Source organism: Streptomyces sp. E11-3, from assembly GCF_046540415.1.
Classification (GTDB): Bacteria; Actinomycetota; Actinomycetes; order Streptomycetales; family Streptomycetaceae; genus Streptomyces.
This window is the reverse complement of the sequence record NZ_JAZGRL010000001.1, coordinates 1,952,485-2,010,155: the sequence shown is the minus strand read 5'-3', so window position 1 is coordinate 2,010,155 and position 57,671 is coordinate 1,952,485. Positions and strand designations below refer to the sequence as shown.

Below are 57,671 nucleotides of genomic sequence, written 5' to 3'. Positions count from 1 at the left end.
GAGCACCCGGCGGGGGTGCGCGGCGCGGCTCGGCCTGATGGCCCTGCCCGTCGCGTTCTTCGCGGTCTTCTTCGCCTACCCGGTCACGGCGATCGTCTCGCGCGGCCTCAAGGCCGACGGGGTCTGGCACCTCGGCCGGTTCGCCGATGTGCTGGGGGACCCCGACATCCTCCAGGTCCTGTGGTTCACCACCTGGCAGGCGCTCGCCTCGACCGCGCTCACCCTGCTGATCGCCCTGCCGGGCGCGTATGTCTTCGCGCGCTTCGACTTCCCCGGCAAGCAGGTGCTGCGGGCGGTCGTCACCGTCCCCTTCGTGCTGCCCACCGTCGTGGTCGGCTCCGCGTTCCTGGCGGTGCTCGGCCGCGGCGGGCTGCTCGACCAGCTGTGGGGCCTGCGCCTGGACACCTCGGTCTGGGCGATCCTGCTCGCCCATGTCTTCTTCAACTACGCCATCGTCGTCCGTACCGTCGGGGGCCTGTGGTCGCAGCTCGACCCGCGCCAGGAGGAGGCGGCCCGGATGCTCGGCGCCTCGCGGATGGCCGCCTGGCGCAAGGTGACCCTGCCCGCGCTCGGGCCCGCCGTCGCGGCCGCCGCGCTGATGGTGTTCCTGTTCACCTTCACCTCCTTCGGCATCGTCAAGATCCTCGGCGGCCCCGCCTTCGCCACCCTCGAAGTGGAGATCTACCGGCAGACCGCACAGATGCTCGCCCTGGACACGGCCGCCGTACTGACGATGGTGCAGCTCGCCGCGGTCGGCGCGATCCTCGCCGTGCACGCCTGGACGGTACGCCGCAGGGAGACCGCGCTGCGCCTGGTGGACGCGGCGCACACCACGCGCAGGCCACGCGGCGCGGGCCAGTGGGCGCTGCTCGGCGGCGTACTGCTCACCGTCGTCCTGCTGATCCTGGTACCGCTCGGCGTACTGGTCGAACGGTCCTTCAACACCTCCACCGGCTACGCCACCACGTACTACAAGGAGCTCACCTCCGAGGAGGGCGGCGCCTTCCTGGTGCCGCCGATCGACGCGATCGGCAACTCGCTCCAGTACGCGCTCGCCGCCACCGTCATCGCGGTCGTGATCGGCGGCCTCGCCGCCACCGCCCTCACCCGCAGGGCGGGCCGCCTGGTCCGCGGCTTCGACGCCCTGCTGATGCTGCCGCTCGGCGTCTCCGCCGTGACGGTCGGCTTCGGCTTCCTGATCGCCCTGGACGAGCCGCCGCTGGACCTCAGGTCCTCCTGGATTCTGGTGCCGCTCGCCCAGGCGCTGGTCGGCGTGCCCTTCGTCGTACGCACCATGCTGCCCGTACTGCGCGCCGTGGACGAGCGGCTGCGCGAGGCCGCCGCCGTACTCGGGGCCTCGCCCTGGCGGGTGTGGCGCGAGGTGGACCTGCCGCTGGTACGGCGGGCCCTGCTGATCGCCGCGGGCTTCGCCTTCGCCGTCTCGCTCGGTGAGTTCGGCGCGACCGTGTTCATCGCGCGGCCCGACAACCCGACCCTGCCGGTCGCCGTCGCGACCCTGCTCGGCCGCGCAGGCGAGCTCAACTACGGCCAGGCCATGGCCCTTTCGACCCTGCTGATGCTGGTGTGCGCGGTCTCGCTGCTGCTGCTCGAACGCATCCGTACCGACCGGACCGGAGAGTTCTGATGCCAGCCCTGCTGCGCCTGGCCGAGGCCACCGTCCGCTTCGCGGGCAAGCCCGCGCTCGACGGCGTCGACCTGGAAGTCGCCGAGCACGAGATCGTCTGCGTACTCGGGCCGAGCGGCAGCGGCAAGTCCACGCTGCTGCGGGTGGTCGCGGGACTCCAGCCGCTGGACGGCGGCCGGGTGCTGCTCGAAGGCCGCGACCAGGGCCGGGTCCCCGCCCACCAGCGGGGCGTCGGCCTGATGTTCCAGGACCATCAGCTCTTTCCGCAGCGGGACGTCGGCGGCAACGTCGCCTTCGGGCTGACCACACGCGCGGTGCCGCGTGCCCAGCGGGAGGAACGGGTCCGGGAGCTCCTTGAGCTGGTCGGACTGCCGGGCGCCGGAGGCCGCGCCGTCGCCTCGCTCTCCGGCGGCGAACAGCAGCGCGTCGCCCTGGCCAGGGCACTGGCCCCCCGGCCCCGGCTGCTGATGCTGGACGAGCCGCTCGGCCAGCTCGACCGGTCGCTCAGGGAGCGCCTGGTCGTCGAACTGCGCGAACTCTTTGGCGAGTTGGGCACCACCGTACTGGCCGTCACCCACGACCAGGGCGAGGCATTCGCGCTCGCCGACCGGGTGGTGGTGATGCGGGACGGCCGCATCGCCCAGACCGGAACCCCGCTGGACGTCTGGCAGCGGCCCGCCGACGCGTTCGTCGCCCGCTTCCTCGGCTTCGACAACGTGGTCGAGGCCACGGTCAGCGGCGAGGCGGCGGACACACCCTGGGGCAAGATCCCGGTCCCTGCCGGGTCCGCGCAGGGCGTACGGAGCCTGCTGGTGCGCCCCGCGGGCGTCCGACTCGTACCGGAGGAGGAGGGGCTGCGCTGCCGAGTGGCGGCCCGCACCTTCCGCGGCACCCATGTCGCCGTGCATCTCCAGCCCGCCGACGCGCCCCGGCTCGAAGCGGCCTGCGGTCTGCGGGACGCCCCCGACGTGGGCGAGTGGGTCGGGGTGGCGTTCGACGTGGAGGACGTTGTCGTGCTGGCGTGAGCGCCGCGGGCGGAAAACCACATGTCGCGGTGCCGACGGCGATCTAGGGTGCCGCCCATGACTCCCTCCCTGGACCACGACCGCTACTGCGACGAGATCATCCGCCAGACCGAGCTGCTGCGGGCCCACCTGGACGGCGCCGATCTCTCGGTCACCGTGCCGACCTGCCCGGACTGGAGCCTGCGCGACCTCGCCGTACACATCGGCGGCGCCCACCGCTGGGCCGAACAACTCGTGCGCACGAAGGCGACCGAGGAGATTCCCGAAGAGCAGGTCCCCGGCCTCCTCGGCCCGGACGGTGACGACCCCGCCGCTCTGGATACCTGGCTGGCCGACGGCGCCGAGGGGCTGGCGAAGGCACTGCGCGCCGCCGGTCCCGACACCGAGGTGTGGACCTGGGCGTGGGAACACCGCAGTGGGTTCTGGGCGCGGCGGATGGCCCACGAGACGGTCGTGCACCGCGCGGACGCGGCCCACGCGGTGCGCGCCGAGTACGTACTGGCGCCCGAGGTGGCGGCCGACACGATCGACGAGTGGCTGGAGATCGTACGCTTCGCCCAGCGCACCGAACCGGAGGACAGCGCGGGGGAGTTGCGCGGCGGTGGCCGCAGCCTGCATCTGCACGCCACCGACACCGCACCCGCGCTCAACGCCGAGTGGCTGATCGAGTTCGGGGACGACGGCTTCGCGTGGCGGCGCGGACACGAGAAGGCGACGGTCGCGCTGCGCGGTCCGCTCACCGACGTGCTCCAGGTCTTCTACCGACGACTGCCGGTCGACAGCGAGCGGGTGGAGGTGCTGGGGGAGCGGGAACTGCTGGCCTTCTGGCTGGAGCGGGCCACGTTCGGCTGAGCTCGCGCGCGGCAGGCTCTCAGGCCGAGGCCAGGGACTCCAGGGCCTCGGGCGCCTCCTCCACCGTGTCGACCAGCGCGATACGGGACTCCATCGCCCGCTCGCGCGCCAGCGCCCGCAGCAGCGGCCAGGCGGGCAGTCGCTCCGTCCAGTACGCGCGGTTCACCAGCACCATGGGGGTCGGCGCGCCCAGCGACTCGTAGTAGTTCGGGGTGGCGTTGTCGAAGATCTCCTGCACGGTGCCGGCCGCGCCCGGCAGGAAGACGACGCCCGCGTTCGAGCGGGCCAGCAGGCCGTCCTCGCGGGTGGCGTTGGCGAAGTACTTGGCGATGTGCCCGGCGAAGGCGTTCGGCGGTTCATGCCCGTAGAACCACGTTGGGATACCCACCGAGTCGCCGCCCCGCGGCCAGCGTTCGCGCACCGCGAAGGCGGCCCGCGCCCAGTCGGTGACCGAGGGGGTGAAGGACGGGGTCTTGGCGACCAGTTCGAGCGCCTCGTCCAGCATGCCGTCGGCGTGCGGCGCCCCGTACGCGCCCAGGTTCGCGGCCTCCATGGCGCCGGGTCCGCCGCCGGTGGCGACGGTCAGCCCGGAGCGGGCCAGGGTGCGGCCCAGGCGGGCCGCACCCGCGTAGTCGCGTGAGCCGCGGGACATCGTATGGCCGCCCATGACGCCCACCACGCGGGCGCCGGTGAGGAGTTCGTCCAGGCTGTCGGAGATCGCGTCGTCGTGGATGGCGCGCAGCATCGACGCGAAGATCTCGCCCTCCGCCTTGCTCTGCTGGAACCAGGCGTAGGCGCGGGCGTCGGGCGTGGCGTCGTATCCGTCGGCGAGCCCCGCGAACAGCTCGGCGGGTGTGTAGAGCCACCCGCGGTACGGGTCGAAGGGCAGCCCAGGCACCGGAGGGAAGACCAGCGCGCCGCCTGCCCGCACCTTCGCCGACGCGTCCGGCCGCATCGGGCAGCCGAGGAACACCGCGCCCTCGGTGTCGCACGACAGCAGCGCGGAGGTGCGTTCGGTCAGGTCGACGGCCTGGACGCGGTAGTGGGCGAGGCTCCCGCCGGCGGCGACCGTGTCGAACTCGGCGAGGCTCGCGACCTCGCGACGCGGCGACTCCACGGGGGAGGGTTCCTGGGGCACGGGCTCATGCTAAGCGGCTCCCCTGGCGTCGCTCAGGACCGCGCGGGCGGCACGGCCTGTGTCATCGCCGAGGGCGGGGGCGACACATCGCCGCCGTCGTGGTGGATCGGTGTGTGCGCGCCGGTGAGGGAGACGCCGGTGCCGCCTCGGCGGGCCGCGATGATCTCGGAGGCGATGGACAGGGCGGTCTCCTCGGGCGTACGGGCGCCCAGGTCCAGGCCGATCGGGGAGTGCAGGCGGGTCAGCTGCAGGTCGGTGACGCCGACTTCGCGTAGGCGCGTGTTGCGGTCTTCGTGGGTGCGGCGGGAGCCCATCGCGCCGACGTAGGCGACGGGCAGGGTCAGGGCCAACTGGAGGAGCGGGACGTCGAACTTGGCGTCGTGGGTGAGGACGCAGAGCACGGTGCGGCCGTCGACCTCCGTGCGCTCCAGGTATGTGTGGGGCCACTCGATGACGATGTCGTCGGCTTCGGGGAAGCGGGTGCGGGTGGCGAATATCGGGCGGGCGTCGCACACCGTGACGTGGTAGCCGAGGAACTTGCCGACCCGTACCAGCGCCGAGGCGAAGTCGATCGCGCCGAACACGATCATCCGCGGGGCGGGCACACTCGACTCCACCAGCAGGGTGAGGAGTTGGCCGGAGAGCGTGCCGTCCTCGGCGAGTGCGCAGGAGCCGTCCGCGCCGAGGGTGAGGGTGCCGGTGCGGCCACTGTCCAGCATCGCGGCGGCCTCGCCCGCGGCGGTGTGGTCCAGGTCGGGATGGCCACCGAGGCTGCCTTCGTACGAGCCGTCCGGGTGCACCAGGAGCGCGCGGCCCCTGAGTTCGGCGGGGCCTTCGATGATCCGGGCGAACGCCGCCGCGTCGCCCGAGGCACCCGCGGCCAGGGCCGCCTCGAAGACCGGGCGGGCCGGGGAGTCCGTACGGACCGGGGTGACCAGGATGTCGATCACCCCGCCGCACGTCAGACCCACCGCGAAGGCGTCCTCGTCGCTGTAGCCGAACTGCTCGACGACGGACTCGCCGTCTTCGAGGGCCTGTTGGCACAGGTCGTAGACAGCCCCCTCCACACACCCGCCGGAGACCGACCCGATCGCCGTACCCTCGCCGTCAACAGCGAGCGCCGCGCCCGGTTGCCGGGGGCCGCTGCCGCTCACGGCCACCACAGTGGCCACGGCGAAGTCACGTCCCTGCTCGACCCACCGGTGCAGATCTTCGGCGATGTCCAGCATGTCGGCCTCCGGGCGGGTCTCGGGTGGATGGCTGGTTTCCCTCTTGGGGCAAGCGTCAGGTGTCGGTGAGGTGCTCGGGACGGATCGGCACCCGGGTGAGGGCCAGGCCCGTCGCCTGCCGTACCGCCGCGACGACGGCCGGTGTGGACGACAGGGTCGAAGCCTCGCCGACCCCGCGCAGGCCGTACGGTGCGTGGTCGTCGGCCAGTTCGAGCACGTCCACCGGGAGCGGCGGGGTGTCCAGGATGGTGGGGATGAGGTAGTCGGTGAAGGAGGGGTTGCCGACCTTCGACTCCGGATCCACCACGATCTCCTCCATGACCGCGAGGCCGAGCCCCTGCGTCGTACCGCCCTGGATCTGGCCCACGACCGACAGCGGGTTGAGCGCCTTGCCGACGTCCTGGGCGCACGCCAGCTCGACGACCTTGACCAGGCCGAGGTCCGTATCCACCTCGACCACGGCGCGGTGTGCCGCGAAGGAGTACTGGACATGGCCGTTGCCCTGGCCGGTCTCGCGGTCCAGGGGGTGGGTCGGGCGGTGCCGCCACTCCAACTCCAGGTCGACCGCCTCCTCTTCGAGTACGTCCGCCAGGTCGGCCAGCGCCTCGCCGCCGTCGGTGACGACCTTGCCGCGCTCCAGCAGGAGTTCGGCCGTCGCCCAGGCCGGGTGGTACGAGCCGAACTTCCGCCGCCCGATCTGAAGGACCTTCGCGCGCACGGCCTGGCAGGTGTGGCGTACGGCGCCCCCGGTGACGTACGTCTGCCGCGAGGCGGAGGTCGACCCGGCGCTGCCCACCAGGGTGTCGGCGGGCTGGATGGTCACCTGGGCGACGCCGAGCTCGGTGCGGGCGATCTGCGCGTGCACGGTGACCCCGCCCTGGCCGACCTCGGCCATCGCGGTGTGCACCGTCGCCACCGGCTCGCCGCCGACGACCTCCAGCCTGACCCGTGCCGTGGAGTAGTCGTCGAAGCCCTCCGAGAACCCGACGTTCTTGATGCCGACCGCATAGCCCACACCCCGTACGACGCCTTCGCCGTGGCTGGTGTTGGACAGGCCGCCGGGCAGTGCGCGCAGGTCCGCGCCCTCGCCCGCCGACTCCCACTGGCGCTCGGGCGGCAGCGGCATCGACCTGACCCGGCGCAGCAGTTCGGCGACCGGGGCGGGGGAGTCGACCGGCTGCCCGGTGGGCATCAGCGAGCCCTGCTCCATGGCGTTCAGCTGCCGGAACTCCACCGGGTCCAGGCCCAGTCCGGCCGCGACCTTGTCCATCTGGGACTCGTAGGCGAAGCAGGCCTGGACGGCGCCGAAGCCGCGCATCGCGCCACACGGCGGGTTGTTGGTGTAGAGCCCGATGGCCTCGATGTCGACGTTCTCGCAGACGTACGGGCCAAGGCCGAGCGATGCCGCGTTGCCGACGACGGCCGGGGTCGAGGACGCGTAGGCGCCGCCGTCCAGGACGATCCGGGCGACGACATGGGTGAGCCGGCCCTCGCGGGTCGCGCCGTGCTCGTAGGTGATCCTGGCCGGGTGGCGGTGCACATGGCCGAAGAAGGACTCGTAGCGGTTGTAGACCATCTTCACCGGCTTGCCGGTGTGCAGGGCCAGCAGACAGGCGTGGGCCTGCATGGACAGGTCCTCGCGGCCGCCGAAGGCACCGCCGACACCGGACAGGGCGAGCCGCACCTTCTCCTCGGGCAGGCCGAGCACCGGGGCGATCTGCTCGCGGTCGACATGCAGCCACTGCGTCGAGACATACAGGTCGATACCGCCGTCATCGGCCGGGACCGCGAGCCCGGACTCCGGGCCGAGGAACGCCTGGTCCTGCATGCCCACCTCGTACTCCTCGCGCACGATGACCGCGGCACGCGCGCGTGCCGCCTCGACGTCGCCGCGCCGGACCGGCTGGCGGTGCACGATGTTCGGGTGCGGGACGTGCGCGGCGTGGTGGTCGTCCCGGTCCGGGTGCAGCACCAGGGCGCCGGGTCCGGTGGCCGAGGCCTCGTCGGTGACCGGCGGCAGGACGTCGTACTCGACGACGATCTTGGCGGCGGCGCGGCGCGCGGTCTCCGGGTGGTCGGCGGCGACCAGCGCGACGGGCTCGCCGTGGTGGCGGACCCGGCCGTCGCAGAGCACCGGCTGGTCGCGGAACTCCAGGCCGTACAGCTTGGCTGCGGGTAGGTCGGCGTAGGTCAGCACCGCGTACACACCGGGCTGGCGCAGGGCCTCGGTGATGTCGAGCCGGGTGATCAGGGCGTGCGCGTGCGGGGCGCGCAGGGTGTGGCCCCACAGCATGTCCTCGTGCCACAGGTCGGACGCGTACGCGAACTCGCCGGTGGCCTTGAGGATGCCGTCCGGGCGCAGTGTGGACTCGCCGACACCGCCCCTGGTCCGCGCGCCCTGGGTGATGCGGGTGGGGACGCCCACGGTGCCGGTCATGTCAGCCGCCCTCTCCCTCTGCTGATGATCCCGCTCCGGCTCCCTGCCGCGTGGCCGCCAGGCGGACCGCGTCAAGGATCTTCTCGTACCCCGTACAACGGCAGAGATTGCCGGAGAGTGCCTCACGGATGTCGGCGTCCGTCGGATCGTTGTCGCGCCTGAGGAGGTCGTCGGCCGCGACCAGCAGCCCAGGGGTGCAGAAGCCGCACTGGACGGCGCCCGCGTCGACGAACGCCTGCTGGATCGGCGCGAGTTCACCGCTCTCGTCCGCCCCCGCGAGCCCCTCCACTGTCAGCACCTCGCGGCCCTCGGCCTGCCCCGCCGCGACCAGACAGGAGCAGACCAGCACGTCGTCCAGGCGGACCGTGCACGAGCCGCACTCGCCTTGCTCACAGGCGTTCTTGGAGCCCGGCAGGCCCATCCGCTCGCGCAGTACGTACAGCAGCGACTCGCCCTCCCAGACGTCGTCCACCTGCCGGGGGCGGCCGTTGACCCGCAGGTTCAGACGCATGGTGCGCTCCTTACGCCCGAGCGGTACGCATCCCAGCACCACGTCAGCGTGCGGCGGGCCAGTACGCCCACCGCGTGGCGGCGGTAGGCGGCGCTGCCCCGTACGTCGTCGATCGGATCGCAGGCGCCCGAGGCGAGCTGGGCGAACTCCTCGGCGACCGAGGGGGCGACGGCCTTGCCGTTGTCCCAGCAACCGCCCTCTTCGAGTGCCGCGTTGAGGAAGTCCTCGGCTGCCAGCGCCCGGATCGGGGTCGGCGCCGCCGAGCCGATGCCCGTGCGCACCGTACGGCTCTCAGGATGGAGGGCGAGCGAGAAGGCGCAGACCGCGATCACCATCGCGTTGCGGGTGCCCACCTTGGAGAACTGCTGCGGCCCGTCGGCCTGGGGGATGTGCACGGCCCTGATCAGCTCGTCGGGCTTCAGCGCATTGCGCTTGACCCCCGTGAAGAACGCGTCGATCGGGATACGCCGCGAGCCGCGCGCCCGCGACTCCGCCTCGACCTCACAGCCCGCCGCGAGGAGCGCCGGATGCGCGTCCCCGGCGGGCGACGCGGTCCCCAGGTTGCCGCCGACACTCCCGCGGTTGCGGATCTGCGGCGAGGCCACCGTGTGCGAGGCGAGCGCCAGGCCGGGCAGCTCGCCCCGTAGCTCCGCCATGATCTGCGTGTACGGGACCGACGCGCCGAGCCGGACCGTCCGCTCGCCGCCCTCGGACTCGTCCATGGTCCACTCGGCCAGTTCGCCGACGCGGCCCAGGTCCAGCAGGTGGTCGGGGCGGCGGTGGTCGAAGTTGATCTCGACCATCACGTCGGTGCCGCCCGCGATCGGCACGGCCTGGGGGTGCGCTGCCTTGGCGGCGAGCGCCTCCTCCCAGCTGGCGGGACGAAGGAAGTCCATACGGCCAGTATCGACCGAAGCGCCCCCTGAGAGCCTTTTCTGAACCCCCGCCCGCGCCCCGACGCCCGGCACGCACCCTCGGGGCCGGTCGTCAGCCCTGCACCGCGGCCGGGTCCATCCACATGACCTCCCAGTGGTGCCCGTCCGGGTCCTGGAAGGAGCGGCCGTACATCTGGCCGAAGTCCTGCGGGTCCTTCGCCGGGGAGCCGCCCGCGGCCAGCGCGCGGTCCGCGAGCTCGTCGACCTTCTCGCGGCTCTCGGCGCTCAGGCACAGCAGGACCTCGGTGCTCCTGGTGGCGTCCGCGATCGGCTTGATCGCGAACTCGCCGAAGCGCGGTTCGGTGATCAGCATCGCGAAGATGGTGTCGCTGATGACCAGGCAGGCGGTGGTCTCGTCGCAGAACTGCTCGTTGAAGGAGTACCCGAGCTCGCCGAAGAACTTCTTGGAGACGTCGAGGTCCTTGACCGGCAGGTTGACGAAGATCATCTGCTGGTAGCCGTTGTCCGCCATGTTGCTTGCTCCTTGTGTCTATCCCGTTGGTGTGTCGCTTCGTAGGGGTAGACGGCCGTGTCCCACGGGACTCATCGGTCCCCGCGAGATTTTTTCCGTACGTTCTTCGGCACGGCCATCAGCGGGTCATGGGAAGCGCCGCCAGAGCCGCAACCGCCCAGGTCAGCGGGCCGAACACAGCCAAGAGCGCACCCGCGCGCAGCGCCGCGGCCCCGCGCAGCACCGATACCGGGGCGCCCAGCCGGACCAGCGCCGCCGTGGTGTGGGCGCGCGCCTGCCGGGCCTCCAACGCAGCGGTCGCCAGGGTCAGCAGCGGGCACCCCACCACCAGGACGGCGCCGAGCACGGTCAGCGGGCCGATCTGCGGCTGCCGGGCGCCATACAGCGCGGCCACCGCGATCCCGCCCGCCGCCACCGCGCACACCACGCCCAGCGGGCGCCCGATCCGCTGGGCCTCCGCGCGCAGCACCCGGCCCGCGAGCAGCCGGGCCGCGCCGGGCCGCAGGGCCCCGAGCAGGCGCCCGCACAGCGCGGTGAGCCCGGGGCCCGCCAGGGCGAGCCCGAGCGCGGTCACCGCCCACCCGGCGAGCACCCCGGCCGGGATGCCCACCAGCCGTCCCGGCATCGGCAGCCCGTCCGGTGTGCCCTGGGCCGTGGCCGCGTAGGTCTCCACGGCCAGGCCCGCCGCGATCAGCGCCACGCCCCACGGCAGCCCGGTCGGCGCGGGCGCGGGGGCGGCGGGCTGCCGTGGGTCCTGCTCGCCGCGGGGGCCGGGCCTGCGCGGCCGCAGGACCAGGGCGGCGCAGCAGGAGGCGATCACCGGGGTCAGGGCCAGCAGGGTCAGCGCGGCCGCCAGCGGCAGCGACTGCCCGCCGCCGAGCAGTCCGGCCGCCGCCCCGTCGAAGGGCAGCCCCGTCAGGTCGCCGCGCAGATGCAGGAAGAACAGCAGCGCGAGCATCGAGCCGAGGGTGCAGGCCATGGCGGTGGTGGCCGCGGCCAGCACCATCAGCCGGACCGGCCCGAGCCCCACCGCGGACAGACCGGGCTGCGGCCGGGTCCCCGGGTCCGTACGCGCCACGGCCACCGCGAGGTGCACGGTGGCGGCGAGCGGCGCCGCACACCAGGCGAGCCGCAGCAGGGCGCTCTGGGAGGCCTCCGGGTGGCCCATCGCGTACCCGAGGGTGCACAGGAGCAGGAATCCCGTACCGGCGGCGGCAGCCGCGACGGTCAGCCGGCGGATCAGGATCAGGGGATGGGCGCCGCGGGCTAGGCGGAGAGCGAGCACGCCGCCCCTTTCGGCTCGGGGGACTCCGCGACGCGTACGGCATGGACGCGGCGGCCGTCGAGCAGCGAGACGGTGCGGTCGGCGAGGGGGGCGTCGGCCGCGCCGGTGGATCCGGTGACGGCGGGGTCATGGGTGGCGAGCACCACGGTGATGCCGTGCGAGCGGGCGGCCGTGGTGAGCGTACGCAGCACATGGGCGCGGTCGGCGCGGTGCAGCGGAGCGGTGGGCTCGTCGGCGAACAGCACGGTGGGCGCGGTGACCAGGGCGCGGGCGATGGTGACGCGCTGCCGCTCGGACTGCAGCAGCGCGTGCGGCCGGCTGCGGGCGCAGGGCCCGACGTCCAGGCGCTCCAGCCACTCCAGGGCGGCCTTGCGGGCCGCGCGGTGCGAGTCGCCGCGCAGCAGCAGCGGCAGGGCGGCGTTCTCCCAGGCGGTGAGCTCGGGGACCAGCTGCGGCTCGGGGTCGATCCAGCCGAACCGGTCGCGGCGCAGCCGCTCACGTACCAGTGGGCCCATGGTGTGCACCGGCGTCGAGTTGAACCACACCTCGCCCCGCTGGGGCATCAGCTGGCCCGACAGACAGCGCAGCAGTGTCGTCTTGCCGCACCCGCGCGGGCCTGCCACGGCGAGGATCTCGCCCTCGCGCACGCCGATCGAGACGCCGGTGAGGGCGGGCGAGCCGTTGTGCGAGACGTGCAGGGCGCGTGCCCAGAGCACGTCGTTGTCCGGCGGGGCCACCATGGGGAAACACCTCGGTTCAGTTGCTCCGGTTACGCAGGGCCATCCCCCCCCGTGAGCCGTCCCCCGTACGAGGGAACGAGGAGGAAGCCGATTGGTCACAAGCGCGGGTGCGGTTGACTGTGCACAGCGCGTCGCGAGAACCAAGCGCGCGCTGCCTCCTGAATATGGGTCGACCGGGCTGGTTTCAACCCGGCTGGTGTTGATCGCGTCAGACTCGACCGCTCGCTGAGCGACTGAGCAGCGTGAGCCAGGGATCCCCCTGCTTTGGCAGGGGGAGGATTCAATGAACCGTAGGGATTGCGGCGTACGGAGCGCACAACACACGGCCCGGGCAGCCGCGTTCTCACTCGAACGGGCCACCCGGGCCGTGTGCATGTCCCGGCGTGTCAGAAGCGCCGGAAGCCTGACCGGTGTCGCTGTCAGAGCTTCGTCCAGGCCTCCGTCAGGACGCTGCGCAGGACCTGCTCGATCTCGTCGAAGGTCGACTGGTCGGAGATCAGCGGCGGCGCCAGCTGGACGACCGGGTCGCCACGGTCGTCGGCGCGGCAGTAGAGGCCGTTGTCGTACAGCGCCTTGGAGAGGAAGCCGTACAGGACGCGCTCGGTCTCCTCGTCGTTGAAGGACTCCTTGGTGGCCTTGTCCTTCACCAGTTCGATGCCGTAGAAGAAGCCGTTGCCGCGGACGTCGCCGACGATCGGCAGGTCCTTCAGCTTCTCCAGGGTGGCGAGGAACGCGCCCTCGTTGTCCAGCACGTGCTGGTTGAGGCCCTCGCGCTCGAAGATGTCGAGGTTGGCGATGCCGACCGCGGCGGAGACCGGGTGGCCACCGAAGGTGTAGCCGTGCAGGAAGGTGTTGTCACCCTGGTAGAACGGCTCGGCGAGGCGGTCGGAGATGATGCAGGCGCCGATCGGGGAGTAGCCCGAGGTCATGCCCTTGGCGCAGGTGATCATGTCCGGTACGTAGCCGAACTTGTCGCACGCGAACATCGTGCCGAGGCGGCCGAAGGCGCAGATGACCTCGTCCGAGACGAGCAGCACGTCGTACTGGTCGCAGATCTCGCGGACCCGCTGGAAGTACCCGGGCGGCGGCGGGAAGCAGCCACCGGCGTTCTGCACCGGCTCCAGGAAGACGGCGGCGACCGTCTCGGGGCCCTCGAAGAGGATCTGCTGCTCGATCTGGTCGGCGGCCCAGCGGCCGAAGGCCTCCGGGTCGTCGCCGTGTATCGGGGCGCGGTAGATATTGGTGTTCGGCACCTTGTGGGCACCGGGGACCAGCGGCTCGAAGGGGGCCTTCAGGGCCGGCAGGCCGGTGATGGACAGGGCGCCCTGCGGGGTGCCGTGGTAGGCGACCGCGCGCGAGATGACCTTGTACTTGGTCGGCTTGCCCTTGAGCTTGAAGTACTGCTTGGCGAGCTTCCAGGCGGTCTCCACGGCCTCACCGCCACCGGTGGTGAAGAAGACCTTGTTCAGGTCGCCGGGGGCGTAGTTGGCCAGCCGCTCGGCCAGCTCGACGGCCTTCGGGTGGGCGTAGGACCACACCGGGAAGAAGGCGAGCTCCTGGGCCTGCTTGTACGCGGTCTCGGCGAGCTCGTGGCGGCCGTGGCCGGCGTTCACCACGAACAGTCCGGAGAGGCCGTCGAGGTAGCGCTTGCCCCGGTCGTCGTAGATGTAGGTGCCCTCGCCGCGCACGATGGTCGGCACAGGGGCATTCTCGTACGAGGACATGCGGGTGAAGTGCATCCACAGGTGGTCGTACGCGGTCTGCGAGAGGTCCTTGCTCACGGCTATCGGGTTCCCCACATATAGGTCTGCTTCTTGAGCTTGAGGTAGACGAAGCTCTCGGTGGAGCGCACGCCCGGGATGGCCCGGATGCGCTTGTTGATCACTTCGAGCAGGTGGTCGTCGTCCTCGCAGACGACCTCCACCATCAGGTCGAAGGAGCCCGCGGTGAGCACCACGTACTCGACTTCGGACATGGCGGCTAGTGCGTCCGCCACGGGGTCGAGGTCGCCCTCGACGTTGATGCCGACCATCGCCTGCCGCTTGAATCCCACGGTGAGTGGGTCGGTGACGGCGACGATCTGCATCACGCCCTGGTCGAGCAGCTTCTGTACGCGCTGGCGTACGGCAGCCTCGGACAGGCCGACCGCCTTGCCGATAGCGGCATACGGACGGCGTCCGTCCTCCTGGAGCTGCTCGATGATCGCGAGGGAGACGGCATCGACGGTGGGTGTCGATCCGTTCCCGGTCCTGGAGTCTGCGCTTCGGCTGGCCACGCCCACACTGTGCACGAGGTCTCGTCTGTTCCGCAACCCCAGATCGATGAAATCCGTTGTTCTCGTGCTCGGATCTCGCGGATTTCGTAGATGTGACCGGCTAGGTATGTCGAAAGCGTCGGTGAACGGACTAGGGTGGGCATCTCACCCACTGGACATCTGATCAGGAGGCAGCAGTGACCACCGAACTGCGTCGGCTGCGCAACTACATCGACGGGGAGTTCCGGGACGCCGCGGACGGGCGGACCACTGAGGTGGTCAACCCGGCTACCGGCGAGGCGTACGCGACCGCCCCGCTCTCCGGACAGGCGGACGTCGACGCCGCCATGGCGGCCGCCGCCGCCGCGTTCCCCGCCTGGCGGGACCTGGTACCGGCCGAGCGCCAGAAGGCGCTGCTGAAGATCGCCGACGCCTTCGAGGAGCGGGCCGAGGAACTGATCGCGGTCGAGTCCGAGAACTGCGGCAAGCCGATCGGGCTCACCCGCAGCGAAGAGATCCCGATGATGCTGGACCAGATCCGGTTCTTCGCGGGCGCCGCCCGGATGCTCGAAGGCCGCTCGGCCGGCGAGTACATGGAGGGTCTGACCTCCATCGTCCGCCGCGAGCCGATCGGTGTCTGCGCGCAGGTCGCGCCGTGGAACTACCCGATGATGATGGCGGTGTGGAAGTTCGCCCCGGCGCTCGCCGCGGGCAACACCGTGGTCCTCAAGCCGTCGGACACCACCCCCGCGTCCACGGTCCTGATGGCCGAGATCATCGGCTCCATCGTGCCCAAGGGCGTGTTCAACGTCGTCACCGGCGACCGGAACACGGGCCGCGCGATGGTCGAGCACCCGACCCCGGCGATGGCCTCCATCACCGGATCGGTGCGCGCCGGTATGCAGGTCGCCGAGTCCGCCTCCAAGGACCTCAAGCGGGTCCACCTTGAGCTGGGCGGCAAGGCCCCGGTCGTGGTCTTCGAGGACACCGACATCGCCAAGGCCGTCGCGGCCATCGCCGAGGCCGGGTACTTCAACGCCGGGCAGGACTGCACGGCTGCCACCCGCGTGCTGGTCCACGAGTCCATCCACGACGAGTTCGTGACGGCGCTGGCCAAGACCGCGTCCGACACCAAGACCGGCATGCCGGACGACGAGGACGTGCTCTTCGGCCCGCTGAACAACCCGAACCAGCTCGCCCAGGTCGAGGGCTTCATCGATCGCCTTCCGGCGCACGCCAAGGTCGAGGCGGGCGGCCAGCGGGTCGGCGAGAAGGGCTACTTCTACGCGGCGACCGTCGTCTCGGGCCTCAAGCAGGACGACGAGATCATCCAGCAGGAGGTCTTCGGTCCGGTCATCACGGTCCAGTCCTTCACGGACGAGGCCCAGGCCATCCAGTACGCGAACGACGTCGAGTACGCCCTGGCGTCCTCGGTATGGACCAAGGACCACGGCCGCGCGATGCGCCTTTCCAAGGCACTCGACTTCGGCTGCGTCTGGATCAACACGCACATCCCGCTGGTCGCCGAGATGCCGCACGGCGGCTTCAAGAAGTCCGGCTACGGCAAGGACCTGTCGGCGTACGGCTTCGAGGACTACACGCGCGTCAAGCACGTGATGACGTCGCTCGAGGGCTGATCGGCTGCCCTGCACGGGGCGGACTTTCGCGGGGCGGGCAGGGGACCAACTGGGTCTCCTGCCCGCCCCGTTATGTTGCTGTGGCAGCCTTGCGTCCATGAGCGACGAACAGGTGGGCGCGGCCGTCACCTTGGGACTGCTGGCCGCGTGGGCGCTGCACGACGCCGAGGAGTTGGCGACCGTGCCGCGCTGGACCGCGGAGCACCTTCCCGAGCTGCGGGAGAGGTTCCCGGCCGTGCCGGAGCGTGTGTGGCGGACCCTGGACTCCGTCGAGCCACGGGAGTTCGCTGTGGCGGTGGGCGTGATGGGCGCGGTCGTCGCCTCCGCCGCAGCCGCGGGGCGCCTGAGCGGCGGCCGATCGGCCTTCTACCAGACGGCGTTGAACGGCTTCGGCCTGCACGGCCTGGTGCACCTCGCGCAGGCGGCGGCGATACGTGGCTACACCCCCGGCTCCGTCACCTCGCCGCTGCTGGTCGTGCCCTTCACCGCGTGGGCGCGCGGCCGCCTGCGGCGCGCGGGGGTGCTGCGGCCGACCCGGGCGCGGGACGCGGTGTGGGGCTTGGCGGTCGCCGGGGGCGCCACCGTACTGGCCCACGCGGTGGCACGGCGGGTGCCCGCCGCTAGGGGGCGTCTCCCCGATCTTCGCGGGCCCGCGACGCCTGGCACGCGCCCCCAAGCTCTCGACTGCTTCCCCACGCTCTCGGCTGCGCTCGAGCAGGGGAGACCCCATTGAGCAGGGAGGGACCCCCTTCGACGCACGGCCGNCCCACTCCTTCCCACCCCCTCCCAGGAAGGCAGTTCCCCTGTGATACCCACTGATCTGTACGACGGCATGTCCGAGCCGGTCCGCAAGGCCTGGGAGCGCAGTCTGACCAGCGGTCGGGCCGCCATGTCCCGGCGCCGTCTGCTCCAGGGCACCTCGCTCGCCGCCGGCGGAGCCCTGCTGGCCGCCTGTGGCATCCCCGCCGCCGAGGGCGGCGACAGCGAGGAAAAGGACAAGACGAAGGACCTCTCGGACAAGGAGAAGGTCCTCAACTTCGCCAACTGGCCGCTGTACATCGACGTCGACGACGATGACGAGAACAAGCGGCCCACGCTGGAAGCCTTCCAGCGCGAGTCCGGCATCAAGGTGAAGTACGTCGAGGACATCAACGACAACAACGAGTTCTACGGCAAGATCAAGCCGCAGCTCGCCGCGGGCCAGGACACCGGCCGCGACCTGATCTGCCTCTCCGACTGGATGGCCGGGCGGCTCATCAAGCACGGCTGGGCCCGCCGCCTCAACCCCGCCAACCTGCCCAACGCGGTGGCCAACCTCGAAGGCCGCTTCCGCAACGCGGCGCACGACCCGGGCCGCCAGTACAGCTACCCCTGGGCGGGCACCGCGGCGGTCATCGCGTACAACAAGAAGGCCACCAAGGGAAAGGTGGTCAAGAGCGTCACCCAGCTGCTTGAGGACGACTCCCTCAAGGGCAAGGTCTCGCTGCTCACCGAGATGCACGACACCATGGGCCTGACGCTGCTCGACATGGGCAAGGACTCCGCGGACTTCAGCGACGACGACTTCTCCGCCGCCATCGCCAAGATCCAGAAGGCGGTGGACTCCAAGCAGGTCCGCCGGTTCACCGGCAACGACTACATGGACGAGCTGAACTCCGGCGACATCGCCGCCTGTGTCGCCTGGGCCGGTGACGTCGTACAGCTCCAGTTCGACAACCCCGACGTGCAGTTCTACCTGCCCGACAACGGCTATCTCTTCGGCACCGACGACCTTCTGGTGCCCGCCAAGGCCAAGCACCAGAAGAACGCCGAGGCGCTGATCGACTACTACTACCAGCCGAAGATCGCGGCCGAACTGGCCGCCTGGGTCAACTACATCTGCCCGGTGGTCGGCGCCAAGGAAGAGCTCGCCAAGATCGACAAGGAGCTCGCCGAGGACCCGCTGATCGTCCCGGACGCCAAGATGATCGCCAAGGGCCACAACTTCCGGCAGCTCAGCGAGAAGGAAGAGACCCGCTACGAGGACCAGTTCGCCAAGCTGATCGGCGCGTGAGACCCCCGGCGGAAGCCAAGCCCATCTGAGGCAAGCCCATCTGAGGAACGTTCATGACCATCACCCTGTCCCAGGTCAGCAAGGTCTTCGGTGACTTCACCGCCGTGCACCCGCTGGACCTCACCATCCCCGAGGGCTCCTTCTTCGCCCTCCTCGGTGCCTCCGGCTGCGGCAAGACCACCACCCTGCGCATGATCGCGGGTCTTGAGGACCCCAGCACCGGCTCCGTACTCCTCGGGGATCAGGACATCACCGCGCTGCCCCCGCACAAGCGCCCGGTGAACACCGTCTTCCAGAGCTATGCGCTCTTCCCGCACCTGGACGTGTACGAGAACATCGCGTTCGGCCTGCGCCGCCAGGGCGTCAAGGACGTGGCCGGCAAGGTCGACGAGATGCTGGACCTGGTGGAACTGGGCCCGATGGCCCGCCGCAAGCCCCGCCAGCTCTCCGGCGGCCAGCAGCAGCGCGTCGCCCTCGCCCGCGCCCTGATCAACCGCCCGCAGGTACTTCTGCTCGACGAGCCGCTCGGCGCGCTCGACCTCAAGCTGCGCCGCCAGATGCAGCTCGAACTCAAGCGCATCCAGACCGAGGTCGGCATCACCTTCGTGCATGTCACCCACGACCAGGAGGAGGCCATGACCATGGCCGACCAGGTCGCGGTGATGTACGGCGGCCGGGTCGAACAACTCGGCGCCCCCGTCGAGCTGTACGAGAACCCGCGTACGACCTTCGTCGCCAACTTCCTCGGCACCTCCAACCTGATCGAGGCCGAGGTCGTCGACGCGGCCGGGGACCACGCCCTGCTCAAGGCCGCCGACAGCAAGCTCCGGCTGCCCGCCCAGCGCGCCCACACCGAACTGCGCACCGGCGACCGGGTCCTGGCGGGCGTACGTCCCGAGAAGATCTCCCTCACCCACGCGGCCGACGAGGCGACCATCCCCGAGGGCCGCAACCGCGTCACCGGCAGGATCTCGGACGCCAGTTTCCTCGGCGTCTCGATGCAGTACCTGGTCAACAGCCCGGCCGGGCCCGAACTGGCGGTCTACGAGCAGAACGTGGAACGCGACGCCCGCCTGATCCCGGGAGCCGACGTGGTGCTGCACTGGAACCCGGCCCACACCTTCGGCCTCGACTCCGCCCAGGCCATCGACGCCGGTACGGGGGAGGACGCCGTATGAGCCCTGCGCTCAAGACCGCTCCGCCCCCGGGCGCCGCGGAACCCGACGCCGTACCGGCCGCGACACCTGGACGCCGCCGCCTCACCCCGTACTGGCTGCTGCTGCCCGCCGGTATCTGGCTCGCCGTCTTCTTCGTGGCCCCGCTCTTCTACCAGGCGTCCACCTCGGTCCAGACCGGATCCCTGGAGGAGGGCTACCAGGTCACCTGGCACTTCGCCACGTACTGGGAGGCGCTGCAGGACTACGGCCCGCACTTCATACGCTCCTTCCTGTACGCGGCCGTCGCCACCGCCCTGTGCCTGCTCATCGGCTACCCACTGGCCTACATGATCGCGTTCCGGGCCGGACGCTGGCGCGGCATCCTCCTGGTGATGGTCATCGCGCCCTTCTTCACCAGCTTCCTGATCCGTACCCTCGCCTGGAAGTCGATCCTGTCCGACTCGGGCCCCGTGGTCTCCGCGCTGAACAGCCTGCACCTCCTGGATGTGACCAGCGCGCTGGGCCTGACCGCCGACGACCGCGTACTGGCCACGCCCCTCGCGGTGATCTGCGGCCTGACGTACAACTTCCTCCCGTTCATGGTGCTGCCCCTCTACAGCTCCCTGGAGCGGATCGACCCCGCACTCCACGAAGCGTCCCGCGACCTGTACGCGAGGCCGTCCACCACCTTCCGCAAGGTGACCTTCCCGCTCTCCCTGCCCGGAGTCGTCGCGGGCACCCTGCTCACCTTCATCCCGGCGTCGGGCGACTACATCAACGCCCAGCTGCTCGGCTCGCCGCGTGAGCAGATGGTCGGCAACGCCATCCAGAAGCAGTTCCTCAACGTCCTCGACTATCCGACCGCGGCCGCCATGTCGTTCATCCTCATGGCGCTCATCCTGGTCATGGTCACCCTCTACATGCGCCGCGCGGGAACGGAGGACCTGGTCTGATGTCCGCACCCCTGACCGCCCCCATCCACTGGGTGCGCCGCAATCTCGTCGTCATCGTGGGATCGCTCGCCCTGCTGTACCTGCTGCTCCCCAACGTCGTGGTGATGCTGTTCTCGTTCAACAAACCGGCGGGACGCTTCAACTACGAGTGGCGGGAGTTCTCCACCGACGCCTGGACCAACCCCTGCGGCGTCGCCGACATGTGCGGCTCGCTCGGGCTGAGCCTGCAGATCGCCGTGGCGGCCACGCTGATCGCCACCGCCTTCGGCACCCTGGCCGCCTTCGCACTCGGCCGCCACCGCTTCCGCGGCAAGTCCGCGACGCAGGGCCTGATCTTCCTGCCGATGGCGATGCCCGAGGTCGTGATGGCCGCCTCACTCGGCACGCTCTTCCTCAACATGCGGGTCGACTTCGGCTTCACCACGATCCTCATCGCCCACGTCATGTTCTGCCTGAGCTTCGTGGTGGTAGCCGTCAAGGCCCGCGTGATGTCGATGGACCCGCGCCTGGAAGAGGCCGCCCGCGACCTGTACGCGGGACCGGCGCAGACCTTCTGGCGGGTCACCCTGCCGCAGGCCGCGCCGGGCATCGCCGCCGGTGCGATGCTGAGCTTCGCACTCTCCTTCGACGACTTCATCATCACGCAGTTCAACGCGGGTCCGTCCACCGTGACCTTCCCGATGTTCGTCTGGGGCGCGGCACAGCGCGGCGTCCCCGTACAGGTCAATGTGATCGGTACGGCGATGTTCCTGATCGCGGTCGGCATCGTGCTCGTCGGCCAGCTGGTCGGCAACCGTCGCAAGAAGCAAGCACTGTAGGGAGTTGAGATCATGGCCCCAAGCGCCATGACCCCCAAGAACCGCTTCACCACCGCACTCGCCGACGCCCAGCCGGTGGCCTACTGGCTGGACGACCCCGGCAAGCCACGCGCCGAACCCGCGCTCACCGGCGCCGAGAGCTGCGACCTCCTCGTGGTCGGCGGCGGCTACAGCGGCCTGTGGACCGCCCTCATCGCCAAGGAACGCGACCCGCAGCGCGACGTCGTCCTCCTCGAAGGCCGCGAGGTGGGCTGGGCCGCCTCCGGCCGCAACGGCGGCTTCTGCGCCGCGTCCCTCACCCACGGCCTCGCCAACGGCCTGGCCCGCTGGCCCGGCGAGATCGAGCAGCTGGAACAGCTGGGCGCCCGCAACCTCGACGCCATCGAGGAGGCGGTCGCCCGCTACGGAATCGACTGCGACTTCGAGCGCACCGGCGAGATCGACGTGGCCACCGAGCCGCACCAGGTCGAAGAGCTCCGCGAGATGCACACCGAGTCCCAGCGCCTCGGCCTCGACGGCGGCACCGAGTTCCTGGACGCCGACCAGGTCAAGGCCGAACTCGCCTCTCCCACCTTCCTCGCCGGAATCTGGGACCGCGAAGGCGTCGCGATGCTGCACCCCGCCAAGCTGGCCTGGGGCCTGAAGCGCGCCTGCCTCGACCTCGGCGTACGCATCTACGAGAACACCCCCGCGAACACCCTCACCCAGCACGGCGCGGGCATGGCCGTCCGCACCCCGTACGGCCGGGTCCTGGCCCACCAGGTCGCGCTCGGCACCAACGTCTTCCCCTCCCTCGTCAAGCGAATCCGCCCCTACACCGTCCCGGTCTACGACTACGCCCTGATGACCGAGCCGCTCACCGAGTCCCAACTCGACTCCATCGGCTGGAAGAACCGCCAGGGCATCGGCGACAGCGCCAACCAGTTCCACTACTTCCGGATCACGGCCGACAACCGCATCCTGTGGGGCGGCTACGACGCCATCTACCCCTACGGCGGCAAGGTACGGGCCGAGTACGACCACCGCCCCGAGACCTACGCCAAGCTCGCGGGCCACTTCTTCCGCTGCTTCCCCCAACTGGAGGGCCTGCGCTTCACCCACACCTGGGGCGGCGCCATCGACACCTGCTCCCGCTTCTCGGCGTTCTTCGGCACCGCGCACTCCGGCCGGGTCGCCTACGCTGCGGGCTTCACCGGCCTCGGTGTCGGCGCGACCCGCTTCGGCGCGGACGTCATGCTCGACCTGCTCTCCGGCGAGCAAACCGACCGCACAACCCTCCAAATGGTCCGCAACAAGCCCCTCCCCTTCCCCCCGGAACCCTTCGCCTGGACCGGAATCTCCCTCACCAAGTGGTCCCTGGCCCGCGCCGACGCCAACGGCGGCCGCCGCAACCCCTGGCTGAAGACCCTGGACCGCTTCGGCCTCGGCTTCGACAGCTGAAGCGCCGGCGTACGCCCTGCTCACCCCAGTGACCCAGATCACTACCAACAAGTAGCGAAAACCCGCGTAAGGACTTCCACCAAGCCCGCTCTCTCTCGTGAAACGCATCGCGCGCAGACGAAAGAGGGAGGCCAAGCCATGACCGGCTCGGCGGATAGGTCAGCAGTGGAGTGGTTGGTCGCGGTCGCACCGGACCCGGAGGCCTGCCGCTGGGAGTGGGAGCGCAACCCGCTCGGGGTCGCCCTGCTCCCGGCGGGCAAGCGCTGGGACGTCCTGATCCTGCCCGGCGAACTCGGCTATCCGACGCTCGACATCCTGAACCGCTGCGTCGACCGCCCGGGCCCGGTGCTCGCGGACTTCGGCGACGCCCGGATGGGCTTCTTCGTCCCGGCCGGTACGGCGGCCCGCTGGGTCGGCACAGGAGTACGGGGCGCGGGCGACGGCACCTGGATCGTCGTCCCGTACCCCGGCCGGGCGACCGGCGGCGTCCGCTGGCTGATCCCCCCGGACGGCACCGGCACGCTCACCGACCCGGCCCTGCTGGAACTGGCCATGCACGAAGCGGCAGCCCAACTCGCCAGGACCACAGACCCCTAACGCCGCATCGACACGGACCCCACCAACACACCCCCCAAAACCCAACTCCCCACCACATCCAGCGGCCAGTGATACCCACACCACACAAGACCGACCCCCGCCGCCCCGACCACGACCACACACCCGACGACCAGCACCCGACGCACCCAGACGCCACGCAGATACGGAAGCAGCAACGCGACGGCCACCCCGTAGGCGACCGCCGCGGTAGCCGCATGCCCAGAGGGATAGAACCCCGTACCCGCCATACCGGGCGGCCCACCCCGCCCCACCAGAGCCTTCACCGGCACGACCACGAGCGGCACCGCGGCCATCACGAGCACACCCACACCCGGCGCCACCCACCACCGCCCCGCACGCTCCCGCCACCCGACATACAGGAGCACCGCGACCAGCACCGGAACGGCGACCGCCACCTCCCCCAGATCAGCGAGAACCTGCGCGAAGCCCTCGGCCCTCCCTCGGACCGCACGGCCGACGCGCTCGTCCAGACGCCGCACGGGCCCATCCACAGCGGCCACCCAGCCCAGCAGCACGAAGAAAAGAACGCCGACCCCAACCAGCAAGGTCGGCAACCGTAGAACAAGAGGCCAAACACCTGGCCCAGGAGACGCACTACCGATGTGACGGCTGCTCAGTCGGGGAATCACGGGAACAGCCTCGCACTGGGCCTGAGCACACGCGAACACGGCGAGACCACCAGGTCAGCGCCAGTCGCTAGTCGCCGCCGACACGCGCTCGACGGCTCTCACAGCCGCCGCACGCGCAGCACGGCGGTCAGCATCGGGAGGGCGAACTCGCCGTCGGCGGTCTCTGCTCTGCTCGCGAGGAATGCGCGGATCCGGCCGAGCGTGGCCTCACGTTCCTGTTCCGGCATGACCAGCATCCCCGCGCGCGTGGCGAGGGTCGCGACGAGGGAGTCGGCGGTGCGGCGCTGCCCGTGCGCGAACTCGGCCTGCTCCGGCGAGCCGAATCGGGCGGCCCCGCCGGTCTTGGGAAGGTGCATGTCCGCCGCCTCGGCGCGCCAGCTGGCGGGCGTGTCACGCGGGCCGATGGCCGCGCTCCCGCTGACCTGTGCGAGCCCGGCGACCCAGTCGACCTGGTCGTCCATGACGTTCCACAGACCGGCCAGGATGCCGCCGGGCGCGAGAACCCTGGCGATCTCGGGTCCCGCGACGGCCATGTCGAACCAGTGCATGGCGTTACCGGCCAGCACCGCATCGACGGACGCGTCCGGCAGCGGGATCGCCTCGGCACTACCCGACAGGGCACGGACGGTCGGCAGCGCCCGACGCAGCTCGGCCAGCATCGCCGAATCGGGCTCGACGGCAATGACTTCGGCACCCAGCGCGACCAACGTGGCGGTCAGCTTGCCGGTTCCGGCACCGAGGTCGAGCACACGCGGGCCCGGCGCGGGCTCAAGCGCCCAACGCACCGCGTCCTGCGCGTAGTCCGGACGGTGCTCGGCGTATGCGGCCGCCGCTGCGCCGAACGACGAGGAATGAAGCAGGCGTTCGTCCTTTTCCACGCGGCTACCTTAACTGCGACCGGCCGAGCTGTGCTTCGCTGCAACGGACCGCTGGTCCCAGCGGACCGAGTTCGGGCGAGACCGACGTTGATCAGCGGGTCGGGAAGGAATCCAGGGCAAGATCCCACTGGTCAGCTGCATGAAGCAGCGCAGCCGTATCCACCCGCACCTCCACGAAGTACTGGTAGATGTCCGCCCTGTCGTCACCTTGCTGCCATGGGGGTGCCGCCTCCAAGGACAGGTGAACGCGAATCACCGCCCCACCCTCGCTTCGATCGGCGAGGCTGAAGGCGAGGACCGGCTCGACGAACCACGTGTCCTTCATAGGTCAGTAGGGACGGATCGGTAAAGGACCAGCTGCCCTTGGGAGTCGTCACCTTGCCACCGATGACCAGCCAGTTGTCGTCAGGCTGTCCCGGACCGCGGAGAACTGATAGCGCAGCGGGCGAAGGGCCGGTGGAGGTTGTCGTTGTCTCTGCCTGAATCGTGCGGTGCCGGCCCGGAGCCGCCCCAACCGCTTGGCTGTTCAGCGCAATGGTCGAGGATGGAGCCATGCCAGGGGAAGTGAGCGAGATCGCTCTGAGTAAGCAAGATCTTCGTGAGGTCTCCGCGTTCGCCGCAGCGTGCGCGGAAGTGGTGCTCGAGGTATTCGAGGGCGATCAGCCGGACGACTTGCGGCCTCGAGACGCTATCGGCGCCGCGTGGGAGTTCGCTCGAGGTGGTGAGCGAGGGAAGGCTCTGCGCGACAGCGCGTGGGCGGCACTCAAGGCAGCCAAGAGCGCGGACACCGCGGCCGCGCGCGAGGCGGCTCGGGCCGCGATGTCTGCGGCAGGCGCCGCCTACCTCCACCCGCTGGCCAAGGCCACCCAGGTCAAACACATTCTCGGAGCTGGCGCTCACGCGGCCAGAGCGGCCGAACTCGTCGCCGACGACGATCGGAGCGTTGGTGCCGAACACCTTGAGCAGACGGTGCGTCGTGCGACACCGGTCGTCGTTGACGTGCTCAAACGCTTCCCGACGGCGCCGAGTGGCGGCGGACGGGTTGGTGAGTTGATCCGCATGCTGGACGCTGACCTTCGTTAAGGAAGCAGAAGGGCCCGGAAGCAGGGGGGTAGCTTCCGGGCCCTTCGGTGTCGGTCCCGATTCCGGTTACGAAGCGCAGCCAGAAGGTCGGACGCCGACGTGATCGTCCGGCGCGCGTCTCGGGGGGGATGAGTCGGGCGGCCATCCGATCGGTGAGAGGTGCCAAGAGGAGTGGGGGAACTCCATCCTGGACATCTACGAAGAACCTACGACACGAGACGTGACGTCAACAGTCGCACAGGCGTCATACCATCGCCCCCGCACAGGATCTTCACAGCACGTCAGACCGAGGCGATGGCCTCAGCGACGACATCCAGGCCCTCGTTCAGCAGGTCCTCACCGATGACCAGCGGCGGCAGGAAGCGCAGCACGTTCCCGTACGTGCCACAGGTCAGGACCAGCACACCCGCCGCGTGGCAGGCCTTGGCCACCGCGGCGGTCGCCTCCGGATTCGGGTCCTTCGTACCCGACTTCACCAGCTCGATCGCGATCATCGCGCCACGCCCACGGATGTCGCCCACGATGTCGCACTTCTCCTGGACCGCGGCCAGCCGCCCCTTCATGACCTCCTCGATCCGCTTCGCCTTGGCGTTGAGGTCGAGTTCCTTCATCGTCTCGATGGACCCGAGCGCACCCGCGCAGGCCACCGGGTTACCGCCGTAGGTGCCACCGAGGCCACCCGCGTGCGCGGCGTCCATGATCTCGGCGCGCCCGGTGACAGCGGCGAGCGGCAGACCACCGGCGATGCCCTTCGCCGTCGTAATGAGGTCGGGCACAACGCCCTCGTCCTCACAGGCGAACCACTGGCCCGTACGGCAGAACCCGGACTGAATCTCATCAGCCACGAAGACGATGCCGTTGTCCTTGGCGAACTGCGCGATGGCCGGCAGGAAGCCCTTGGCGGGCTCGATGAAGCCACCCTCGCCGAGCACCGGCTCGATGATGATCGCGGCGACGTTGTCCGCACCGACCTGCTTGGAGATCTGGTCGATCGCCTGTGCGGAGGCCTCGGCCCCGCAGTTCTCGGGACCGGTCGGCCAGCGGTAGCCGTACGCCACCGGCACCCGGTAGACCTCGGGCGCGAACGGCCCGAACCCGTTCTTGTACGGCATGTTCTTGGAGGTGAGCGCCATCGTCAGGTTGGTCCGCCCGTGGTACCCATGGTCGAACACGACAACAGCCTGGCGCTTGGTGTACGCACGCGCGATCTTGACCGCGTTCTCCACGGCCTCGGCACCGGAGTTGAACAGCGCGGACTTCTTCTCGTGCTCACCGGGGGTCAGCTCCGCCAGGGCCTCACAGACCTCGACGTAGCCCTCGTACGGGGTGACCATGAAGCAGGTGTGCGTGAAGTCGGCGAGCTGCGCGGAGGCCCGGCGCACAACGGCCTCAGCCGACGCGCCCACGGACGTCACAGCGATACCGGACCCGAAGTCGATCAGCCGGTTGCCGTCGACGTCCTCGATGATGCCGCCGCCCGCGCGCGCCGTGAACACCGGCAGTACGGAGCCCACGCCGCCCGCGACGGTGGCGGTACGTCGGGCCTGCAGCTCCTGGGACTTCGGGCCGGGGATGGCGGTGACGACGCGGCGCTCCTGCGGGACTGCGCTCATAAGGGGCTCCTGGGGGTGGATCGGACACGTTTCTTTTCGCAGGCTAGGGGTGAGACGGGGGTCCGGGCATGTTCCGTTGGGGAGAAGTACGCGCGTGGCGTTATCCGGACCGTCCATAGCGAGCAACGCGCACGACCGACGAGGGCACCGACCGGCGAGCGCGTCCGCCCCACCGGTCCGCACCCGCACGACCAACGGTGGGCACCGAGCAGCGGGCGCGTCCGCCCCCACCGGCCGGTAGGCGCACTGCCGGCCGGAGGGGACGGGGCGGGGGGTGCGCGCGCAGCGCCGACGGTCCACACCGGGATCCATGTGCCACCACCGGGTAAGACGTCGGCGTGAGCACGTACCCCCCGACGCGGCCCCGCCCCACAACGAACCGAAGTGCGCCCCGGCCACCCCACGACGCGCGGAACGCTGAACTCCCCCTACACAGCCACTAGATTGGGCCCCGCACAAACCGACAGACCGCCAGGTCAGGGAGCAAGGGTCGATGGACACCGACGGCACCAGCGACGCAAGGGCCACACGCGCCAACCAGGTGCCGAAGCCTGCGGCGCCGACTGGGCTGCCACCAGTCCCGCGCCACGCACCGGGAGCCGAGGCACCTCGCGTGCCCCCGCGGCCCGACGGCGCGACATTCCTGGCGTGGCTGCGCACCCCCCGCCCCCAGACCCGCCCAGGCATCTGGCGCTTCGCCCACACCCCGAGGCCCGACCAGGAACCCGAGCGCGTACCCGGCCGCCAGCTACTCAGCGGAGCAGTGATCTCGTTCCTGGTCGGCTGGCTGATCTGGTCCCTCCTCTACAACGGCTACCTCGGCAGCTACTGGCTCTGGCCGCTCCTCGCGCTCACCCCCGAGTCCTGGCGTTCCCAGGGCGGCAACCACACCGCGTACCTGGTGGCCTCGTACGTCTACTACTTCGTCGTGGCAGGAGGCCTCCTGATGATGGTCGGCCGCCTGGGCCGCTGGCCGGAGATCTGGCGCCGCTACGGCCCACCCGCCTGGCCAGGCGTACGCCCGCCCAAGGACACGCCCGCGTCCCAACAGCCCGAAGAGGACCCCGCCACCTGGCCCCAGCTCCGCGCCGCCGGCGCCCCCGACGCCGCCGACCGCCTCACCGCGGACGCCACCGCCGGCCTGATGCGCGACGTGGACCACGCCAGGATCGCCCGCGCCTGGCAGTCCGTACGCTCAGGCCGCCACGCCCTGCCCGACTTCACCCGCGCCGTACTCAAGGACGGCGCCGCCGCCTGCCTGCACCCCTCGGGCGAGCGCGACCTGCACGCCAGAGGAGCCAGACACGACCTGATCACCGCCCAGGTCCGCCTGGGCACGACGGCCGACGACGACCGCAACCCGTACCAGTACCGAGGAACCGGCCTGGCCGTAGGCCCCGACCTGCTGGGCACCTCACTCCTGGCCGTAGGCCCCTCGGGCTCGGGCAAGACGGGCAGCGTGATGAGCCCGCTCACGGAAGCGCTGTGCCTGCAGGCTCTGGCCGGACGGGCAGCAGTGGTGGTAGTCGCCGCCGCGGGCGCCGGTCTCGGCCCCGCCGAGAACTACGACGTAGTGGTCCGCATCGGCCACCCCGATTCGGTCTACGACCTGGACCTGTACGGCGGCACCACCGACCCCGACGAAGCCGCGACCGTACTGGCCGAGGCCCTCGTCGGAGACCTGGCCGACCCGCACCCCGGCGCCGACAGCCGCCGCTCCGCGACCGTGCTCGCCCAACTGCTCGGCCCGTACTACGTGGCCAACGGCCGCTTCCCCTCCGTACCCGAGCTGCGCGAACTCCTCGACGGCGCACCCGTGCCGATGGGCGCGCTCCGCGAGGCCCTGGAAGAGCGGGGCCAAGACGCGATGCTCCGCGAACTGGACGCCCGAGAGCGGCAGTCGGGCTCGCCAGGCGACCCGAGCGTGCTGCTCGCCGACCGCATGGCCCTCCTGGACCGCCCCGCCTTCGCGGGGTTCTTCGACACATCGGGCGAAGGCCGCCCGTTCTCGCTGCGCGCACTCGACCACCCCGTACGCGTCCGGATCGATCTGCCCGAGCGCGGCCACGCCGACGCGTCGCGCATCCTCGCCCGGCTCCTCCTCGCCCAGTTCACGGCCAGCGCGGCACACCGCGAGGACCGCTCGCTCTTCGCCTGCCTGGTGCTCGACGACGCCTCGCGTACGGTCACCCCCGAGGCCGTACGCGGCATCCAGCGCCTGCGCTCGGCGAACGCGGGCACCGTACTGGCCCTGCGCACCCTCGACGACGTGGCGGGCCCGCTGCGCAGCGCGCTGCTCGGCGCGATCGGCTGCCGGATGGCGCTGTCCGGGGTGACGCCGTGGGACGGGCAGCAGTTCGCGGAGGTCTGGGGCAAGGAGTGGATCGAGGCCACCGATGTCACCGACCGGCAGATCGTCGCGGACGAGCCGCTCACCAAGGTCTCGCACGCCCTGCGCAAGATGATCACCGGCAAGGCGCCGACCGCGAGGGCGGTGACCGTACGGCAGGTGGAGCGCGAGCGCTGGTCGGCGTCCGAGCTGGCGCACGCGGTGCCGCCGGGGCACGCGGTGCTCTCGCTGACGACGGTACGCGGCGAACACGCGCCGCCGCTCCTGGTGGACCTGCGGGACTGACTACGACCTGTCCGGGACCGCGCGGCGGACCCCTACGGTGAGGCAGAATCGAAAGAGGCCGTTCATACACCCCGGCCAAGAACTTGCCGCAGACGCGGCCCACGCAGAACAACCCGGGAAGACCAGAAGGTCCCATGGCCCCCACGCTCGCCTCTCTCGTCCACCACTCCTCGCTGAAGCTCGTCGTGCGCGCCGGAGCGGACCGCCTGGACACCCCGGTGCGCTGGGCGCATCCCAGTGAGCTCACCGACCCCGTGCCGTACATGGACGGCGGCGAACTGCTCCTGATCACCGCGCTGAAGCTGGACGCGGAGGACCCGGAGGCGATGCGCAGCTATGTGCGGCGGCTGGTCGGGGCGGGCGTTGCCGGGCTCGGCTTCGCCGTCGGCGTGAACTACGAGGACGTTCCCGCGGCCCTGGTGGACGCGGCCGCCGCCGAGGGGCTGCCGCTCCTGGAGGTGCCCCGCCGTACCCCGTTCCTGGCCATCAGCAAGGCGGTCTCCGCGGCCATCGCCGCCGACCAGTACCGCTCGGTCACCGCGGGCTTCGCGGCCCAGCGCGAGCTGACCAAACAGGCACTGTCCGGTGGCCCCGAGGGCCTGCTCGGCGCGCTCGCCGGACAGGTCGACGGCTGGGCGGCGCTGTACGACGCGGCGGGCGGCGTCGTCGCCACGGCACCCGAGTGGGCGGCCAGGCGGGCCACCCGGCTCATCCCGGACGTGGAGCGGCTGCGCGACCGCCCGGTCCCGGCGACCACGGTGGTCAGCGGCGCCGAAGACCGCGTCGAACTGCACTCGATCGGCACCGGCCGCCGCGCCCGCACCGCGCTGGCCGTCGGCACCGGCGCGCCGCTGGGCACCGCCGAGCGGTACGCGGTGCACTCGGCCATCGCGCTGCTCACCCTCACCACCGAACGCTCCCGCTCGCTGCACGCGGCCGAGCAGCGCCTAGGCGCCGCCGTACTGCGCATGCTGCTCGCCGGGCAGTCCGACCATGCCCGTACCGTCGCGGGCGACCTGTACGGCGGCCTGCTCGACGCCCCCTTCCGCCTGCTCATCGCGGAACTGGCATCGGCCTCCGCCACCCGAGCCCACGCGGGCGGCCACCTCCGTATGCCACCCGACGTCCGAGCGGCCGAGGACGAGGCCGGTACAGCGGCGGGGGCAGGCACCCCCGCCGTGCCCAGCGGCGAGGCCGCAGGTTCAGCCGAAGCCCTGGTCCGCGACGCGCCTGGCTCGTCACCGACGTCACCCACATCGACCACATCACCCACACCCTCCTCATCGCCTGCCGGGCAGGCGAAGGGGCGACCGAGGACCGGCGATCAGGTGCCCAAGGGCGCCGGTACCTCCGGCAGCCGACCCGGAAGCAGCCCAGCCAAGGGGGCCCATGGGTCTCAGGGGGCCCAGGAGGCGACCGGGGACCCCCTGGACACCCTCACCGACATCGTCGAGTCCGCCGCCGCCCGCGCGGGCGAACCCGTACTCGTCGTACCCGACGGCGGCGAACGGCTCGTCCTGCTCATCGCCGACGGCGGTGCCGCCGCCGAAGCCTGCGTCCGCTACGCAGCGACCCTGGAAGCCGCCAGGACCACCGCGCGCGCCCCCGAGGAGGACGAGCTGGTCGTCGGCCTCTCCGCGCCGGCCGGCCCGATCGCCGCCGCCACCGCGTACAAGCAGGCCGAACAGGCGCTGTCCGTCGCCCGTCGCCGCGGCCGCGCCCTGGTCGAGCACGAGGAGCTCGCCGCGGGCTCCGTGCTGCCGCTGCTCGCCGACGACGCGGTACGCGCCTTCGCCGACGGCATGCTGCGCGCGCTGCGCGAACACGACGCCACCGGCCGCGGCGACCTCGTGGAGTCCCTGCGGGCCTGGCTCTCGCGCCACGGCCAGTGGGACGCGGCCGCGGCCGACCTGGGCGTCCACCGCCACACGCTGCGCTACCGGATGCGCCGCGTCGAGGAGATCCTGGGACGCTCCCTGGACGACCCGGACGCCCGGATGGAACTCTGGCTGGCACTCAAGACCACCGCCGCGGCCTCGGAGTAGTCGGAATAGACAGCGCCACCCCATTCGCCCATCTGCCAATCCGGTGCACCCCACCCCCCGACTGCTACGTGCCGGATAAACGACCCGCGAGCCTTACGCCCCTACGGTGGGGAGAACCCCCAGCAACCAACGCGGAAGGGCCGGGAATCACAATGACTTCCACCCACGCCTTCTGGCTCGCCGGCCGCCAGGCCACCGGTGAGACCACTCTCGACGTCACGTCCCCCTGGGACGGCCGCACCGTCGGCACCGTCAGCGTGCCGACCGACGCCCAGGTCGAGGAGGCCGTGGCCGCCGCCTACGCGGTGCGCGACGAGTTCGCGGCCACCCCCGCCCACGTACGCGCCGCTGCCCTGGACCATGTCTCGCGCAGGCTCGTCGAGCGCACCGAGGAGATCGCCGAGCTGATCTCCGCCGAGAACGGCAAGCCCATGAAGTGGGCCCGCGGCGAAGTCGGCCGTGCGGTCTCGGTGTTCCGCTTCGCCGCCGAAGAGGCCCGCCGCTTCAACGGTGGAGAGGCCCAGCGCCTGGACACCGACGCCGGTGGCGTCGGCCGCCTCGCCCTCACCCGCCGCTTCCCGCGCGGCGTCGTGCTCGGCATCGCGCCGTTCAACTTCCCGCTCAACCTCTGCGCCCACAAGATCGCCCCGGCGATCGCGGTCGGCACCCCGATCATCCTCAAGCCGGCCCCCGCGACCCCGCTCTCCGGCCTGATCATCGGCGAGCTGCTCGCCGAGACCGAGCTCCCGGACGGTGCGTGGAGCATCCTGCCGGTCGCCAACGACAAGATGCCCGCCCTGGTCCAGGACGAGCGCCTCCCGGTGATCTCCTTCACCGGCTCCGACAAGGTCGGCTACGCGATCATGGACTCGGTGCCGCGCAAGCACCTCACCCTGGAGCTCGGTGGCAACGGCGCCGCGGTCGTCCTCGCCGACTTCGCCTCGGACGCCGACCTGGACTGGGCCGCGAGCCGCATCGCGACCTTCTCGAACTACCAGGGCGGGCAGTCCTGCATCTCCGTGCAGCGGGTGATCGCCGACGCGTCCCTGCACGACCGGCTGCTGCCGCGCATCGTCAAGGCGGTCGAGGCGCAGGTCACCGGCGACCCGTCGGACGACGCGACCGAGGTCGGCCCGCTGGTGAACGAGGACGCCGCCAAGCGCGTCGAGGCCTGGGTCGACGAGGCCGTCCAGGCGGGCGCCCAGCTGGTCACCGGCGGCAAGCGCGACGGCGCCGCCTACGCGCCGACCGTGCTCACCGACGTACCGGCCGATGCCACCCTCGCCTGCGAGGAGGTCTTCGGACCGGTCCTGACGGTCACGAAGGTGAACGGCGAGCAGGAGGCCTTCGACGCGGTCAACGCCTCCAAGTACGGCCTGCAGGCGGGCGTGTTCACGCACGACACGAAGACCGCGTTCCGCGCCCACCGCGCCCTTGAGGTCGGCGGCGTGATCGTCGGCGACGTCCCGTCCTACCGCGCGGACCAGATGCCGTACGGCGGCGCCAAGCAGTCCGGCGTGGGCCGCGAGGGCGTGCGCTACGCGATGGACGACTACACGTACGAGCGGGTCATGGTCCTCACCGGCCTCGACCTGTAACCACACGCGCCACAGCACAGCGGCCGGAGCCTCCCACCAGGGCTCCGGCCGCTGTCGTATGCCTGGCAGTACCTGGCGCGGCCAACAGTCGAAACCGACAATCGTTTTCATGTAAAGTGACGGCATGGCCGTTCCCAAGCGCAAGATGTCCCGTTCCAACACCCGCCACCGCCGCGCCCAGTGGAAGGCGAGCACCCCCGCCCTGGTGTCCGTCTACATCGAGGGCCGCGAGTACGCCGTACCCCAACGCCTCGTCCGCGCCTACGAGCGAGGCCTGATCAACCCCGAAGGCTGACCCGAAGACCGACCCGAAGACCGCCCCGCAGGAGGACGTGATGAGCAAGATCGCACCCCAACTCGGCACCGTCCAGGAGACCTTGCTCATCACGCTCTACAGCCGAGCCGTGGAGACCGGCGACCCCGACGGCATGCTGCGCGACCCGAAGTCCGTGGAGATGGTCGACGCGCTCACCTACGACTTCGCCAAGTTCGACGGCAAGCCCAGCCTCTTCGGCGTCAACTTCCGCACCCTGCTGTACGACCACTGGGTGCGCCGCTTCCTCGCCGACCACCCGACCGGCACCGTCGTCGAACTCGGCTGCGGCCTCAACACCCTCCCCCATAGCCTGAAGGGCATGGGGGGACCCCCCTCGAGCGCACCGACAACGGCACCGCCCACTGGGTGGAACTCGACCTCCCGGACGCCATCGACCTGCGCCGCCGCTTCTTCACCGAGAGCGACCGCCGTACGCTCATCGGCGCATCCGTGCTCGACACCTCCTGGCACGACCGCGTCGCGGCGCTCCCCGGACCGTATTTCTTCGTCTCGGAGGCCGTGCTGCCGTTCCTCGAAGAGGGCCAGGTGCGGTCGTTCGTACGCGACCTCGGCGGCCGCTTTCCCGGCGCGCTGCTGGCCACCGACACCTCGGCCCAGGCCATGGTCGACACCCAGGACCAGCATGACGTGCTGAGCCTGATGACCGCCCGGATGGCCTGGGCCTGCGACGACCCCCGCTCGGTCGAGGACTGGGAGTCCGGCCCGCGGCTGCTGGAGAGCCGTACCTTCCTCGACTACCCGGACGAGCTGACCGCCCCTCTCAGTGCCGCCCGGAAGGCGTTCGTCCACGCCCTGGAGACCGACCACCGGGACAAGACGGAGATCTACCGGCTCAACCTCTTCCGGCTGGGCGGCTGAACCTTCCGTCTCGCGAGGGAATGCCGCTGCGCGCAGGCTGGTGCGAAAGGGCGGAATCGGGTACCAACGAACTACCGAGTAGCACTGGTTGGTAACCGACAGTCCGGCCGGTTCCGTCGACCCCCTAGCGGCGAGGTGAGCTCCTCATGTCCGCCACACCCTCCTCCCAGCCCGCGCAGCCCTCCCCTTCCTCCCCTTCGCACCCGCCGTCCAAGGTCTCCGAGCGCGAGGCCCGCCAGGTGGCCGAGGCCGCGCGCGAACAGGACTGGCAGAAGCCGAGCTTCGCCAAGGAGCTGTTCCTCGGCCGCTTCCGGATCGATCTGATCCACCCGCATCCGCTCCCCGCCGACGAGGACGCCCAGCGCGGCGAGGAGTTCCTGGCCAAGCTCCGCGACTTCTGCGAGACGAAGATCGACGGGGCGCGGATCGAGCGCGAGGCCAAGATCCCCGACGAGGTGGTCAACGGCCTCAAGGAGCTCGGCGCGCTCGGCATGAAGATCGACACCAAGTACGGCGGCCTCGGCCTCACCCAGGTGTACTACAACAAGGCCCTCGCCCTGGTCGGCTCCGCCAACCCCGCCATCGGCGCCCTGCTCTCGGCCCACCAGTCCATCGGCGTACCGCAGCCGCTGAAGCTCTTCGGCACCCAGGAGCAGAAGGACACCTTCCTGCCGCGCCTGGCCCGTACCGACATCTCGGCCTTCCTGCTCACCGAGCCGGACGTGGGCTCCGACCCGGCCCGGCTTGCGACCAGCGCCGTCCCGGACGGCGACGATTACCTGCTGGACGGCGTGAAGCTGTGGACCACCAACGGCGTCGTCGCCGACCTGCTGGTGGTCATGGCCCGGGTACCCCGCTCCGAAGGCCACAAGGGCGGCATCACCGCCTTCGTCGTCGAGGCGGCGGCCGACGGCGTCACCGTCGAGAACCGCAACGCCTTCATGGGCCTGCGCGGCCTGGAGAACGGCGTCACCCGCTTCCACCAGGTCAGGGTGCCCGCCGCGAACCGCATCGGCCCCGAGGGCGCGGGCCTCAAGATCGCCCTCACCACCCTCAACACCGGCCGCCTCTCGCTGCCCGCGATGTGCGTCGGCGCCGGAAAGTGGAGCCTGAAGATCGCCCGCGAGTGGTCGTCCGTCCGCGAGCAGTGGGGCCGCCCGGTCGCCGAGCACGAGGCGGTCGGCGCCAAGATCTCCTTCATCGCGGCGACCACCTTCGCCCTGGAGGCGGTACTCGACCTCTCCTCGCAGATGGCCGACGAGGACCGCAACGACATCCGGATCGAGGCCGCGCTGGCCAAGCTCTACGGCTCCGAGATGGCCTGGCTGATCGCCGACGAACTGGTCCAGATCCGCGGCGGCCGCGGCTTCGAGACCGCCGACTCGCTGGCCGCGCGCGGCGAACGCGCCGTACCCGCCGAGCAGATCCTGCGCGACCTCAGGATCAACCGCATCTTCGAGGGCTCCACCGAGATCATGCACCTGCTGATCGCCCGCGAGGCCGTCGACGCCCACCTCAAGGTCGCCGGCGACCTCATCGACCCGGACAAGTCACTGGGCGACAAGGCCAGGGCAGGCGCGCGGGCCGGTGGCTTCTACGCCCGCTGGCTGCCCAAACTGGTCGCGGGACCCGGCCAGCTCCCGCGCACCTACGGCGAGTTCCACCCACCGGGCCACCGGGACCTCTCGGGCCATCTGCGCTACGTCGAACGCACCTCGCGCAAGCTCGCCCGCTCCACCTTCTACGCCATGTCCCGCTGGCAGGGCCGGATGGAGACCAAACAGGGCTTCCTGGGCCGGATCGTCGACATCGGGGCGGAGCTCTTCGCCATGAGCGCCGCCTGCGTACGGGCGGAACTCCTCCGTACCACCGAGGACCACGGCCGCGCGGCCTACCAGCTCGCGGACATCTTCTGCCGCCAGTCCCGGATCAGGATCGACGAGCTCTTCAACCGCCTGTGGACCAACACCGACGACCTGGACCGCAAGGTCGTCAAGGGCGTGCTCGCCGGTCAGTACACCTGGCTGGAGCAGGGCGTCGTCGACCTCAGCGGAGACGGCCCCTGGATCGCGGACGCCACACCGGGCCCGGCCAAGAAGGAGAACGTCCACCGCCCCATCCGCTGACTGCGTTCTCCCGGGGGACAACCCCCGGACCCCAGCCGGACGAGCAGGTCAGCCGGGTCAGTCGACGTGCACGTGGCCAGGCAAACGTGAGGTAACCGCCCGGTCAGGCGCCGAACCCGCCCGGTACGCACCGCGCCTGGAGAGGCCCGGCAACCCCGTCGCCGGGCCTCTCGCACGCCCGCTCCCCGGTCAACAGCGGGGACGCGGGGTCGGATCGCCGAGCGGTTGCGGCAACAATGGGGGGATGAGCGACATGCCTGCCCCTCTCGCCGACCCGCATCTGGTCTTCGATCCCGCCGAAGGCCCGCGGGACATCGTGGTACTCGGCTCCACGGGATCGATCGGCACCCAGGCCATCGACCTGGTCCTGCGCAATCCCGACCGCTTCCGGGTCACCGCACTCTCCGCGGCCGGCGGCCGGGTCGACCTGCTGGCCGAGCAGGCCAGGCGGCTGCGGGTGCGTACGGTCGCGGTCGCCCGCGAGGACGTCGTACCGGCGCTGCGCGAGGCACTCGCCGTGCAGTACGGCACCGAGCCGCTCCCCGAGATCCTGGCAGGACCCGACGCCGCGACCCAGCTCGCCGCGAGCGACTGCCACACCGTATTGAACGGCATCACCGGCTCCATCGGTCTCGCCCCGACGCTGGCCGCCCTGGAGGCCGGACGCACCCTGGCCCTGGCCAACAAGGAGTCGCTGATCGTCGGCGGGCCGCTGGTCAAGGCGCTGGCCAAGCCAGGACAGATCATCCCGGTCGACTCCGAGCACGCCGCGCTCTTCCAGGCGCTGGCCTCGGGGACCCGCGCCGATGTGCGCAAACTCGTCGTCACCGCGTCCGGCGGCCCCTTCAGAGGACGTACGAAGGCGGAGCTGGCGGACGTCACACCCAAGGACGCGCTCGCCCACCCCACCTGGGCGATGGGCCCGGTGATCACCGTGAACTCCGCGACCCTGGTCAACAAGGGCCTGGAGGTCATCGAGGCGCACCTGCTCTACGACATCCCCTTCGACTGCATCGAGGTGGTCGTCCACCCCCAGTCCTACGTGCACTCCATGGTCGAGTTCACCGACGGCTCGACCCTGGCGCAGGCCACCCCGCCGGACATGCGGGGACCGATCGCGATCGGTATCGGCTGGCCCGAGCGGGTCCCGGACGCGGCCCCCGCCTTCGACTGGTCCAAGGCGTCCAGTTGGGAGTTCTTCCCACTCGACACCGAGGCCTTCCCCTCGGTCTCACTCGCCCGGCACGTCGGCGAGCTCGGGGGCACCGCCCCCGCCGTGTTCAACGCGGCGAACGAGGAGTGTGTCGACGCCTTTCTCGCCGGCAGGCTGCCGTTCAACGGCATCATGGAGACCGTCACCGAGGTCGTCACCGAACACGGCACCCCGCGTACGGGAACTTCCCTGACGGTCGCGGACGTCCTCGATGCGGAGACCTGGGCACGTGCCCGGGCCCGTGAGCTGGCCGGCCTCGCGGCCGGGGCCACGGCTGAATCGACGACGACGCAAGACACCGCGGAGGCTCGTGCATGACGACCTTGATGATGATCCTCGGCATAGTCGTCTTCGTGGTCGGGCTGCTGTTCTCGATCGCCTGGCACGAGCTGGGGCATCTGAGCACCGCGAAGCTGTTCGGCATCCGAGTGCCGCAGTACATGGTCGGCTTCGGCCCGACGATCTTCTCGCGCAAGAAGGGCGAGACCGAGTACGGCGTCAAGGCGATCCCGCTCGGCGGCTATATCCGCATGATCGGGATGTTCCCGCCGGGGCCCGACGGGCGCCTTGAGGCCCGCTCGACCTCGCCCTGGCGCGGCATGATCGAGGACGCCCGCTCGGCGGCGTTCGAGGAGCTCCAGCCCGGCGACGAGAAGCGGCTGTTCTACACGCGCAAGCCGTGGAAGCGCGTCATCGTGATGTTCGCCGGCCCCTTCATGAACCTCATCCTCGCCGTCGCGATCTTCCTCGGCGTACTGATGACCTTCGGCTGGAACGAGCAGACCACCACCGTCGGCCGGGTCTCGGACTGCGTTATCCAGCAGAGCGAGAACCGCTCCACCTGCGAGAAGGGCGACAAGCCCGCACCCGCCAAGGCCGCGGGACTGGAGGCGGGCGACAAGATCGTCGCGTTCAACGGGACGAAGGTCGACGACTGGTCGACGCTGCAGTCCCGTATCCGCGAGACGGTCGGCCCGGCCACCATCACCGTCGAGCGCGACGGCGTCGAGAAGGACCTGAAGGCCAGCCTGATCAAGAACCAGGTCAGCAAGACCGACGGCGACGGCGGCTATGTCGAGGGCGAGTACGTCTACGCGGGCTTCCTCGGTTTCACCCCGGCCTCCGGCATCGTCGAGCAGTCCTTCACCGACTCCGTGGACCGCATGGGCACCATCATGGAGAACGGCTTCGACGCGCTGATCGCCCTCCCGTCCAAGGTCCCCGACCTGTGGGACGCGGCCTTCGGCGACGGCGAGCGCAAGCAGGACTCCCCGATGGGCGTGGTCGGCGCGGCCCGGGTCGGAGGTGAGGTGTTCACGCTGGACATCCCGCCGGAGAACCAGATCGCGATGATGCTGTTCCTCGTCGCGGGCTTCAACCTCTCGCTCTTCCTGTTCAACATGCTGCCGCTGCTGCCCCTGGACGGCGGCCATATCGCGGGCGCCCTGTGGGAGTCCGTCCGGCGCAAGCTGGCCCGGCTCTTCAAGCGGCCCGACCCGGGCCCGTTCGACGTCGCGAAGCTGATGCCCGTCGCCTATGTGGTGGCCGGGATCTTCATCTGCTTCACGATCCTGGTCCTGATCGCCGACGTCGTTAACCCGGTGAAGATCTCCTGACCGTACGGAGTTCACGGCGGCCGGACACCCAAGGGTGCCCGGCCGCCCCCATTGGGTGGGTTTGGCGGTGCGGTGTGCCTGGTGGCTCGGCCGTGGCGTAATCTCGAAGCCTGGAGCCCGCCGATACCGGGACCTTGATCCACACCTTGGGGTTGCACAGCAGATGACTGCGATTTCTCTGGGAATGCCGTCCGTACCGACCAAGCTCGCCGAGCGTCGCCGTTCGCGGCAGATCCAGGTCGGGTCGGTGGCCGTGGGCGGGGACGCGCCGGTGTCGGTGCAGTCGATGACCACGACCCGGACGTCCGACATCGGGGCGACGTTGCAGCAGATCGCGGAGCTGACGGCGTCGGGGTGTCAGATCGTGCGGGTGGCGTGTCCGACGCAGGATGACGCGGACGCGCTGGCGACGATCGCGCGCAAGTCGCAGATCCCGGTGATCGCCGACATTCACTTCCAGCCCAAGTACGTGTTCGCGGCGATCGATGCCGGGTGTGCGGCGGTGCGGGTGAACCCGGGCAACATCAAGCAGTTCGACGACAAGGTCAAGGAGATCGCCAAGGCCGCGTCGGCGAGCGGCACGCCGATCCGGATCGGGGTCAACGCCGGGTCGCTGGACGCACGGCTGCTGCAGAAGTACGGCAAGGCCACCCCGGAGGCGCTGGTCGAGTCCGCGCTGTGGGAGTGCTCCCTGTTCGAGGAGCACGGCTTCCGCGACATCAAGATCTCGGTGAAGCACAACGATCCGGTGGTGATGGTCAACGCCTACCGGCAGCTGGCCGCCCAGTGCGACTATCCGCTGCATCTGGGGGTGACCGAGGCGGGTCCGGCGTTCCAGGGCACCATCAAGTCGGCCGTCGCGTTCGGGGCGCTGCTGAGTGAGGGGATCGGGGACACGATCCGGGTGTCGCTGTCGGCGCCGCCGGCCGAGGAGGTCAAGGTCGGGATGCAGATCCTGGAGTCGTTGAACCTCAAGCAGCGGCGTCTGGAGATCGTGTCGTGTCCGTCGTGCGGGCGGGCGCAGGTGGACGTCTACAAGCTGGCTGAGGAGGTCACGGCGGGTCTGGACGGCATGGAGGTGCCGCTGCGGGTCGCGGTGATGGGCTGTGTCGTGAATGGTCCGGGTGAGGCGCGGGAGGCGGACCTGGGGGTGGCCTCGGGCAACGGCAAGGGGCAGATCTTCGTGAAGGGTGAGGTCATCAAGACCGTGCCGGAGTCGAAGATCGTGGAGACCCTGATCGACGAGGCCATGAAGATCGCCGAACAGATGGAACGCGACGGCATCCCCTCCGGCGAGCCCGAGGTCTCCGTCAGCTGAACCGCCCCGCGCGGCACACAGCGCCCAGCGAGCGGCACACCGTACACACCAAGCGGCACACCGTACGCACCAAAGGACCGGAACCCACCCAAGCTGTGGGTCCCGGTCCTTTGACGTGCGTTCCGGCAGCTCCGGGTACAGTGCCAGCAGATCAGCGACGCACGGCGTTGCCCGTAAGGAGTGGTGGAGCGGCCCCAGTGTTGACGCAGATGACGACCAGGGTTCTCGAACCCGGAGACCTCGACGCGGCACTCGAGATCCTCGAGCGCGACCCCGTCGCGAACGCCTTCGTCACATCGCGCGTCCTGGTCGCGGGGCTCGACCCCTGGCGGCTCGGCGGCGAGATGTGGGGCTGGTACGCGAACGGCCGACTGCGCTCCCTGTGCTACGCGGGGGCGAACCTCGTCCCGATCTGCGCGACCCCCGACGCCGTACGCGCCTTCGTCGACCGGGCCCGCAGGTCAGGCCGCCGCTGCTCGTCGATCGTCGGCCCCGCCGAGCCCACCGCCCTGCTCTGGCAGCTGCTCGAACCAGGCTGGGGCCCGGCCCGCGAGGTCCGCGCCCACCAGCCCCTCATGGTCACCGACCGGATGTCGGCCGACATCGCTCCCGACCCGTACGTCCGCCGCGTCCGCAAGGACGAGATGGACGTGATCATGCCTGCCTGCGTGGCGATGTTCACCGAGGAGGTCGGCGTCTCGCCGCTCGCCGGTGACGGCGGGCTCCTCTACCAGGCCAGGGTCGCCGAGCTGGTCGGCGCGGGGCGCTCGTTCGCCCGTATCGACCCGGACACCGGCCAGGTCGTGTTCAAGGCGGAGATCGGCGCGGCGACCCCCACGGCCTGCCAGATCCAGGGCGTCTGGGTGGCGCCCGAGTACCGCGGGCGAGGGCTCTCGGAGGCCGGTATGGCCGCGGTGCTGCGCTACGCGCTCGCCGATGTGGCGCCGGTGGCCAGCCTCTACGTGAACGACTACAACACCGCTGCCAGAGCCGCGTACCGCCGCGTCGGCTTCGAAGAGGTCGGCGCGTTCATGAGTGTGCTGTTCTGACCGTCCTGTGCTGGCTGTCCTGTGCTGGCTGTCCTGTGCTGGCTGTTCTGTTCTGGCTGTCCTGTTCTGATCGTCCCGTGCTGAACGTCCTGTTCTGGGCGCCCAGTGGCGGGCGCCGGGCCAGGAGCCGTCCCTGTGTGGCGCGCCAGAGGTAGTCTCCCCGGCATGCTGAGCTTTCCCGGAGGCCGCCGCTCCCCGGACGACATCGTGATCGCGCCGCTCGACCTCGCCGCGCGCGTGGACGAGGCCCTGGCCGTGCAGGCCGTCGCCTTCGGGCTCAGCCACGACGAGGTCGGCGTACGCCGCCAGATCGTGCTGCGGCACATGAGCCAGCCGGGCGCCCGCGCCCTCGGCGCCACCACCCACGACGGCCGCCTGGCCGGGTTCGTCTACGGCATGCCGAACGACCGCGGCCACTGGTGGTCCACGGTCGTCGAGCCCTATCTGCGCAGCCGCGGCCACGAGGACTGGCTCGACGACTCCTTCGTCATCACCGAGCTGCACGTCCACCCCGGCTTCCAGAACCGCGGCGTCGGACGCAGCCTGATCACCAACATCACCGACCCGGTCCCCGAGCCCCGCTCGATCCTCTCCGCGATCGACACCGACAGCCCCGCCCGCGGCCTCTACCACTCGCTCGGCTACACCGACCTGGCCCGCCAGGTCCGCTTCCCGAGCGCCCCCAGCCCGTACGCCGTGATGGGCGCCCCACTGCCGCTGCGCCGCCGTCAGGGGCACCCTGGAAGGGCTCCCGGAGCCCGCCGTCCCGGCAACTGATTTCCGCCCGGGCCCGCGACCCGGTTAACCTCCTGAGCAGTCGACGCTTTCCACGCAGGAGTTCACCATGGCCCAGGTCCAGCGCATGTCCCGCTTGATGATCAAGACACTGCGCGATGACCCGGCAGACGCCGAGACGCTCAGCCACAAGCTGCTGGTCCGCGCCGGCTACGTACGCCGTAACGCCGCAGGCATCTGGTCCTGGCTGCCGCTCGGCAAGAAGGTCCTGGACAACGTCTCGCGCGTGGTCCGCGAGGAGATGGACGCCATCGGCGGCCAGGAGGTCCTGCTGCCCGCCCTGCTCCCCAAGGAGCCGTACGAGGCGTCCGGCCGCTGGGACGAGTACGGCGACCTGCTCTTCCGCGTCAAGGACCGCAAGGGCGCCGACCACCTCCTGGGCCCCACCCACGAAGAGGTCTTCACACAGACCGTCAAGGACCAGTGCACGTCCTACAAGGACCTGCCGGTGATCCTGTACCAGATCCAGACGAAGTACCGCGACGAGGCCCGTCCGCGCTCCGGCGTGCTGCGCGGCCGCGAGTTCCAGATGAAGGACTCGTACTCCTTCGACACGAGCGACGAGGGCCTGGCCGAGTCGTACGCCCTGCACCGCGAGGCGTACCAGAAGATCTTCAAGCGCCTGGGCCTGGACTACCGCATCTGCTCGGCGGTCTCGGGCGCGATGGGCGGCTCGGCGTCGGAGGAGTTCCTCGCCCCGGCCCCCGCCGGTGAGGACACCTTCGCGGACTGCCCCGCCTGCGACTACGCGGCGAACACCGAGGCCGTCACCTTCGCGCTGGCCCCGGTCGACGGCTCCGCGCACGGCCCCGTCGAGGACCTGGACACCCCCGACACGCCGACCATCGAGACCCTCGCCGAGCACCTCGGCGTACCGGCATCGGCCACGCTCAAGAACCTCCTGGTCAAGGTCGACGGCGAGATCGTCGCGGTCGGCGTCCCCGGCGACCGCGAGGTGGACCTCGGCAAGCTCGCCGAGCACCTCGCTCCGGCCACGGTCGAGCTCGTCACGGCCGACGACTTCACCGACCGGCCCGACCTGGTACGCGGCTATGTCGGCCCGCAGGGCCTGGAGAAGGTCCGCTACATCGCCGACCCGCGGGTCGCGCCCGGCACCGCCTGGATCACCGGCGCCAACAAGCCCGACACACACGCCCGCAACGTGGTCTGCGGCCGCGACTTCGAGGTCGACGACTACCTCGACGTGGTCGTCGTCGCCGAGGGCGACCCGTGCCCCTCCTGCGGCACCGGCCTGAAGCTCGACCGCGCGATCGAGATCGGCCACATCTTCCAGCTCGGCCGCAAGTACGCCGACACCTTCCAGCTCGACGTGCTGGGCCAGCAGGGCAAGCCGGTCCGGGTCACGATGGGCTCGTACGGCATCGGCGTCTCCCGCGCGGTGGCCGCGCTGGCCGAGCAGTCCGCCGACGAGAAGGGCCTGTGCTGGGCCCGTGAGGTCGCCCCGGCCGACGTCCACATCGTCGCGGCCGGCAAGGCCGCGCAGACGGAACTGGCCCTGTCCGTCGCCGAGCAGCTCGCCGCGGCGGGCGTGCGCGTCCTGGTCGACGACCGGGCCGGGGTCTCGCCGGGCGTCAAGTTCACCGACGCGGAACTGATCGGCGTTCCGACCATCCTGGTCGCGGGCCGTCGCACGGCGGAGGGTGTCGTCGAGCTGAAGGACCGCCGCACGGGTGACCGGGAGGAACTCCCGGTCGCGGAGGCGATCGCCCGCCTGACGGCCTGACGGCCTGACGGCCTGACGGCCTGACGGCCTGACGGCCTGACGGCCTGACGGCCTGACGGCCTGACGGCCTGACGGCCTGACGGCCTGACGGCCTGACGGCCTGACGGCCTGACGGCCTGACGGCCTGACGGCCTGACGGCCTGACGGCCTGACGGCCTGACGGCCTGACGGCCTGACGGCCTGACGGCCTGACGGCCTGACGGCCTGACGGCCTGACGGCCTGACGGCCTGACGGCCTGACGGCCTGACGGCCTGACGGCCTGACGGCCTGACGGCCTGACGGCCTGACGGCCTGACGGCCTGACGGCCTGACGGCCTGACGGCCTGACGGCCTGACGGCCTGACGGCCTGACGGCCTGACGGCCTGACGGCCTGACGGCCTGACGGCCTGACGGCCTGACGGCCTGACGGCCTGACGGCCTGACGGCCTGACGGCCTGACGGCCTGACGGCCTGACGGCCTGACGGCCTGACGGCCTGACGGCCTGACGGCCTGACGGCCTGACGGCCTGACGGCCTGACGGCCTGACGGCCTGACGGCCTGACGGCCTGACGGCCTGACGGCCTGACGGCCTGACGGCCTGACGGCCTGACGGCCTGACGGCCTGACGGCCTGACGGCCTGACGGCCTGACGGCCTGACGGCCTGACGGCCTGACGGCCTGACGGCCTGACGGCCTGACGGCCTGACGGCCTGACGGCCTGACGGCCTGACGGCCTGACGGCCTGACGGCCTGACGGCCTGACGGCCTGACGGCCTGACGGCCTGACGGCCTGACGGCCTGACGGCCTGACGGCCTGACGGCCTGACGGCCTGACGGCCTGACGGCCTGACGGCCTGACGGCCTGACGGCCTGACGGCCTGACGGCCTGACGGCCTGACGGCCTGACGGCCTGACGGCCTGACGGCCTGACGGCCTGACGGCCTGACGGCCTGACGGCCGGCGCCGGGCGCGGGTCTGTCGGTGGCGCGCCAGAGATTGGTCCCCCACCCCGCCCCTTCCCGAAAGGCCTCGCCGGCCGGGGGCTCACAGATGTCCTCAATCGCCGGACGGGCTCCATTGGAGCCCGTCCGGCGATTGAGGACTTTCGGGAAGGGGCGGGGTGGGGGCTGATNGCTGCGCCGGAGCCGCCGGGGCGGGCTTGGGCGCGGGCTTCGGACCCGGACGGGGGCCGGGTGCCGCGGGGGCCGCAGGGGCTGCGGGCGCGGGCTTCTCAGCCGCGGCGGGCTTGGGCGCCGGCGCGGGCTTGGGTGCGGCAGGCCTGGCGACCTGCGCGGGGGACGGAGCCGACGGCGACGCCGGCTTGGGCGCCGGCTTGCGCGGCGCGGGCTTGGCAGGGGACTTGCCGGCATTGCCGCCGGGTCCCTGCAAAGCGTCGGTCAGCTTGCGTACTACGGGCGCCTCGATCGTCGAAGACGCCGAACGGACGAATTCACCGAGTTCTTGGAGCTTGGCCATGACGACCTTGCTCTCCACCCCGAACTCCTTGGCGAGTTCGTATACCCGGACCTTAGCCACTTCGCTCCTTTTAGGTCCGGGTTACGCCGGACCGTCGCTACTTCATGGGCGTACTCATCGCGTGCTCATCGAGTGCTCATCGCAATCTCGACCTACTTCCAACTCGCGGGGTACCAGGGCCGCACGGGGTTCCGTACGGCACGTCTTACGGTGTCGCCTGCTCGACGAACCGGCTCAGATCCGCGGTGTCGAGCGGACCCCGGACGCGGAACGACCGGAGAAACGCCCGGCGGCGGACCGCCAGATCGAGACAGACCAGGGCGGGGTGTACATAAGCACCCCGGCCGGGCAGCGTACCGCGATGATCGGGGACACATACACCCTCGATCATCACGACCCGCAGCAGATCGCTTTTGGCCGCCCGCTCCCGGCATCCCACACAGGTTCGCTCAGGGCATGCACGGGCATGCGTCCGGCCAGACACGCTTAAGTCTACCTCCCCGCACCGACCTCACCCCATTGGGTGATGAATCGAACGGATGTCGTCTTGATCTCAGTGGTCCCGGCAGCGGGTCTCAGTGGTCCCGGAAGGGGTCTGAGGGGTTCCGGTCGCCGGTCTCAGTGGTCCCGGCCGCGGTCGCCGTCGCCCTCGCCCGGCTCGGTGTCCGGGCGGATGTCGATGCGCCAGCCGGTCAGCCGGGCGGCGAGCCGGGCGTTCTGCCCTTCCTTGCCGATCGCCAGTGACAGCTGGTAGTCGGGGACGGTCACCCGGGCCGAGCGGGCCGCCAGGTCGACGACCTCGACCTTGCTGACCCGGGCCGGGGACAGCGCGTGCGCCACCATGTCGGCCGGGTCGTCCGACCAGTCGACGATGTCGATCTTCTCGCCGTTGAGCTCGGCCATGACATTGCGCACCCGGCCGCCCATCGGGCCGATGCAGGCGCCCTTGGCGTTCAGTCCTGAGCGGGTCGAGCGGACCGCGATCTTGGTGCGGTGGCCGGCCTCGCGGGCGATGGCCGCGATCTCGACCGAACCGTCGGCGATCTCCGGAACCTCGAGCGCGAAGAGCTTCTTCACCAGGTTCGGGTGGGTACGCGAAAGAGTGACCGAGGGGCCGCGTACGCCCTTGACCACGCGCACGACATACGAGCGCAGCCGCATCCCGTGCTGGTACTCCTCGCCGGGAACCTGCTCCTGCACCGGCAGGATCGCCTCGAGCTTGCCGATGTCGACCAGGATGTTCTTCGGGTCGCGACCCTGCTGGACGACACCGGTGACGATGTCGCCCTCACGGCCCGCGTACTCGCCGAGCGTCGCGTCGTCCTCCGCGTCCCGCAGCCGCTGCAGGATGACCTGCTTGGCGGTGGTCGCGGCGATCCGGCCGAATCCGGAGGGGGTGTCGTCGAACTCGCGGGGCGCGGCGCCCTCTTCGAGACCGTCGAGGTCCTCGGGGTCCTCCTTCGCCCACACCGTCACATGACCGGATTCCCGGTTGAGCTCCACGCGCGCGTGGCGGCGGCTTCCCTCGGTGCGGTGGTAGGCGATGAGGAGGGCTGCCTCGATCGCCTCGACCAGCAGGTTGAAGGAGATCTCCTTCTCCCGGACCAGACCCCGCAGGGCACTCATGTCGATGTCCACGGCTACGCCTCCTCTTCGTTCTTGTTCTTACGGTTGAACTCGATCTCCACACGCGCCTTCGCGATGTCCGCGAAGGCGATCCGCCGGGCGGTGGCCTTACGGCCCTTCACGCCGGGCACCTCGAGGTCGAGGCCTTCCTCGTCCACCTTCAGGATGCGCGCGACCAGCTCGCCGGGACCCGCTTCAGGGGTCAGCTGGAACTTCACCAGGCGGCCGACGGCGCGGACGTAGTGGCGGTGCTGGGTCAGCGGGCGGTCGGCGCCGGGCGAGGTCACTTCGAGTACGTACTCGCCGGAGCCCATGGCATCCGTCTCGTCCAGCTTCTCGGAGATCTCGCGGCTGAGCTCGGCACAGGTGTCGAGGTGCACACCGCCGTCGGCGTCCACCACGACGCTGAGCACACGTCGTTTACCGGCCGGGGTCACGGTGACCTCTTCGAGATCCAGATCCTTGGAGCTGACGAGCGGTTCCAGTAGCCCGCGCAGCCTCTCGCTCTGGGTGGTGCTCATCCGGGTGACTCCTCGGCCGCGTGTGCTGTTGTGGTTTCGTCGCGTGTCAGGTCAAAGGGTATCCGGTCGCACAGGGTGTTGCCGTCCACTGCCCGTCTGCCGGCGAGGGGTACGGTGATCACGGGCGCCCGCGGTCGTCACTCGCGCCCACCCCGCCTTCCCGACCTTCCCGACCTTCCCGACTTTCGGGTCTTGTGAGTCTTGCGAGGACGCCTGCCGTGCCGTTCACCCTGTCGTCGCGTATCCGACGTGCCCGCAGCGGGCCACGCCGAAGGAGTCTGCTGGCCGGGGCGGCCGGTGCCGTACTGCTCGCGGGCTGTACCGACGACACGCCCGGCGCATCGGCGGACAAGCGCTCCGGGGCGACCGAACGGGCACGCGCGCGTGTCGCACGGGACAGCGCCGAGCTGGCCGACCGGTACACCGCGGTGATCGCGGCGCACCCGGCGCTCGCGGACCGCCTGCGGCCGCTGCGGGCGGCGGCCAGGCAGCACGCGAAGGCGTTCGGCGGCGTACCGCGGAGCACTCCCGCGCCGTCCGGCTCCGCGACACCCTCGCCCAGCTCCTCGGTACCGGTACCCACCGGCGAGAAGGAGGCCCTGTCCCAGCTGGCCGCGGCCGAGCGCAAGCTGGCCGACGCGCGCCGCACGGCGCTCCTGGACCTGCCGGGCGAGCAGGCCAGGCTGCTGGCCTCGGTCGCGGCCGCGGGCGACGCACACGTGTATCTGCTGACCGAGGCGGGGCGATGAGCGAAGCACTGACCGCCGCCTACCAGGCGGCACTGCGCGCGGAGCACGCCGCGGTGTACGGCTACGGAGTCGTCGGCGGCCGGATCGGCAAGGACCGCGAGGGCGAGGCACGCGCCGCGTACAACGCCCACCGCGCCCGGCGGGACGCGCTGCGGCGCACCGTGCGGGGCCTCGGCGAAGAGCCCGAGCCCGCGGCCCCTGGCTACGCGCTGCCGTTCCCCGTGCCGGACTCGGCCGCCGCGGTGCGACTCGCCGCCGAGCTGGAGGACCGGGTCGCCGGGGTGTACGCGGATCTCGTCCGCGCGGCGGACGGCGAGCGGCGCCGGGCCGCCGCAGACGCGCTGCGCGAGTCGGCGGTGCGGGCGGTGCGGTGGCGGGGCAGCGGCGTAGCCTTCCCTGGGCTCGCCGAGCGGTCCGCCGAGGCGGCGACCGACGGCACGACCGGCCCGACCAGCGCCGCGGCACCGGGGACATGAGCGGACGGCGGTCCGGGCACGGTGCGGTGCCCGGCGGCGGCGTAACCTTCCCTGGGCTCATCGCACGGCCCGCCGACCGCGCGGCAGACCCGAGTACCGCCGCGACCTCGCAGACCTGAGCAGGGCGAAAGGAACTACGCACGCATGGCTTTCGAACCGCCGCAGCTCCTCGTCCAGGCGCTCGGCGAGTCGCCGGACGGCGGGAGCACCGAGCACGAGCGCGGCGGCGACACGGCCGAGTGGCTGGCGAAGCTGCCTCAGGCCGCCGAGGAGGCCGTCGCCCGGCGCGGCCTGACCGTCGAGCGGGTGCACTCCCCCGGTGGCCGCTCCAGCCTCGTCGTCCTCGTACGGCAGCCGGACGGCACACCCGCCGTCCTGAAGCTCGCCCCGCCCGCTGCGCGGCCCGCGCTGGAGGCGGCGGCGCTTGCCCACTGGGACGGCTGGGGGGCGTGCCAGTTGCTGGAGCACGGCGACGACGCGCTGCTCCTGGAACGGCTGCATGCCGATGTCTCGTTGCGGTCGCTGGCGGAGGCGAAGGCGCTGCTTGAGGCGGCGGGTACGGTGCGGCGGCTGTGGGTCGCGCCGCCCGCCGCCCACGCCTTCGAGACGGTCGACGTACGGACGTCCCGGCTCGCCGCGGCGATGGGGTCTGTGGCTGACGACGCCGTGCGGCCGCTGGTCGACGCGGCCCTGTCGGCCCGGTCCGCGCTCGTCGCCGACTCCGCCGAGGCGTTTCTGCTGCACGGCGACTTCCGGCAGGGCAAGGTGCTCTCCGGTGACCGGACGCCCTGGCTGGCGGTCGGGCCCGACCCGGTCGTCGGTGAGCGCGCCTACGATCTGGCGCGGCTGGTCCTGGACCGGCTTGACGATCTGGTCGCGGCCAGCAGCGGCGCGGCCACGGCTCGCCGTCGGGTGGGGAAGCTGGCGGACTCGCTGGAGGTCGACCGGGAGCGGCTGCGGGGATGGACGCTGTTCCGCGCGACGGAGGCGGCGACACGTGCCCTGCGCGCGGGCCGCACCCGCCAGGCCGAGCCGCTGCTCGAACTGGCGTCCTGGTTGTAGCGGTCGACCGCGCGCCGGTGGGGGTGCGGGTCAGGGAATCAGCCCCCACCCCGCCCCTTCCCGAAAGTCCTCAATCGCCGGACGGGCTCCAATGGAGCCCGTCCGGCGATTGAGGACATCTGTGAGCCCCCGGCCGGCGAGGCCTTTCGGGAAGGGGCGGGGTGGGGGACCAATCTCTGGCGCGCCACCGACAGACCCGCGCCCGGNCCGAGTTCACGGCGCCCCCCGCGGCCCCGTCGGCCCCGAAGCCGACCGGTGCCCGTCCCGGCGCGCCCAGGCCCGGTGGCCGTCCGGCCCCCGGCCAGGGTGGTCAGGGCCAGGCCCGTCCCGGCGGCGAGCGTGCTCCGCGCCCCGGTGGCGAGCGTGCCCCGCGTCCCGGTGGCGGCGGTCGTCCGACCGGCCCGCGTCCGGGCAACAACCCCTTCACCTCCGGTGGCTCCACGGGCATGGCGCGCCCCCAGGCGCCCCGTCCCGGTGGCGCACCCCGTCCCGGTGGACCTGGCGGCCCCGGTGGCGCTCCCGGCCCGCGCCCGCAGGGCGGCGGCCAGGGTGCTCCCCGTCCGCAGGGTCAGGGCGGCCAGGCCGGCCGTCCGACTCCGGGTGGCATGCCCCGTCCGCAGGGCGGCGCGGCCGGCCCGCGTCCCGGCGGCGGTAACCGTCCCAACCCCGGCATGATGCCGCAGCGTCCGGCCGCGGGTCCGCGTCCCGGTGGCGGCCCTGGTGGCGGCGGTGGCCGCGGCCCGGGTGGCGGCGGTCGTCCCGGTGGTGCCGGCGGCGCTCGTCCCGGCTTCGCCGGTCGTCCCGGTGGTCCCGGTGGCGGCGGTGGCGGTCGTCCCGGTGGCGGCGGCGGCTTCGGTGGCGGCGGTGGCCGTCCCGGTGGTGGCGGCGGCTTCGGCGGTCGTCCCGGCTTCGGTGGCCGTCCCGGTGGCCCCGGTGGCCGTGGTGGCACACAGGGCGCCTTCGGCCGTCCCGGTGGTCCCGCGCGTCGTGGCCGTAAGTCGAAGCGGCAGAGGCGCCAGGAGTACGAGGCCATGCAGGCCCCGTCGGTCGGCGGCGTGATGCTGCCTCGCGGCAACGGCGAGATGGTTCGCCTGTCGCGCGGTGCCTCGCTCACCGACTTCGCGGAGAAGATCAACGCCAACCCGGCGTCGCTCGTCGCCGTGATGATGAACCTCGGCGAGATGGTCACGGCCACGCAGTCCGTCTCGGACGAGACGCTGCACCTGCTCGGCGGCGAGATGAACTACGAGGTTCAGATCGTCAGCCCCGAGGAGGAGGACCGCGAGCTCCTCGAGTCGTTCGACATCGAGTTCGGCGAGGACGAGGGTGGCGAGGAGTACCTCGTCGCGCGTCCGCCGGTAGTGACCGTCATGGGTCACGTCGACCACGGTAAGACCCGACTGCTCGACGCCATCCGCAAGACGAACGTCGTCGCGGGCGAGGCCGGCGGCATCACGCAGCACATCGGTGCGTACCAGGTCGCGACCGAGGTCAACGAAGAAGAGCGTCGCATCACCTTCATCGACACCCCGGGTCACGAGGCGTTCACCGCCATGCGTGCCCGTGGTGCCAAGTCGACCGACATCGCGATCCTCGTGGTGGCGGCCAACGACGGTGTGATGCCCCAGACGATCGAGGCGCTGAACCACGCCAAGGCGGCCGACGTGCCGATCGTGGTCGCGGTCAACAAGATCGACGTCGAGGGCGCCGACCCGACCAAGGTGCGCGGTCAGCTCACCGAGTTCGGTCTGGTGGCCGAGGAGTACGGCGGCGACACCATGTTCGTCGACATCTCCGCCAAGGAGGGTCTGCACATCGACTCTCTGCTGGAGGCCGTGGTCCTCACCGCGGACGCCTCGCTCGACCTGCGGGCCAACCCGGAGCAGGACGCGCAGGGCATCGCGATCGAGGCCCACCTGGACAAGGGCCGCGGCGCCGTCGCGACCGTCCTGGTCCAGCGAGGCACGCTGCGCGTCGGTGACACGATGGTCGCCGGTGACGCGTACGGCCGCGTTCGCGCGATGCTCGACGACAAGGGCGAGAACGTCGAAGAGGCGGGTCCCTCGACCCCGGTCCTCGTCCTCGGTCTCACCAACGTCCCGGGCGCCGGCGACAACTTCCTGGTCGTCGACGAGGACCGTACGGCCCGTCAGATCGCCGAGAAGCGTGCCGCCCGTGAGCGCAACGCCGCGTTCGCCAAGCGCACCCGCCGGGTGTCCCTCGAGGACCTCGACAAGGTGCTCAAGGCCGGCCTGGTGCAGGACCTCAACATCATCATCAAGGGCGACGCGTCCGGTTCGGTGGAGGCTCTCGAGTCCTCGCTGCTCCAGCTCGACGTCGGCGAAGAGGTCGACATCCGCATCCTGCACCGCGGTGTGGGTGCCGTCACCGAGTCGGACATCGACCTGGCGATGGGCTCCGACGCCATCGTGATCGGCTTCAACGTGCGCGCCGCAGGGCGTGCCGCGCAGATGGCCGACCGCGAGGGTGTGGACGTCCGCTACTACTCGGTCATCTACCAGGCGATCGAGGAGATCGAAGCGGCCCTCAAGGGCATGCTCAAGCCGGAGTTCGAAGAGGTCGAGCTCGGTACGGCGGAGATCCGCGAGGTCTTCCGCTCGTCCAAGCTGGGCAACATCGCCGGTGTGCTGGTCCGCTCCGGCGAGGTCAAGCGCAACACCAAGGCGCGCCTGCTGCGCGATGGCAAGGTCATCGCGGAGAGCCTCAACATCTCCGGACTGCGTCGCTTCAAGGACGACGTCACCGAGATCCGCGAAGGCTTCGAGGGTGGTATCAACCTCGGGAACTTCAACGACATCAAGGTCGACGACGTCATCGCGACGTACGAGATGCGCGAGAAGCCGCGCGGCTGAGCACTCGGTAACCCGAGTAGCTCATAGCGGCTGAAGCAAGCCGGACCGGGGCCGGTCGGCGGGAGAAATTCCCGTCGATCGGCCCCGCCCGTTGCGTGTACGGTTTGGATGTCCCTGCCAAGCGGTTGGCGGGGCGCCGATCCCGTACCGGCGGGTCATCCGGATGAGCATGTATGTGGGGACACTGTCCTTCGATCTGCTTCTCGGCGACGTACGGTCGCTGAAGGAGAAACGCTCTGTCGTCCGCCCGATCGTCGCCGAACTCCAGCGCAAGTACGCGGTGAGTGTGGCGGAGGTGGGTGACCAGGACCTCCATCGAAGGGCCGAGATCGGCCTCGCGGTGGTCTCGGGGGACGCCGGGCACCTCAGGGACGTACTGGACCGGTGTGAGCGGCTGGTCGCCGCCCGGCCGGAAGTGGAGCTGCTGTCGGTACGACGGCGGTTCCACGGCGACGAAGACGACTGACCGCGGTCAACGGACTTGCCAGGCTTGTCAGGCTTGTCAGCGGACTTGTCGGACGTAACAGACTCAAGAGCAGCACTGCACAGCAGAACAGCTGAACAGTAAGAAAGAGGGAGACGGACCAGTGGCCGACAACGCGCGGGCGAAGAAGCTGGCGGACCTCATCCGGGAGGTGGTCGCCGAGAAGCTGCAGCGCGGCATCAAGGACCCGCGCCTCGGTTCGCATGTGACCATCACCGACACCCGGGTCACCGGTGACCTGCGGGAGGCGACCGTCTTCTACACGGTCTACGGCGACGACGAGGACCGGGCGAGCGCCGCCGCGGGCCTGGAGAGCGCCAAGGGCGTCCTGCGCTCCGCGGTGGGCGCGGCGGCGGGCGTGAAGTTCACCCCGACGCTGGCCTTCGTGGCCGACGCCCTGCCGGAGACCGCGAAGACCATCGAGAACCTCCTCGACAAGGCACGCGCCTCCGACGCCAAGGTGCGCGAGGCGTCGTCGGGCGCCGCGTACGCCGGTGACGCGGACCCGTACCGCAAGCCGGGCGAGGACGAAGACGAAGCCGACGCAGAGTCCAGGGGCGACGCCGCCGAATGAGCCAGCAGAGCACCACGCCGGACGGACTTGTCATCGTCGACAAGCCGTCCGGCTTCACTTCGCACGACGTCGTCGCCAAGATGCGCGGGATCGCCAGGACCCGGCGCGTCGGACACGCGGGGACGCTCGACCCGATGGCGACCGGAGTCCTGGTACTCGGCGTCCAGCGGGCCACCAAGCTGCTCGGCCACCTGGCGCTGACCGAGAAGGAGTACCTCGGCACCATCCGGCTCGGCCAGAACACCCTGACCGACGACGCCGAGGGCGACATCACCTCGTCGGCCGACGCCTCCAGGGTCACCCGGACCGCCATCGACGCCGGGATCGCCAAGCTGAGCGGCGACATCATGCAGGTGCCGTCCAAGGTCAGCGCGATCAAGATCGACGGCAAGCGCTCCTACAAGCGCGCCCGGGAGGGCGAGGACTTCGAGATCCCGGCTCGCCCGGTCACCGTCTCGTCCTTCACGGTGTACGACGTCCGGGACGCGGTCGCCGAGGACGGCACCCCGGTACTCGACCTGGTCGTCTCGGTGGTCTGCTCGTCCGGTACGTACATCCGCGCCCTCGCCCGCGACCTGGGCGCGGACCTGGGTGTCGGCGGCCACCTCACCGCGCTGCGGCGCACCCGGGTCGGCCCGTACAAGCTGGACGCGGCCCGCACCCTGGACCAGCACCAGGAGGAGCTGGCCGTGATGCCGGTCGCCGAGGCGGCCGCTGCGGCGTTCCCGCGCTGGGACGTCGACGAGAAGCGGGGCCGGCTGCTGCTGAACGGCGTACGGATCGAGCTGCCCGAGGAGTACGGCTCCGGGCGCGCGGTCGCGGTGTTCGGGCCCGACGGGCAGTTCCTCGCGCTGGTCGAGGGGCAGCGCGGGAAGGCCAAGAGCCTGGCCGTCTTCGCCTGACGGTGCTCAGGGCCTGACGGTACTGCGGCCTGACGGTGCCCAGGCCCTGGCGCCGTCCACTCGCCACACCCCGCCTGTTCACCCCTTTGGGCAGGCGCTTGGAGCGAAGCCGGGGTGCTTTGGGGGCGCATCCGGTTCGCCTTCTGTCCCGCTGATCATGATCGATCTACGGTCGGTAGGAGCGGGGTGTGGCGGGGAGGTTCGACGATGGCGGCTAAGGACTCCCGGACCGGGGACGTGGACCGGGAGGCGCTGGTACGGATCTGCGATCTGGCCGGGCGGCCGCGCGGGACCGCGTTCGCCGCGGACGAGCTCGGCACCCTGATCACCAGCCATGAGGCCGTCGACGGACTCGCCCGCCTGGTGCTGCACGGCCCCGACGGCCGCACCGGCGTCGTCGGTGCCGACGCGGTCACCCCGCTGCCCGAGACCGACCTCGCGCTCGTACGCGCCGAAGGGCTCGGGGTGCGGCCGCTGCCCGTCACCGTGCGGGCGGGCCTGGAGACCGGCGCCTATGTGCGGATCGCCGCGCGCGGCTGGCGCGAGGCGCGGGTGCTGGGCACCGACACCTCCGTGACGTACACCGCGACCGACCGCTTCCACCTCGTCCCGGCCGCCGTGGAACTGGCGATCGGCACCGATGGCAGCGACGCGCTGCGGCTCGGCAGCGGGGCGGCCGGAGGGCCGGTCCTGGACGTCGCCACGGGTGCGGTGCTCGCGGTACTCGGCACCGCGCTCCAGGCCGGACACCGGGCCGCCGCGGGCTTCGCGGTACCGCTGCGGGAGGCCGCGGCGGCGTACCCCGACGGCCCACTCGACCAGCTGCTGCGCCGCAACGCCGCCACCGTCCCCGCGTACGGGCGCGACCTGAACCTGGCCGGCGCGCTGCAGCTGACCGCCACATCGGTGGGGTCCGACGGCCCGCGCGACGCGGCGGACGGGCCGGCGAGGACGGCCGGTCCCGGGCAGCTCCCGGCGGAACGGCCGGACGTGGTCCGGGAGTTCGCGGACTTCCTCGCCTCGTCCGCGTACGTACTCGCCCTGGTCGGCGACCCCGGCACGGGCCGTACGACCGAACTGGCCGCCTTGGCCGCCCGCCGCGCCGAAGGCGCCGAGCCCGCCCCCACCGTCTGGCTGCGCGGTGCGGGACTGCGCGCCGACGACGCCTCGATCGCGGACGCGGTGGCGCGGGCGCTGGAAGACGCCGGGCGCATCGTCGCGGCCTCGGAGCCCAGGGAGTGCGGCGACGAGGGACGTCCGGCACACGCCCTGGGTGACATCGGGCCTGACCGGGTGGCCCGGCTGGCCAGGGACGCGGGGCGGCCGCTGCTCCTGCTGCTCGACTGCCCCGAGGAGATGCCGCCCGTCCTGGCCCACCGGCTGGCCGAGTGGACCGCGGGCACGGCCGACTGGCTGCTGGGTACGGGCGCCAGGCTGGTCGTGGCCTGCCGGTCCGCCTACTGGGAACAGGCCGGGGCGCACTTCCCGCCCGGCCTGCTGTACGCGGGGCACGACCTGTACGCGCAGGACGACCGGTACGCGGGCGACGACGCCGGGCGGCTCCCCGCCTGCGTACACCTGGCGGACCTGCCCGAACCCCAGGCCGCGCGGGCCCGCGCGCGGTACGGCATCCCGGACGGCGCGGCGGCTCCCGAAGTCGCCGGACACCCCCTGGCCCTGCGACTGCTGTCCGAGGTCAGGGCGGCGCTGCCCGAGGCGCCCGAGGGGTGCCCGGGACGTGCCGAGATCTTCACCGCGTATCTGGACCTGGTGTGCCTGCGGGTCGCGGTGCGCCTCGCGGCGCCGCTGCGGCTGCGCGGCACGGCGGTGTGCAGGCTCGCGGCGAAGGTGTCCGGGCAGCTCCACGAGGCGGCGCGGTGCTCGCTGGGGCCCGGACAGGGCGAGCTCGACCGGGAGTCGTTCGAGACACTCTTCCCGTGGCCCACGGGCTGGGCCTCCGCGGTCCTCACGGAGGGCGTACTGGTCCCCGCGGGCACCGGATACCGCTTCGCGCACGAAGAGCTCGCGGACTGGATCCAGGGCATGCACCTGGACCTGGACGCGGCGCTGCACGCACTGGTCCACCGCCGGCGCACGGACACCGCCCCGACCGAGGCGCCGGTACGCCCCCCGTCCCTGCCGGTGCCCCGCCACCGCATCGGCCCCGTGGTGCGCGGGCCCGGGGGGGGCCACCCCCCCCCCAGGGCCCC

Annotated in this window: 47 protein-coding genes and 3 pseudogenes; 32 read left to right on the top strand and 18 right to left on the bottom strand. The window is 71.2% G+C overall.

Going from position 1 to position 57,671, the window contains the following annotated elements; translation table 11 throughout:
* The first annotated feature begins 37 nt into the window (after positions 1 to 37).
* Genes U9R90_RS08955 through U9R90_RS08945 form a run of 3 tightly spaced genes read left to right on the top strand, consistent with a single transcriptional unit; the run spans position 38 to position 3,522 of the window.
* Positions 38 to 1,645 (top strand): ABC transporter permease, encoded by a 1,608-nt coding sequence (locus U9R90_RS08955; protein ID WP_411055862.1) that lies wholly within the window; start codon positions 38 to 40, stop codon positions 1,643 to 1,645.
* Positions 1,645 to 2,670, top strand: a complete 1,026-nt coding sequence (locus U9R90_RS08950) for an ABC transporter ATP-binding protein (protein ID WP_411055861.1) — start codon at positions 1,645 to 1,647, stop codon at positions 2,668 to 2,670. The genes U9R90_RS08955 and U9R90_RS08950 overlap by 1 nt, the downstream gene beginning before the upstream one ends.
* Before the next feature lie 57 nt (positions 2,671 to 2,727).
* Positions 2,728 to 3,522 (top strand): maleylpyruvate isomerase family mycothiol-dependent enzyme, encoded by a 795-nt coding sequence (locus tag U9R90_RS08945; protein WP_411055860.1) that lies wholly within the window; start codon positions 2,728 to 2,730, stop codon positions 3,520 to 3,522.
* A gap of 19 nt (positions 3,523 to 3,541) precedes the next feature.
* On the opposite strand, the gene U9R90_RS08940 is transcribed toward U9R90_RS08945, so the two are convergent.
* From U9R90_RS08940 to U9R90_RS08895, 10 genes are all read right to left on the bottom strand, one after another.
* Positions 3,542 to 4,660 carry an LOG family protein gene (locus tag U9R90_RS08940; RefSeq protein ID WP_411055859.1) on the bottom strand — a complete coding sequence of 373 codons (1,119 nt, stop codon included), beginning with the start codon at positions 4,658 to 4,660 and terminating at the stop codon, positions 3,542 to 3,544.
* Between the two features lie 32 nt (positions 4,661 to 4,692).
* On the bottom strand, positions 4,693 to 5,889 hold the full coding sequence (locus tag U9R90_RS08935; RefSeq protein WP_411055858.1) for an XdhC family protein: 1,197 nt from the start codon (positions 5,887 to 5,889) through the stop codon (positions 4,693 to 4,695).
* Positions 5,890 to 5,944: 55 nt separating this feature from the next.
* On the bottom strand, positions 5,945 to 8,326 hold the full coding sequence (pucD, locus tag U9R90_RS08930) for a xanthine dehydrogenase subunit D (RefSeq protein ID WP_411055857.1): 2,382 nt from the start codon (positions 8,324 to 8,326) through the stop codon (positions 5,945 to 5,947).
* A gap of 1 nt (position 8,327) precedes the next feature.
* Positions 8,328 to 8,837, bottom strand: coding sequence for a (2Fe-2S)-binding protein (locus U9R90_RS08925; protein ID WP_411055856.1), 510 nt, complete (start codon positions 8,835 to 8,837; stop codon positions 8,328 to 8,330).
* Positions 8,828 to 9,733: an FAD binding domain-containing protein gene (locus U9R90_RS08920; RefSeq protein ID WP_411055855.1), complete on the bottom strand. Its 906-nt coding sequence runs from the start codon at positions 9,731 to 9,733 to the stop codon at positions 8,828 to 8,830. The genes U9R90_RS08925 and U9R90_RS08920 overlap by 10 nt, the downstream gene beginning before the upstream one ends.
* A gap of 91 nt (positions 9,734 to 9,824) precedes the next feature.
* A complete protein-coding gene (locus tag U9R90_RS08915) occupies positions 9,825 to 10,244 on the bottom strand; it encodes a VOC family protein (protein ID WP_411055854.1) in 420 nt (139 codons plus the stop codon).
* Between the two features lie 118 nt (positions 10,245 to 10,362).
* Positions 10,363 to 11,529, bottom strand: coding sequence for a hypothetical protein (locus U9R90_RS08910; protein WP_411055853.1), 1,167 nt, complete (start codon positions 11,527 to 11,529; stop codon positions 10,363 to 10,365).
* A complete protein-coding gene (locus tag U9R90_RS08905; RefSeq protein ID WP_411055852.1) occupies positions 11,511 to 12,269 on the bottom strand; it encodes an ABC transporter ATP-binding protein in 759 nt (252 codons plus the stop codon). Before U9R90_RS08905 ends, U9R90_RS08910 begins: the two co-directional genes overlap by 19 nt.
* A 419-nt stretch (positions 12,270 to 12,688) precedes the next feature.
* Entirely contained in the window at positions 12,689 to 14,068 is a 1,380-nt protein-coding gene (locus U9R90_RS08900; protein WP_411055851.1) for an aspartate aminotransferase family protein, read from the bottom strand.
* Positions 14,053 to 14,544 carry an Lrp/AsnC family transcriptional regulator gene (locus U9R90_RS08895; RefSeq protein WP_411055850.1) on the bottom strand — a complete coding sequence of 164 codons (492 nt, stop codon included), beginning with the start codon at positions 14,542 to 14,544 and terminating at the stop codon, positions 14,053 to 14,055. The genes U9R90_RS08900 and U9R90_RS08895 overlap by 16 nt, the downstream gene beginning before the upstream one ends.
* A 176-nt stretch (positions 14,545 to 14,720) precedes the next feature.
* Between U9R90_RS08895 and U9R90_RS08890 the strand changes: the two genes are divergently transcribed.
* The 8 genes and pseudogenes from U9R90_RS08890 to U9R90_RS08855 all read left to right on the top strand — a co-directional run bounded on the left by U9R90_RS08890 (position 14,721) and on the right by U9R90_RS08855 (position 23,178).
* Complete coding sequence (locus U9R90_RS08890) at positions 14,721 to 16,160, top strand: gamma-aminobutyraldehyde dehydrogenase (protein WP_411055849.1); 1,440 nt, start codon at positions 14,721 to 14,723, stop codon at positions 16,158 to 16,160.
* A 97-nt stretch (positions 16,161 to 16,257) separates the two neighbouring features.
* Positions 16,258 to 16,773 (top strand): annotated as a pseudogene (locus U9R90_RS08885) (HXXEE domain-containing protein); the annotation flags it as partial.
* 219 nt (positions 16,774 to 16,992) lie between these two features.
* Complete coding sequence (locus U9R90_RS08880; RefSeq protein ID WP_411057685.1) at positions 16,993 to 18,213, top strand: spermidine/putrescine ABC transporter substrate-binding protein; 1,221 nt, start codon at positions 16,993 to 16,995, stop codon at positions 18,211 to 18,213.
* Between the two features lie 53 nt (positions 18,214 to 18,266).
* Positions 18,267 to 19,391 (top strand): ABC transporter ATP-binding protein, encoded by a 1,125-nt coding sequence (locus U9R90_RS08875; protein ID WP_411055848.1) that lies wholly within the window; start codon positions 18,267 to 18,269, stop codon positions 19,389 to 19,391.
* Complete coding sequence (locus U9R90_RS08870) at positions 19,388 to 20,323, top strand: ABC transporter permease (RefSeq protein ID WP_411055847.1); 936 nt, start codon at positions 19,388 to 19,390, stop codon at positions 20,321 to 20,323. The genes U9R90_RS08875 and U9R90_RS08870 overlap by 4 nt, the downstream gene beginning before the upstream one ends.
* On the top strand, positions 20,323 to 21,141 hold the full coding sequence (locus U9R90_RS08865) for an ABC transporter permease (RefSeq protein WP_411055846.1): 819 nt from the start codon (positions 20,323 to 20,325) through the stop codon (positions 21,139 to 21,141). The genes U9R90_RS08870 and U9R90_RS08865 overlap by 1 nt, the downstream gene beginning before the upstream one ends.
* A 12-nt stretch (positions 21,142 to 21,153) precedes the next feature.
* Positions 21,154 to 22,581: an NAD(P)/FAD-dependent oxidoreductase gene (locus tag U9R90_RS08860; RefSeq protein WP_411055845.1), complete on the top strand. Its 1,428-nt coding sequence runs from the start codon at positions 21,154 to 21,156 to the stop codon at positions 22,579 to 22,581.
* A gap of 138 nt (positions 22,582 to 22,719) precedes the next feature.
* Positions 22,720 to 23,178, top strand: coding sequence for a hypothetical protein (locus U9R90_RS08855; protein WP_411055844.1), 459 nt, complete (start codon positions 22,720 to 22,722; stop codon positions 23,176 to 23,178).
* Here U9R90_RS08855 and U9R90_RS08850 read toward each other — a convergent pair.
* The 3 genes from U9R90_RS08850 to U9R90_RS08840 form a co-directional block, all read right to left on the bottom strand.
* Positions 23,175 to 23,744 carry a phosphatase PAP2 family protein gene (locus U9R90_RS08850; RefSeq protein ID WP_411055843.1) on the bottom strand — a complete coding sequence of 190 codons (570 nt, stop codon included), beginning with the start codon at positions 23,742 to 23,744 and terminating at the stop codon, positions 23,175 to 23,177. The two genes, U9R90_RS08855 and U9R90_RS08850, sit on opposite strands and share 4 nt — an antisense overlap.
* Before the next feature lie 182 nt (positions 23,745 to 23,926).
* Positions 23,927 to 24,706 carry a class I SAM-dependent methyltransferase gene (locus tag U9R90_RS08845; protein WP_411055842.1) on the bottom strand — a complete coding sequence of 260 codons (780 nt, stop codon included), beginning with the start codon at positions 24,704 to 24,706 and terminating at the stop codon, positions 23,927 to 23,929.
* Between the two features lie 91 nt (positions 24,707 to 24,797).
* Positions 24,798 to 25,031, bottom strand: coding sequence for a hypothetical protein (locus tag U9R90_RS08840; protein ID WP_411055841.1), 234 nt, complete (start codon positions 25,029 to 25,031; stop codon positions 24,798 to 24,800).
* A 227-nt stretch (positions 25,032 to 25,258) separates the two neighbouring features.
* Between U9R90_RS08840 and U9R90_RS08835 the strand changes: the two genes are divergently transcribed.
* Positions 25,259 to 25,789, top strand: a complete 531-nt coding sequence (locus U9R90_RS08835) for a putative immunity protein (RefSeq protein WP_411055840.1) — start codon at positions 25,259 to 25,261, stop codon at positions 25,787 to 25,789.
* 281 nt (positions 25,790 to 26,070) lie between these two features.
* Here the strand turns inward: U9R90_RS08835 and gabT are convergent, their stop codons facing one another.
* Positions 26,071 to 27,402, bottom strand: a complete 1,332-nt coding sequence (gabT, locus tag U9R90_RS08830; protein WP_411055839.1) for a 4-aminobutyrate--2-oxoglutarate transaminase — start codon at positions 27,400 to 27,402, stop codon at positions 26,071 to 26,073.
* Between the two features lie 493 nt (positions 27,403 to 27,895).
* Here gabT and U9R90_RS08825 point away from each other — a divergent pair, with 493 nt between their 5' ends.
* The 12 genes from U9R90_RS08825 to U9R90_RS08770 all read left to right on the top strand — a co-directional run bounded on the left by U9R90_RS08825 (position 27,896) and on the right by U9R90_RS08770 (position 44,736).
* Positions 27,896 to 30,037, top strand: a complete 2,142-nt coding sequence (locus tag U9R90_RS08825; protein ID WP_411055838.1) for an ATP-binding protein — start codon at positions 27,896 to 27,898, stop codon at positions 30,035 to 30,037.
* A gap of 134 nt (positions 30,038 to 30,171) precedes the next feature.
* The gene (locus tag U9R90_RS08820; protein WP_411055837.1) at positions 30,172 to 32,082 is read left to right on the top strand and encodes a PucR family transcriptional regulator; all 1,911 of its coding nucleotides are present in this window, start codon (positions 30,172 to 30,174) and stop codon (positions 32,080 to 32,082) included.
* Positions 32,083 to 32,234: 152 nt separating this feature from the next.
* The gene (locus U9R90_RS08815) at positions 32,235 to 33,680 is read left to right on the top strand and encodes an aldehyde dehydrogenase family protein (RefSeq protein ID WP_411055836.1); all 1,446 of its coding nucleotides are present in this window, start codon (positions 32,235 to 32,237) and stop codon (positions 33,678 to 33,680) included.
* Positions 33,681 to 33,804: 124 nt separating this feature from the next.
* Entirely contained in the window at positions 33,805 to 33,975 is a 171-nt protein-coding gene (gene rpmF / locus U9R90_RS08810) for a 50S ribosomal protein L32 (RefSeq protein ID WP_411055835.1), read from the top strand.
* Positions 33,976 to 34,362: 387 nt separating this feature from the next.
* Positions 34,363 to 34,875 (top strand): class I SAM-dependent methyltransferase, encoded by a 513-nt coding sequence (locus tag U9R90_RS08805; RefSeq protein WP_411055834.1) that lies wholly within the window; start codon positions 34,363 to 34,365, stop codon positions 34,873 to 34,875.
* Between the two features lie 146 nt (positions 34,876 to 35,021).
* A complete protein-coding gene (locus U9R90_RS08800) occupies positions 35,022 to 37,001 on the top strand; it encodes an acyl-CoA dehydrogenase family protein (RefSeq protein ID WP_411055833.1) in 1,980 nt (659 codons plus the stop codon).
* A 244-nt stretch (positions 37,002 to 37,245) separates the two neighbouring features.
* Positions 37,246 to 38,532: a 1-deoxy-D-xylulose-5-phosphate reductoisomerase gene (gene dxr, locus U9R90_RS08795; protein ID WP_411055832.1), complete on the top strand. Its 1,287-nt coding sequence runs from the start codon at positions 37,246 to 37,248 to the stop codon at positions 38,530 to 38,532.
* Complete coding sequence (locus U9R90_RS08790; protein ID WP_411055831.1) at positions 38,529 to 39,830, top strand: M50 family metallopeptidase; 1,302 nt, start codon at positions 38,529 to 38,531, stop codon at positions 39,828 to 39,830. Before dxr ends, U9R90_RS08790 begins: the two co-directional genes overlap by 4 nt.
* A 163-nt stretch (positions 39,831 to 39,993) precedes the next feature.
* Positions 39,994 to 41,148, top strand: coding sequence for a flavodoxin-dependent (E)-4-hydroxy-3-methylbut-2-enyl-diphosphate synthase (gene ispG, locus U9R90_RS08785; RefSeq protein WP_411055830.1), 1,155 nt, complete (start codon positions 39,994 to 39,996; stop codon positions 41,146 to 41,148).
* 197 nt (positions 41,149 to 41,345) lie between these two features.
* The gene (locus U9R90_RS08780; RefSeq protein ID WP_411055829.1) at positions 41,346 to 42,197 is read left to right on the top strand and encodes a GNAT family N-acetyltransferase; all 852 of its coding nucleotides are present in this window, start codon (positions 41,346 to 41,348) and stop codon (positions 42,195 to 42,197) included.
* A gap of 165 nt (positions 42,198 to 42,362) precedes the next feature.
* Positions 42,363 to 42,974 (top strand): GNAT family N-acetyltransferase, encoded by a 612-nt coding sequence (locus U9R90_RS08775; protein ID WP_411055828.1) that lies wholly within the window; start codon positions 42,363 to 42,365, stop codon positions 42,972 to 42,974.
* Between the two features lie 67 nt (positions 42,975 to 43,041).
* On the top strand, positions 43,042 to 44,736 hold the full coding sequence (locus U9R90_RS08770) for a proline--tRNA ligase (RefSeq protein ID WP_411055827.1): 1,695 nt from the start codon (positions 43,042 to 43,044) through the stop codon (positions 44,734 to 44,736).
* A gap of 1,038 nt (positions 44,737 to 45,774) precedes the next feature.
* On the opposite strand, the gene U9R90_RS08765 is transcribed toward U9R90_RS08770, so the two are convergent.
* The 4 genes from U9R90_RS08765 to rimP all read right to left on the bottom strand — a co-directional run bounded on the left by U9R90_RS08765 (position 45,775) and on the right by rimP (position 48,341).
* Positions 45,775 to 46,254, bottom strand: a complete 480-nt coding sequence (locus U9R90_RS08765; RefSeq protein ID WP_411055826.1) for a translation initiation factor IF-2 N-terminal domain-containing protein — start codon at positions 46,252 to 46,254, stop codon at positions 45,775 to 45,777.
* Positions 46,255 to 46,399: 145 nt separating this feature from the next.
* Complete coding sequence (locus U9R90_RS08760) at positions 46,400 to 46,678, bottom strand: YlxR family protein (RefSeq protein ID WP_411055825.1); 279 nt, start codon at positions 46,676 to 46,678, stop codon at positions 46,400 to 46,402.
* Positions 46,679 to 46,812: 134 nt separating this feature from the next.
* On the bottom strand, positions 46,813 to 47,832 hold the full coding sequence (gene nusA, locus U9R90_RS08755; protein WP_411055824.1) for a transcription termination factor NusA: 1,020 nt from the start codon (positions 47,830 to 47,832) through the stop codon (positions 46,813 to 46,815).
* A gap of 2 nt (positions 47,833 to 47,834) precedes the next feature.
* Positions 47,835 to 48,341 carry a ribosome maturation factor RimP gene (gene rimP / locus U9R90_RS08750; protein WP_411055823.1) on the bottom strand — a complete coding sequence of 169 codons (507 nt, stop codon included), beginning with the start codon at positions 48,339 to 48,341 and terminating at the stop codon, positions 47,835 to 47,837.
* Positions 48,342 to 48,559: 218 nt separating this feature from the next.
* On the opposite strand from rimP, the gene U9R90_RS08745 reads away from it, so the two are divergent.
* The 8 genes and pseudogenes from U9R90_RS08745 to U9R90_RS08710 all read left to right on the top strand — a co-directional run.
* Positions 48,560 to 49,090 (top strand): hypothetical protein, encoded by a 531-nt coding sequence (locus tag U9R90_RS08745; protein WP_411055822.1) that lies wholly within the window; start codon positions 48,560 to 48,562, stop codon positions 49,088 to 49,090.
* Complete coding sequence (locus U9R90_RS08740) at positions 49,087 to 49,566, top strand: ferritin-like domain-containing protein (protein ID WP_411055821.1); 480 nt, start codon at positions 49,087 to 49,089, stop codon at positions 49,564 to 49,566. The genes U9R90_RS08745 and U9R90_RS08740 overlap by 4 nt, the downstream gene beginning before the upstream one ends.
* 144 nt (positions 49,567 to 49,710) lie before the next feature.
* Positions 49,711 to 50,628 carry an aminoglycoside phosphotransferase family protein gene (locus tag U9R90_RS08735; RefSeq protein ID WP_411055820.1) on the top strand — a complete coding sequence of 306 codons (918 nt, stop codon included), beginning with the start codon at positions 49,711 to 49,713 and terminating at the stop codon, positions 50,626 to 50,628.
* Positions 50,564 to 53,501, top strand: a pseudogene (gene infB, locus U9R90_RS08730) (translation initiation factor IF-2). The gene U9R90_RS08735 and the pseudogene infB overlap by 65 nt, the downstream one beginning before the upstream one ends.
* Positions 53,502 to 53,670: 169 nt before the next feature.
* A complete protein-coding gene (locus U9R90_RS08725) occupies positions 53,671 to 53,967 on the top strand; it encodes a DUF503 domain-containing protein (RefSeq protein WP_411057684.1) in 297 nt (98 codons plus the stop codon).
* 121 nt (positions 53,968 to 54,088) lie between these two features.
* Entirely contained in the window at positions 54,089 to 54,559 is a 471-nt protein-coding gene (gene rbfA / locus U9R90_RS08720; protein WP_411055819.1) for a 30S ribosome-binding factor RbfA, read from the top strand.
* The gene (gene truB, locus U9R90_RS08715) at positions 54,556 to 55,461 is read left to right on the top strand and encodes a tRNA pseudouridine(55) synthase TruB (protein ID WP_411055818.1); all 906 of its coding nucleotides are present in this window, start codon (positions 54,556 to 54,558) and stop codon (positions 55,459 to 55,461) included. Before rbfA ends, truB begins: the two co-directional genes overlap by 4 nt.
* Before the next feature lie 207 nt (positions 55,462 to 55,668).
* Positions 55,669 to 57,671, top strand: a pseudogene (locus tag U9R90_RS08710) (serine protease); the annotation flags it as partial.

Excerpts from the sequence above, each read along its gene's own strand:
- U9R90_RS08955 (WP_411055862.1), top strand. The coding sequence starts at position 38 with ATGGCCCTGCCCGTCGCGTTCTTCGCGGTCTTCTTCGCCTACCCGGTC.
- U9R90_RS08950 (WP_411055861.1), top strand. The coding sequence starts at position 1,645 with ATGCCAGCCCTGCTGCGCCTGGCCGAGGCCACCGTCCGCTTCGCGGGC.
- U9R90_RS08945 (WP_411055860.1), top strand. The coding sequence starts at position 2,728 with ATGACTCCCTCCCTGGACCACGACCGCTACTGCGACGAGATCATCCGC.
- U9R90_RS08935 (WP_411055858.1), bottom strand. The coding sequence starts at position 5,889 with ATGCTGGACATCGCCGAAGATCTGCACCGGTGGGTCGAGCAGGGACGT.
- pucD (WP_411055857.1), bottom strand. The coding sequence starts at position 8,326 with ATGACCGGCACCGTGGGCGTCCCCACCCGCATCACCCAGGGCGCGCGG.
- U9R90_RS08925 (WP_411055856.1), bottom strand. The coding sequence starts at position 8,837 with ATGCGTCTGAACCTGCGGGTCAACGGCCGCCCCCGGCAGGTGGACGAC.
- U9R90_RS08920 (WP_411055855.1), bottom strand. The coding sequence starts at position 9,733 with ATGGACTTCCTTCGTCCCGCCAGCTGGGAGGAGGCGCTCGCCGCCAAG.
- U9R90_RS08915 (WP_411055854.1), bottom strand. The coding sequence starts at position 10,244 with ATGGCGGACAACGGCTACCAGCAGATGATCTTCGTCAACCTGCCGGTC.
- U9R90_RS08905 (WP_411055852.1), bottom strand. The coding sequence starts at position 12,269 with ATGGTGGCCCCGCCGGACAACGACGTGCTCTGGGCACGCGCCCTGCAC.
- U9R90_RS08880 (WP_411057685.1), top strand. The coding sequence starts at position 16,993 with ATGTCCGAGCCGGTCCGCAAGGCCTGGGAGCGCAGTCTGACCAGCGGT.
- U9R90_RS08875 (WP_411055848.1), top strand. The coding sequence starts at position 18,267 with ATGACCATCACCCTGTCCCAGGTCAGCAAGGTCTTCGGTGACTTCACC.
- U9R90_RS08870 (WP_411055847.1), top strand. The coding sequence starts at position 19,388 with ATGAGCCCTGCGCTCAAGACCGCTCCGCCCCCGGGCGCCGCGGAACCC.
- U9R90_RS08865 (WP_411055846.1), top strand. The coding sequence starts at position 20,323 with ATGTCCGCACCCCTGACCGCCCCCATCCACTGGGTGCGCCGCAATCTC.
- U9R90_RS08860 (WP_411055845.1), top strand. The coding sequence starts at position 21,154 with ATGGCCCCAAGCGCCATGACCCCCAAGAACCGCTTCACCACCGCACTC.
- U9R90_RS08855 (WP_411055844.1), top strand. The coding sequence starts at position 22,720 with ATGACCGGCTCGGCGGATAGGTCAGCAGTGGAGTGGTTGGTCGCGGTC.
- U9R90_RS08840 (WP_411055841.1), bottom strand. The coding sequence starts at position 25,031 with ATGAAGGACACGTGGTTCGTCGAGCCGGTCCTCGCCTTCAGCCTCGCC.
- U9R90_RS08835 (WP_411055840.1), top strand. The coding sequence starts at position 25,259 with ATGCCAGGGGAAGTGAGCGAGATCGCTCTGAGTAAGCAAGATCTTCGT.
- gabT (WP_411055839.1), bottom strand. The coding sequence starts at position 27,402 with ATGAGCGCAGTCCCGCAGGAGCGCCGCGTCGTCACCGCCATCCCCGGC.
- U9R90_RS08825 (WP_411055838.1), top strand. The coding sequence starts at position 27,896 with ATGGACACCGACGGCACCAGCGACGCAAGGGCCACACGCGCCAACCAG.
- U9R90_RS08820 (WP_411055837.1), top strand. The coding sequence starts at position 30,172 with ATGGCCCCCACGCTCGCCTCTCTCGTCCACCACTCCTCGCTGAAGCTC.
- U9R90_RS08815 (WP_411055836.1), top strand. The coding sequence starts at position 32,235 with ATGACTTCCACCCACGCCTTCTGGCTCGCCGGCCGCCAGGCCACCGGT.
- rpmF (WP_411055835.1), top strand. The coding sequence starts at position 33,805 with ATGGCCGTTCCCAAGCGCAAGATGTCCCGTTCCAACACCCGCCACCGC.
- U9R90_RS08800 (WP_411055833.1), top strand. The coding sequence starts at position 35,022 with ATGTCCGCCACACCCTCCTCCCAGCCCGCGCAGCCCTCCCCTTCCTCC.
- dxr (WP_411055832.1), top strand. The coding sequence starts at position 37,246 with ATGAGCGACATGCCTGCCCCTCTCGCCGACCCGCATCTGGTCTTCGAT.
- U9R90_RS08790 (WP_411055831.1), top strand. The coding sequence starts at position 38,529 with ATGACGACCTTGATGATGATCCTCGGCATAGTCGTCTTCGTGGTCGGG.
- ispG (WP_411055830.1), top strand. The coding sequence starts at position 39,994 with ATGACTGCGATTTCTCTGGGAATGCCGTCCGTACCGACCAAGCTCGCC.
- U9R90_RS08775 (WP_411055828.1), top strand. The coding sequence starts at position 42,363 with ATGCTGAGCTTTCCCGGAGGCCGCCGCTCCCCGGACGACATCGTGATC.
- U9R90_RS08770 (WP_411055827.1), top strand. The coding sequence starts at position 43,042 with ATGGCCCAGGTCCAGCGCATGTCCCGCTTGATGATCAAGACACTGCGC.
- rimP (WP_411055823.1), bottom strand. The coding sequence starts at position 48,341 with ATGAGCACCACCCAGAGCGAGAGGCTGCGCGGGCTACTGGAACCGCTC.
- U9R90_RS08740 (WP_411055821.1), top strand. The coding sequence starts at position 49,087 with ATGAGCGAAGCACTGACCGCCGCCTACCAGGCGGCACTGCGCGCGGAG.
- U9R90_RS08735 (WP_411055820.1), top strand. The coding sequence starts at position 49,711 with ATGGCTTTCGAACCGCCGCAGCTCCTCGTCCAGGCGCTCGGCGAGTCG.
- U9R90_RS08725 (WP_411057684.1), top strand. The coding sequence starts at position 53,671 with ATGTATGTGGGGACACTGTCCTTCGATCTGCTTCTCGGCGACGTACGG.
- truB (WP_411055818.1), top strand. The coding sequence starts at position 54,556 with ATGAGCCAGCAGAGCACCACGCCGGACGGACTTGTCATCGTCGACAAG.